This window comes from Paraburkholderia sp. BR10882 (genome assembly GCF_040948855.1).
Taxonomy (GTDB): domain Bacteria; phylum Pseudomonadota; class Gammaproteobacteria; order Burkholderiales; family Burkholderiaceae; genus Paraburkholderia; species Paraburkholderia nodosa_A.
On sequence record NZ_JBFPKP010000008.1, the window covers coordinates 279,125 to 335,983 of the forward strand.

General features: G+C 64.8%; 47 protein-coding genes, 1 tRNA gene and 1 pseudogene (2 of these 49 only partly in view). 24 read left to right on the plus strand and 25 right to left on the minus strand.

Features of this window, described 5'->3' with window-relative positions:
- The 7 genes from pth to AB3X99_RS22060 form a co-directional block, all read right to left on the minus strand.
- Positions 1–190 carry the beginning of an aminoacyl-tRNA hydrolase gene (pth, locus tag AB3X99_RS22030; RefSeq protein ID WP_321923210.1) on the minus strand. The gene continues 413 nt to the left of window position 1, outside the view, so 190 of the gene's 603 nt are visible here — the first part of the coding sequence; it begins with the start codon at positions 188–190; its stop codon lies beyond the left edge, outside the window.
- Positions 191–339: 149 nt separating this feature from the next.
- A complete protein-coding gene (locus tag AB3X99_RS22035) occupies positions 340–948 on the minus strand; it encodes a 50S ribosomal protein L25/general stress protein Ctc (RefSeq protein ID WP_069264876.1) in 609 nt (202 codons plus the stop codon).
- A 169-nt stretch (positions 949–1,117) separates the two neighbouring features.
- On the minus strand, positions 1,118–2,074 hold the full coding sequence (locus tag AB3X99_RS22040) for a ribose-phosphate pyrophosphokinase (protein ID WP_069265235.1): 957 nt from the start codon (positions 2,072–2,074) through the stop codon (positions 1,118–1,120).
- A gap of 89 nt (positions 2,075–2,163) precedes the next feature.
- Positions 2,164–2,240: transfer RNA gene (locus AB3X99_RS22045), tRNA-Gln, on the minus strand.
- A gap of 50 nt (positions 2,241–2,290) precedes the next feature.
- Positions 2,291–3,193: a 4-(cytidine 5'-diphospho)-2-C-methyl-D-erythritol kinase gene (ispE, locus tag AB3X99_RS22050; RefSeq protein ID WP_069264874.1), complete on the minus strand. Its 903-nt coding sequence runs from the start codon at positions 3,191–3,193 to the stop codon at positions 2,291–2,293.
- Positions 3,194–3,273: 80 nt separating this feature from the next.
- Entirely contained in the window at positions 3,274–3,936 is a 663-nt protein-coding gene (lolB, locus tag AB3X99_RS22055) for a lipoprotein insertase outer membrane protein LolB (RefSeq protein ID WP_368618124.1), read from the minus strand.
- The gene (locus AB3X99_RS22060; protein WP_368605855.1) at positions 3,936–5,771 is read right to left on the minus strand and encodes a tetratricopeptide repeat protein; all 1,836 of its coding nucleotides are present in this window, start codon (positions 5,769–5,771) and stop codon (positions 3,936–3,938) included. The genes lolB and AB3X99_RS22060 overlap by 1 nt, the downstream gene beginning before the upstream one ends.
- Before the next feature lie 122 nt (positions 5,772–5,893).
- Here AB3X99_RS22060 and mutM point away from each other — a divergent pair, with 122 nt between their 5' ends.
- Positions 5,894–6,724 (plus strand): bifunctional DNA-formamidopyrimidine glycosylase/DNA-(apurinic or apyrimidinic site) lyase, encoded by an 831-nt coding sequence (mutM, locus tag AB3X99_RS22065; RefSeq protein ID WP_069264868.1) that lies wholly within the window; start codon positions 5,894–5,896, stop codon positions 6,722–6,724.
- Between the two features lie 15 nt (positions 6,725–6,739).
- A complete protein-coding gene (gene mutY / locus AB3X99_RS22070) occupies positions 6,740–7,873 on the plus strand; it encodes an A/G-specific adenine glycosylase (RefSeq protein WP_368618125.1) in 1,134 nt (377 codons plus the stop codon).
- A gap of 29 nt (positions 7,874–7,902) precedes the next feature.
- Here mutY and AB3X99_RS22075 read toward each other — a convergent pair whose 3' ends face one another.
- The 11 genes from AB3X99_RS22075 to kdsD form a co-directional block, all read right to left on the minus strand.
- On the minus strand, positions 7,903–8,541 hold the full coding sequence (locus tag AB3X99_RS22075; RefSeq protein WP_069264867.1) for an LON peptidase substrate-binding domain-containing protein: 639 nt from the start codon (positions 8,539–8,541) through the stop codon (positions 7,903–7,905).
- Positions 8,542–8,583: 42 nt separating this feature from the next.
- Complete coding sequence (rapZ, locus tag AB3X99_RS22080; RefSeq protein WP_069264864.1) at positions 8,584–9,477, minus strand: RNase adapter RapZ; 894 nt, start codon at positions 9,475–9,477, stop codon at positions 8,584–8,586.
- A gap of 138 nt (positions 9,478–9,615) precedes the next feature.
- Positions 9,616–10,584 carry an HPr(Ser) kinase/phosphatase gene (hprK, locus tag AB3X99_RS22085; protein ID WP_028201859.1) on the minus strand — a complete coding sequence of 323 codons (969 nt, stop codon included), beginning with the start codon at positions 10,582–10,584 and terminating at the stop codon, positions 9,616–9,618.
- Positions 10,585–10,785: 201 nt separating this feature from the next.
- Positions 10,786–11,241 carry a PTS IIA-like nitrogen regulatory protein PtsN gene (gene ptsN, locus AB3X99_RS22090; protein ID WP_368618126.1) on the minus strand — a complete coding sequence of 152 codons (456 nt, stop codon included), beginning with the start codon at positions 11,239–11,241 and terminating at the stop codon, positions 10,786–10,788.
- 353 nt (positions 11,242–11,594) lie between these two features.
- The gene (raiA, locus tag AB3X99_RS22095) at positions 11,595–11,951 is read right to left on the minus strand and encodes a ribosome-associated translation inhibitor RaiA (protein ID WP_028201861.1); all 357 of its coding nucleotides are present in this window, start codon (positions 11,949–11,951) and stop codon (positions 11,595–11,597) included.
- A 173-nt stretch (positions 11,952–12,124) separates the two neighbouring features.
- Positions 12,125–13,642 carry an RNA polymerase factor sigma-54 gene (locus AB3X99_RS22100; protein ID WP_368618127.1) on the minus strand — a complete coding sequence of 506 codons (1,518 nt, stop codon included), beginning with the start codon at positions 13,640–13,642 and terminating at the stop codon, positions 12,125–12,127.
- Positions 13,643–13,916: 274 nt separating this feature from the next.
- Entirely contained in the window at positions 13,917–14,708 is a 792-nt protein-coding gene (lptB, locus tag AB3X99_RS22105; protein WP_069264858.1) for an LPS export ABC transporter ATP-binding protein, read from the minus strand.
- The gene (gene lptA / locus AB3X99_RS22110; RefSeq protein ID WP_069264856.1) at positions 14,705–15,397 is read right to left on the minus strand and encodes a lipopolysaccharide transport periplasmic protein LptA; all 693 of its coding nucleotides are present in this window, start codon (positions 15,395–15,397) and stop codon (positions 14,705–14,707) included. The genes lptB and lptA overlap by 4 nt, the downstream gene beginning before the upstream one ends.
- Before the next feature lie 31 nt (positions 15,398–15,428).
- The gene (lptC, locus tag AB3X99_RS22115) at positions 15,429–16,031 is read right to left on the minus strand and encodes an LPS export ABC transporter periplasmic protein LptC (RefSeq protein ID WP_342949516.1); all 603 of its coding nucleotides are present in this window, start codon (positions 16,029–16,031) and stop codon (positions 15,429–15,431) included.
- Complete coding sequence (locus AB3X99_RS22120; protein ID WP_069264851.1) at positions 16,028–16,582, minus strand: HAD family hydrolase; 555 nt, start codon at positions 16,580–16,582, stop codon at positions 16,028–16,030. Before AB3X99_RS22120 ends, lptC begins: the two co-directional genes overlap by 4 nt.
- Positions 16,582–17,568: an arabinose 5-phosphate isomerase KdsD gene (gene kdsD / locus AB3X99_RS22125; RefSeq protein WP_069264850.1), complete on the minus strand. Its 987-nt coding sequence runs from the start codon at positions 17,566–17,568 to the stop codon at positions 16,582–16,584. The genes AB3X99_RS22120 and kdsD overlap by 1 nt, the downstream gene beginning before the upstream one ends.
- Positions 17,569–17,793: 225 nt before the next feature.
- Between kdsD and AB3X99_RS22130 the strand changes: the two genes are divergently transcribed.
- The 13 genes from AB3X99_RS22130 (at position 17,794) to AB3X99_RS22190 (ending at position 35,898) form a co-directional block, all read left to right on the plus strand.
- On the plus strand, positions 17,794–19,809 hold the full coding sequence (locus AB3X99_RS22130) for a cation:proton antiporter (protein WP_069264848.1): 2,016 nt from the start codon (positions 17,794–17,796) through the stop codon (positions 19,807–19,809).
- Between the two features lie 96 nt (positions 19,810–19,905).
- Complete coding sequence (locus tag AB3X99_RS22135) at positions 19,906–20,472, plus strand: adenine phosphoribosyltransferase (protein ID WP_368618128.1); 567 nt, start codon at positions 19,906–19,908, stop codon at positions 20,470–20,472.
- Positions 20,473–20,507: 35 nt separating this feature from the next.
- The gene (locus AB3X99_RS22140) at positions 20,508–21,122 is read left to right on the plus strand and encodes a LysE family translocator (RefSeq protein WP_342919437.1); all 615 of its coding nucleotides are present in this window, start codon (positions 20,508–20,510) and stop codon (positions 21,120–21,122) included.
- Between the two features lie 18 nt (positions 21,123–21,140).
- Positions 21,141–22,025 (plus strand): DUF4743 domain-containing protein, encoded by an 885-nt coding sequence (locus AB3X99_RS22145; protein ID WP_069264841.1) that lies wholly within the window; start codon positions 21,141–21,143, stop codon positions 22,023–22,025.
- 74 nt (positions 22,026–22,099) lie between these two features.
- Complete coding sequence (purU, locus tag AB3X99_RS22150) at positions 22,100–22,969, plus strand: formyltetrahydrofolate deformylase (RefSeq protein WP_069264838.1); 870 nt, start codon at positions 22,100–22,102, stop codon at positions 22,967–22,969.
- Between the two features lie 253 nt (positions 22,970–23,222).
- Positions 23,223–24,548, plus strand: a complete 1,326-nt coding sequence (locus tag AB3X99_RS22155) for a nitrate/nitrite transporter (protein ID WP_368618129.1) — start codon at positions 23,223–23,225, stop codon at positions 24,546–24,548.
- Between the two features lie 45 nt (positions 24,549–24,593).
- Positions 24,594–25,988, plus strand: a complete 1,395-nt coding sequence (locus tag AB3X99_RS22160; RefSeq protein WP_069264832.1) for a NarK family nitrate/nitrite MFS transporter — start codon at positions 24,594–24,596, stop codon at positions 25,986–25,988.
- A 169-nt stretch (positions 25,989–26,157) separates the two neighbouring features.
- Positions 26,158–29,883 (plus strand): nitrate reductase subunit alpha, encoded by a 3,726-nt coding sequence (locus AB3X99_RS22165; protein WP_368618130.1) that lies wholly within the window; start codon positions 26,158–26,160, stop codon positions 29,881–29,883.
- Positions 29,880–31,433 (plus strand): nitrate reductase subunit beta, encoded by a 1,554-nt coding sequence (gene narH, locus AB3X99_RS22170; RefSeq protein ID WP_368618131.1) that lies wholly within the window; start codon positions 29,880–29,882, stop codon positions 31,431–31,433. The genes AB3X99_RS22165 and narH overlap by 4 nt, the downstream gene beginning before the upstream one ends.
- A gap of 16 nt (positions 31,434–31,449) precedes the next feature.
- Positions 31,450–32,151: a nitrate reductase molybdenum cofactor assembly chaperone gene (gene narJ, locus AB3X99_RS22175; protein WP_368618132.1), complete on the plus strand. Its 702-nt coding sequence runs from the start codon at positions 31,450–31,452 to the stop codon at positions 32,149–32,151.
- Entirely contained in the window at positions 32,148–32,831 is a 684-nt protein-coding gene (gene narI, locus AB3X99_RS22180) for a respiratory nitrate reductase subunit gamma (protein WP_368618133.1), read from the plus strand. Before narJ ends, narI begins: the two co-directional genes overlap by 4 nt.
- 271 nt (positions 32,832–33,102) lie before the next feature.
- A complete protein-coding gene (locus tag AB3X99_RS22185; RefSeq protein WP_368618134.1) occupies positions 33,103–35,130 on the plus strand; it encodes a type IV pili methyl-accepting chemotaxis transducer N-terminal domain-containing protein in 2,028 nt (675 codons plus the stop codon).
- Positions 35,131–35,202: 72 nt separating this feature from the next.
- Positions 35,203–35,898, plus strand: a complete 696-nt coding sequence (locus AB3X99_RS22190) for a response regulator (protein WP_368618135.1) — start codon at positions 35,203–35,205, stop codon at positions 35,896–35,898.
- 30 nt (positions 35,899–35,928) lie between these two features.
- Here the strand turns inward: AB3X99_RS22190 and AB3X99_RS22195 are convergent, their stop codons facing one another.
- Together AB3X99_RS22195 and uvrA are read right to left on the minus strand one after the other, a co-directional pair.
- Positions 35,929–37,014 carry an AI-2E family transporter gene (locus AB3X99_RS22195; protein ID WP_069264815.1) on the minus strand — a complete coding sequence of 362 codons (1,086 nt, stop codon included), beginning with the start codon at positions 37,012–37,014 and terminating at the stop codon, positions 35,929–35,931.
- A 112-nt stretch (positions 37,015–37,126) separates the two neighbouring features.
- Positions 37,127–40,018 (minus strand): excinuclease ABC subunit UvrA, encoded by a 2,892-nt coding sequence (uvrA, locus tag AB3X99_RS22200; RefSeq protein ID WP_069264813.1) that lies wholly within the window; start codon positions 40,016–40,018, stop codon positions 37,127–37,129.
- A gap of 220 nt (positions 40,019–40,238) precedes the next feature.
- On the opposite strand from uvrA, the gene AB3X99_RS22205 reads away from it, so the two are divergent.
- From AB3X99_RS22205 to AB3X99_RS22230, 6 genes are all read left to right on the plus strand, one after another.
- Positions 40,239–41,414, plus strand: coding sequence for an MFS transporter (locus tag AB3X99_RS22205; protein ID WP_368618188.1), 1,176 nt, complete (start codon positions 40,239–40,241; stop codon positions 41,412–41,414).
- Between the two features lie 149 nt (positions 41,415–41,563).
- Positions 41,564–42,106 carry a single-stranded DNA-binding protein gene (locus AB3X99_RS22210; RefSeq protein ID WP_069265232.1) on the plus strand — a complete coding sequence of 181 codons (543 nt, stop codon included), beginning with the start codon at positions 41,564–41,566 and terminating at the stop codon, positions 42,104–42,106.
- A 289-nt stretch (positions 42,107–42,395) separates the two neighbouring features.
- Entirely contained in the window at positions 42,396–44,063 is a 1,668-nt protein-coding gene (gene hcp, locus AB3X99_RS22215) for a hydroxylamine reductase (RefSeq protein ID WP_368618136.1), read from the plus strand.
- 17 nt (positions 44,064–44,080) lie between these two features.
- Positions 44,081–45,103 carry a 2Fe-2S iron-sulfur cluster binding domain-containing protein gene (locus AB3X99_RS22220; protein ID WP_368618137.1) on the plus strand — a complete coding sequence of 341 codons (1,023 nt, stop codon included), beginning with the start codon at positions 44,081–44,083 and terminating at the stop codon, positions 45,101–45,103.
- Positions 45,104–45,257: 154 nt separating this feature from the next.
- Positions 45,258–45,926 carry a PAS domain-containing protein gene (locus tag AB3X99_RS22225; RefSeq protein ID WP_324162487.1) on the plus strand — a complete coding sequence of 223 codons (669 nt, stop codon included), beginning with the start codon at positions 45,258–45,260 and terminating at the stop codon, positions 45,924–45,926.
- Complete coding sequence (locus AB3X99_RS22230; protein WP_368618138.1) at positions 45,923–46,894, plus strand: threo-3-hydroxy-L-aspartate ammonia-lyase; 972 nt, start codon at positions 45,923–45,925, stop codon at positions 46,892–46,894. Before AB3X99_RS22225 ends, AB3X99_RS22230 begins: the two co-directional genes overlap by 4 nt.
- 11 nt (positions 46,895–46,905) lie before the next feature.
- Here the strand turns inward: AB3X99_RS22230 and AB3X99_RS22235 are convergent, their stop codons facing one another.
- Positions 46,906–47,781, minus strand: a complete 876-nt coding sequence (locus AB3X99_RS22235; RefSeq protein ID WP_368618139.1) for a LysR family transcriptional regulator — start codon at positions 47,779–47,781, stop codon at positions 46,906–46,908.
- Positions 47,782–47,918: 137 nt separating this feature from the next.
- Here AB3X99_RS22235 and AB3X99_RS22240 point away from each other — a divergent pair, with 137 nt between their 5' ends.
- From AB3X99_RS22240 to AB3X99_RS22250, 3 genes and pseudogenes are all read left to right on the plus strand, one after another.
- The gene (locus AB3X99_RS22240; RefSeq protein WP_368618140.1) at positions 47,919–49,241 is read left to right on the plus strand and encodes an MFS transporter; all 1,323 of its coding nucleotides are present in this window, start codon (positions 47,919–47,921) and stop codon (positions 49,239–49,241) included.
- Positions 49,242–49,458: 217 nt separating this feature from the next.
- Positions 49,459–49,701, plus strand: a pseudogene (locus AB3X99_RS22245) (response regulator); the annotation flags it as partial.
- Positions 49,702–49,841: 140 nt separating this feature from the next.
- On the plus strand, positions 49,842–50,915 hold the full coding sequence (locus AB3X99_RS22250; RefSeq protein ID WP_368618141.1) for an ATP-binding protein: 1,074 nt from the start codon (positions 49,842–49,844) through the stop codon (positions 50,913–50,915).
- A gap of 578 nt (positions 50,916–51,493) precedes the next feature.
- On the opposite strand, the gene AB3X99_RS22255 is transcribed toward AB3X99_RS22250, so the two are convergent.
- The 4 genes from AB3X99_RS22255 to AB3X99_RS22270 all read right to left on the minus strand — a co-directional run.
- On the minus strand, positions 51,494–51,928 hold the full coding sequence (locus AB3X99_RS22255; RefSeq protein ID WP_368618142.1) for a hypothetical protein: 435 nt from the start codon (positions 51,926–51,928) through the stop codon (positions 51,494–51,496).
- A gap of 804 nt (positions 51,929–52,732) precedes the next feature.
- A complete protein-coding gene (locus AB3X99_RS22260) occupies positions 52,733–54,121 on the minus strand; it encodes a class II fumarate hydratase (protein WP_368618143.1) in 1,389 nt (462 codons plus the stop codon).
- A 147-nt stretch (positions 54,122–54,268) separates the two neighbouring features.
- Positions 54,269–55,657 carry a cation:dicarboxylase symporter family transporter gene (locus AB3X99_RS22265; protein ID WP_368618144.1) on the minus strand — a complete coding sequence of 463 codons (1,389 nt, stop codon included), beginning with the start codon at positions 55,655–55,657 and terminating at the stop codon, positions 54,269–54,271.
- A gap of 24 nt (positions 55,658–55,681) precedes the next feature.
- Positions 55,682–56,859 carry the 3' portion of an adenylosuccinate lyase family protein gene (locus AB3X99_RS22270; protein ID WP_368618145.1) on the minus strand. 193 nt of this gene lie beyond the right edge of the window, so only the last 1,178 of its 1,371 coding nucleotides appear in the window; its start codon lies off the right edge, out of view — the gene reads right to left on this strand; the stop codon is at positions 55,682–55,684.

Here is a 56,859-nt window from a genome sequence, read left to right on the forward strand (position 1 = left end):
GCGGTTCGAGCAGATGCACTTCCTCGCCGTAGAGTCGCGCCTTCGCGTAGTGGCCGTGGAAGCGCCGCTCGTCGCGCAGCGTCGTGCCGGCTTCGCGCGCGAGCTGGTCCACGAGCCAGAAGCCCGCGTTGTGGCGCGTCGCCGTGTATTCGGCGCCCGGATTGCCGAGCCCGACGATCAACCTGATCATTGTGGTGTTCCGCTTGCGTAAATCGATGAACTGACCCGCAAGTGTACGAAAAAGTGCGAAAAAAAACCCGCCGGGGCGAACCGCGGCGGGTCACGTCGACCGTTTCAGGGAAACGGATCGAGAGGATCGGCTCATTGAGGCCGCTGCGCTTACTCCGCAGCCGGCGCTTCTTCGCCTTCAGCAGCCGCCTGGGCGCCAGCCGGCACGGGTGCCGACACGATGACCGGGTTTTCCACTTCGACGTGCTGAACCAGCGTCACGCCTGCGGGCAGGGTGATGTCCTTGGCATGCAGCGATTGACCGGCTTCGATCTTGGCGAGGTCGACTTCGAGGAATTCCGGCAGTTGGCCCGGCAGGCACTGGATTTCGATTTCAGCCAGAACGTGCGAGATGATCGCGCCACCCGTCTTCACAGCCGGGTTGGTTTCCTGGTTCATGAAGTGCAGGGGCACCTTCGTGTGGATCTTCTTGCTCGGATCCACACGCTGGAAGTCCACGTGCAGCACGAGCTGACGGAACGGGTGGTATTGCACGTCGCGCAGCAGCACTTGCTGCGACTTGCCGGCCACTTCGAGGTCGAGGATCGACGAGTGGAAGGCTTCCTTCTTGAGGGCGTGCCACAGCGCGTTGTGATCGATTTCGATCAGTTGCGGCTCGGCGCCGACACCGTAAACGATGCCAGGGGTCTTGCCAGCAATGCGCAGGCGGCGGCTCGCACCCGTACCTTGCAGGTTACGCTCGAAAGCGATGACTTTCATTTGATTCTCCATTGCACTGCCCGCGACCAGGCAGTAAAACGGGGCCTTTTCAGCAGAATGCCTGCCTTCCGGCCCCCAGCGATGCAGCGCGAACCATCGTCCGTTCGCGCCGATTACGTGCAAAAGCGCGGCGTCCTTGCGAACACCGCGCCTTGCGCGTCAATTCTTTTTAGCTTTCCGCGAACAGCGACATCACCGAGTCGCCGCGACGGATACGCGAGAACGTTTCGGCGAGAAGTCCTGCGCTCGTGAGCGAGCGGATCTTCGCGCACGAACGCGCTTCGGCGCCCAGCGGAATCGTGTCGGTCACGACGAGTTCGTCCAGAGCCGAAGCGGCGATGCGCTCGCCTGCGCCACCCGAGAGAACCGGGTGCGTGGCGTAAGCGAACACCTTCTTCGCGCCGCGTTCCTTCAGCACTTGCGCTGCCTTGCAGAGCGTGCCGGCGGTGTCGACCATGTCGTCCATGATCACGCAGGTGCGGCCTTCGACTTCACCGATGATGTTCATCACTTCGGCGACGTTCGCCTTCGGACGACGCTTGTCGATGATGGCGAGATCGCAATTCAGTTGCTTGGCGAGCGCACGGGCGCGCACCACGCCGCCGACGTCCGGCGAAACGACCAGCAGGTTCTCGTGATTCTGCTTGCGCAGATCGCCGAGCAACACGGGCGTCGCGTAGATGTTGTCGACGGGAATATCGAAGAAGCCCTGAATCTGGTCAGCGTGCAGATCCATCGTGATGATCCGCTCGACGCCGGCGATTTCCAGCATGTTCGCCACGACCTTCGCCGAGATGGCGACGCGCGCCGAACGGGGGCGGCGGTCTTGACGGGCATAGCCGAAGTAGGGAATAGCTGCGGTGATCCGGCCTGCGGATGCGCGCTTGAGCGCATCGACCATGATCATCAGTTCCATCAGGTTGTCGTTGGTCGGCGCGCAAGTCGACTGAAGGACGAAGACGTCCTTGCCGCGCACGTTTTCCTGGATTTCGACCTGGATTTCACCGTCGGAAAATCGGCTAACCATAGCCTTACCGAGGGGAATACCGAGGATCTTGACGACTTCCTGGGCAAGCGCGGGATTTGCGTTGCCAGTAAAAACCATCAGGCCGTCATGGCTGCTCATCATGCACCTGCTGCGGACTTTGGGGGGCGAGAGGAACTACTTGGGCGAACTGCTCTGGGTAACCCACAGAGCGAACTGCCTGGAATTTTTGGCAGGGGAGGAAGGACTCGAACCCTCGCATGCCGGAATCAAAATCCGGTGCCTTAACCAACTTGGCGACTCCCCTACACTCAACTTTGAGCCTGACTGACCGGTAGGACGATCAACCATGCAAAACTATGCCGCGAAAGCGAAGAGTGGATGCTTGTTCAGACTCGAGGCTACCGCGCTTCGCCAGTCCGGTTGTTCCGCAAGCAGTCTGGCCTGTGCCGATTCTGCTTCGGACCGACTGGCGAATGCTGCAAAAACGCTGGCACCCGATCCGGTCATCCGCGCTGGTGCGATGCTGTTCGAGACACTCTCAAACCATCGAAGCACCTGCGCTACTTCCGCGTATTTTCCTGCGACAACCGCTTGCATATCGTTATGACCGAAGCTGTCTGGCCATCCGTTCTGCGTTGCTTGCTGTGCAAGAAAGACTGCAATTGTGCAGGTCTTTGTGTCCCTTGTCAACGATTTTTCTGAAAAAATCTCGGCAGTAGGAACATGAACCCGCGGCGTCACGACCAAAAAATGACGCGGGGGCAATTGTACAGCCTCGAGGGCTTCGCCAACACCCTCCGCGAACGCATTTTTCCCGAACACGAAGAAGGGCACGTCCGCGCCCAGCTCGAGTGCGAGCGCCTGCAATTCCTCGCGTTGCAGGTTGAGCTTCCACAGGCGGTTGAGCGCGAGCAGCGTCGTGGCCGCGTCGGAGCTGCCGCCGCCGAGACCCGCGCCCATCGGCAGACGCTTTTCGATATCGATCTCGACACCCTCGCTCGTGCCCGTGTGTTCCTTGAGCAGCGTCGCGGCGCGCACGGTGAGGTCGTGCTCGGCAGGTACGCCTTCCACTTCCACGGTGCGCGTAATGCGGCCGTCGTGGCGGCGCGTGAAATGCAGCGTGTCGCCCCAGTCGAGCAACTGGAACACGGTCTGCAGATCGTGATAGCCATTGGGGCGCCGGCCCGTGATGTGCAGGAAGAGATTGAGTTTCGCGGGCGCTAGGCAGTCGCGCAGCGAGTCCTGGGTTTCGATCATGATGCTCTTGGGATGATGCCTGGATTCTGGCCGGCGCGTGCCGGCCAGATATTGCTGATGAGAGACCGCAACCGGCCCGCTTACTGGTCGAGCACGAGCTTGATCTGGAGCGGCGGTGCTTCGCGCGTGAGATTGACGCGTTTCACGCCATTGGCCGGCGCGTCGGCATAGGCGACATAATCGATGGTCCAGCCGTCCTGCTCGATCTGCGAAAGCCGCTGCGGATTCTGCGAGTCGGGCGTAGTGCGTGCATGCGAGGTGGGCGCGACCGATGGCTGCAGCCAGTAGCGCAGCCCTTCCACGGGCAGGGCAAAGCCGAGCGCCTGCTGCATGAGCGTGCTCACGTTGTCGGCCGTGAGCGGCTGGCGGTTGGGCAGTTCCAGCGTGGCTTGCGACGGCGCGGAAGTGACGAGCGCGAGTGTCTGGCCGAGCGGATTGAGCAGTTGCAGCGTCACCGTCGAATCGGTCTCGTGCCAGTCGAAGTTGCCGTACGCGTTGCGCTGCTGGCCGTTCTGATCGACATATTGAACGGCGAAGCGGCCATGATAGGCGCGGTTCGTCTGCGTACTGAGCGAGGTCGTGGCGTTCGAGGTGGAAGGTTGGCGCGGCGGCTGCTGCGTCGCGCAACCCGTCAGCGCGAGGAGCGCGGCCGCCGCTGCGCCGAGCGACGCGCGCCGTACGAAACTGGCTGCGCGCGCAACGGTGAGGGCCTTGGGCGAAATCGAAGTGAAAAAATCTGCCATCAGAGATCGTTGACCTGGAAGCGTTTGAGCGTCTTCAGGAGCGTGTCGTTGTCGGGTTCGAGCTTGCGGGCCTCGCGCCACGCGGCGCGTGCGCCATCCTGGTCGCCGTTTTTCCAGAGCACTTCACCGAGGTGCGCGCCTATTTCCGCGTTCGGCTGGAGGCTGTAGGCCTTGCGCAAGAGCTTGATCGCGTCGGCATTGTCACCCAGGCGGTATTTGACCCAGCCCACACTGTCCATGATGAACGCGTCGTCCGGTGCGAGCGACGAGGCTTTTTCCACCAGTTTGTCGGCTTCCTGCAGGCGCTGATTGCGGTCCGCAAGCGAGTAACCGAGCGCGTTGTAGGCCTGCGGATTGTCGGGCTGCGTCTTGATCAGCTTGCGCAGCTGCGCTTCCATGACGTCGTAGTGGCCGGTTTTTTCCGCAGCCATCGCGTAGTCATAGGTGAGGTCCGGGTCGTCCGGGAAGTCGGCGGTCGCCTTCGCGAGCCGTGCTTCGGCTTCCGGGTAGCGCTTCGCGTCGAACAGGATCGCGGCGTCGGTGCGCGCGATCAGCGCCTGGTCGCGCGGATCGTCGGCCTGAATGCTCGCGAGCTGACGGCGCGCGTCGTCGGTCTTGCCTTCCTTGTCCAGGATCTGTGCGCGCGTGATCTGGGCCGGCACATATTGCTGGCTGTTGGGCTGGATCTTGTCGAGCCACTTCTGTGCGCCGGCGTCGTCCTTCTGCTCGACCGACAGTTGCGCGAGGTAAATATAGGCCTGACCTGGGTCGGCGGCCGGATTCTTCTCGGCAACCTGCGCGTATTGCGTCAGATACTTCTGCGCGGCGTCGAACTTCTTCTGCTGCACGCTGATGAGCGCGAGCGCCATGAGCGGCATCAGGTCGGTCGCGTTGTCCTTGTGCAGAATCTCGAACTGCTTCTGCGCGTCGTCGAGGCGGTCGGCAGCGAGATAGGTCTGCGCGAGTGCGAGACGCCCTTCACGCGACTTCGGGTTCTGCTGGACGTATTTTTCGATCGACGCAATGCCTTCGGCGCGCTCCTCCGGCCCCATCTGCGCGAGCATCAGCGCGGCGGGAAGGTAGTCGGGCTTGAGCGCGAGCGCCTGCTCGAACGACTTGCGTGCGCCGGGTGCGTCGTCGGCGAGCAGTTGCTGGCGGCCGATCGCGAGCTGCGCCTCGGGACGGTTCATGTCGTCCTTGAGCAGCGTTTTGAGCACATTCAGGCCGCCCACGCGATTGGGACCGCGCGAAAGCAGAAGCTGCAGTGAGAGGATCGCCTGGCCACGGCTGTCGGCCGGTACCTTCGCGAGTTCGCGCGCAAGCAGCGGCTGGGCGTCGTCGGGCCTGCCCGCGAGCACGAGGAGTGACGCGTCGAGCTGCGCCGCGCGCTCGGAATCGGGCGCGTACTGCTGCCAGAGCTGCACCGCATTCAGGGCGTCGGACGGGCTTTGCGCCGAGAGCGCGATTTCCGTCGCGCGCTGCGCCATGCGCGGGTCGTGCGTGTCGCGCGCGAGCGCGAGATACGTTTGAAAGGCGGGGGCAGGCTGGTCGCGCTGCAGCGCGATTTCCGCGGCGAGCACCTGGAAGACGATCTGGCTCGACAGCGGAACGGCCGGCAGATCCTTCTTCTCGTCGGGCGAGGGGGGGCCGAAAGCGTCCGGCATGGTGACGGAAGTGTCGTCCGTGTCAGGGGACGGATCCTGCGCATATGCGCTCGACGTGGTCAACGCCCAGGCGGCGAGAACTGCGGCGCCAACGAGGCGACGCGCGAAGGCGGCAGGGGCGCGGGGCGTCGCGGGACGCTTCGCGAACAGCTTAACGAAAGACAGTTCCATGGAATTCCGTCGAATGTTTCGGTCGATTGTAACGCGCTGGCTACAATACGCGCACAACGCGCACACACGTTTACGCAAGTTGCAGACCAACCCGGACCAGCATCCGAATCAGGCCGCGAGATATGCCAGAGTTGCCAGAAGTTGAGGTTACCCGAAGGGGGATCGAACCGTGGGTCGCGGGCCGCCGCGTCGAGCGTGTGGAGGTGCGCAACCCCGCATTGCGCTGGCCCGTGCCGGCTACGCTCGCCCGTACGCTGCGCGGCCGCACGATACGTTCGGTTGGGCGGCGCGGCAAGTATTTGCTGTTCGAGGTCGACGAAGGCTGGTTCATCGTGCATCTCGGCATGACCGGCACGCTGCGCGTGCTGCGCAATCTGCCGAAGCCGCCGGCCGCGGAGAAGCACGATCACGTCGACTGGTTCTTCGACGACTTCACGCTGCGCTTTCGCGACCCGCGCCGGTTCGGCGCCGTGCTCTGGCACCCGCGCGAGGCTGGCGACGTGCTCGGCCATCCGCTGCTGGCGGCGCTCGGCATCGAGCCGTTCACACCGGCCTTCGACGGCGCACTGCTCTTTCGCGAGACCCGCGGCCGCAAGGTCGCCGTCAAGCAGGCTCTCCTCGCGGGCGATATCGTGGTGGGCGTTGGCAATATCTACGCATCGGAAAGTCTGTTCCGCGCCGGTATCCGGCCGACGACCCCGGCGGGCCGCGTTTCGCTTGCGCGCTACGAACTCCTCGCGGATGCCGTGCGCGCCGTGCTCGCCTCGGCCATCGAGAAGGGCGGCAGCACGCTGCGCGACTTCGTCGGCAGCAACGGCGAAAGCGGCTATTTTCAGCTCGAATACTTCGTTTATGACCGCGCGGGCCAACCCTGCCGCGTGTGCGGCACGCCGATCAAGCAGATCGTGCAGGGCCAGCGTTCCACTTATTTCTGTCCGCGCTGCCAGCGCTGAGCGCCAGGCATTTCCATGTACCGAACTTCTTCCACTTCCGTGCCGCTACCGGCTGGCGCGTATCCCGCTGAGCTGCTTACCGGTTTCGCGCCGCGCCTGATCGCCTGGCAGCGCGAGCATGGCCGTCACGACCTGCCGTGGCAGAACACGCGCGACCCGTATCGCATCTGGCTCTCGGAAATCATGCTGCAGCAGACTCAGGTCTCGACCGTGATTCCGTACTACGCGCGTTTTCTCGAGCGCTTTCCCACGGTCGAAGCGCTCGCCGCCGCGCCCGACGACGACGTGATGGCGCTCTGGGCCGGCCTCGGCTATTACTCGCGCGCGCGCAATCTGCACCGCTGCGCGCAGGTCGTGGCCGATACCCACGGTGGCAAGTTTCCGCAGACGGTCGAGGCGCTCGCGGAGCTGCCCGGCATCGGCCGTTCGACGGCGGCGGCGATCGCGTCGTTCGCGTTCGGCGCGCGCGAAACGATCCTGGACGGCAACGTGAAGCGCGTGCTCGCGCGCGTGTTCGGCGTGGAAGGCTTTCCTGGTGAAAAGCGCGTGGAGAACGCGATGTGGACGCTCGCCGAAACGCTCGTGCCAGGTCCCGAAGCGAGCGACGCCGACGTGAGCGCGTACACGCAAGGCTTGATGGATCTTGGCGCGACGCTGTGCGGGCGGGGCAAGCCCGACTGCGCGCGCTGCCCGTTCGCGCAGGACTGCGTGGCGAACACGACGGGACGTCAACGTGAACTACCCGCCGCGCGCCCGAAGAAGGCCGTGCCCACGCGGCGCACGTGGATGCTCGTGCTGCTCGACGGCGATGCGGTGATGCTGGAGAAGCGCCCGCCATCGGGTATCTGGGGTGGGTTGTGGAGCTTGCCCGAAGCCGCGGACGAACCCGCGCTCGCCGAGCGCGCGCGAGACTTCGGAGTGACGCCGGAGCGCGCGGCGTCGAGTTCGGCGCTCATGCCGCTCACGCATACGTTCACGCACTTCAAGCTCGACATCGAGCCGCGCGTGATCGAACTCAAGCGCAATGCTGCGCCGCTCGAAGCCAATGATGGACAGAGCGCATGGGTGTCGCTAGGCAACATCGACGCGTATGGCGTGCCCGCGCCAGTGCGCAAACTGCTCGATGGTTTGCGTGGACCGCTGATCTGAGTCAGCGAGCATGCGGCATCAACGCTGCATCAAAGCAGCTGATGCTGCTGCATGTAGTGATGCACGATCTCGATACGCGCGCCGGCGTCGTTCAACTCCATGAGCTTCTGACGCGCGCGCAGCGCGATCGGCAGCACCTCGGCCAGACGGTTCGATACCCACGAGGGATCGTCGAAGCGGAACGGCTCCGCAAACGGCAGGCTCGCGGAATCGCGCTCGCGGATCGTCGCGATGATGCGCTCGAGCACTTCCGCACACGCGCCGAATTGCGCGAGCTGTTTGCCGCCTTCCAGTGGAATATCTTCGGGGATCAACTCGGCCGTGCCCACGAGCAGGCCGTCGGCTTCCACGCGATGCGAGAGCAGATGAAAGCGTTGCGTGCCGTGAGCCTGGATATGCAGCATGCCGACGGTCTCGACATCGCATTGCTCGATGAGCGCGAGGCATCCCACGGATTCGGGCACGGCAGTCGTCTCGTCGGGCTGCGCGACTTCCGCGCCACTTTTGAGCAGGCACACGCCGAACGGCGTGTGCTCGCGCAGGCACTCGCTCGCCATGTCCAGGTATCGCGCTTCGAAGATCTTGAGCGGCAGCAGGCCGCCGGGGAACAGCACCGTATGCAGCGGGAACAACGGCAAACGGCCAAGCACGGCAGGAGACGAGGACATGGCGCAACGCTTTCGGTTAAGGGCCGCGCGATGCGCAGCCGGTTAGGCGATCAGCCGTGACGACTCTCCGACATCGAGAGGCGCGTCGCGGTGACGCACGATAACGTTCGACTCGCCGGCAAAGCGCGTGGCGAGCGTCTGGGCGATGTACACCGATCGATGTTGTCCGCCCGTGCAGCCGATCGCAACGGTGAGATAGCTGCGGTTGTCGGCGCGAAAATGCGGCAGCCACTTCGCGACGAACGCATAGACATCGTCGATCATTTCGTGGACGGCCGGCTGCGCATTGAGAAAGTCGATCACGGGCTGATCGAGCCCGGTGAGCGGCCGCAAGCGGGCGTCGTAATGCGGGTTCGGCAGCGTGCGCACGTCGAACACGAGGTCGGCGTCGAGCGGTACGCCGCGCTTGAAGCCGAACGATTCGAACGTGAGCATGAGCGAGCCGCGCTCGCCGCCGACGAACACCTTCACCCACTGGCGCAGTGCGTTGGAACTCAGGTTGCTCGTGTCGACCTGATGGCCGAACTCGGCGAGGTTCGAAACGAGTTCACGCTCGTGCTCGATCGCTTCTTCGAGTGACTTGAGCATGCCCACGTTGGCGTCGTGCGCGGCGGAGCCCGAAAGCGGATGGCGGCGGCGCGTTTCCGAGAAGCGCTGGATGAGCGACTGCGTGCTCGCGTTGAGGAAGAGCACGCGCACATCGTGGCGAAGCGCCAGGTCGCGGATCATCTCCGGCATGTCGTCGAACGACGAACTCGAGCGCGCATCGATAGCGACGGCGAGGCGTTCGTAGCCGTCGTCGCTGAGATATTGGGCGAGTTGCGGTAGAAAGCGCGGCGGCAGATTGTCGACGCAATAATAGCCGACGTCTTCGAGCGCATTGAGCGCCACTGACTTGCCGGAACCCGAAATGCCGGTGATCAGGATGATACGCATGGGAGAGTCGATGAACCCGATTGGGTCATCATAGCATCCGATCCGCGCGCCTGTATTGGCTCTCCGGGCCGCAGGCGCTCGTTTCGAGGGCGCGCACGGCGTACATTGCGCGCCTCGCCGGCCTCACCGCTTCGGGCGTCAGATCAGCTTGCCGGGAAACTGGCTGTCGGGGTCCTGCATGGCGAGACGCTGGCGGTCCATGAAGTCGCGCAGGGTGTCGATACCGCGCAATTGCAGGATCGTGTTGCGCACGGCGGCCTCGACCAGCACGGCGAGGTTGCGGCCCGCGGCCACCTGGATCGTGACCTTGCTGATGGGCAGGCCGAGCACGTCGACGGTCTGGCTCTCCAGCGGCAGACGCTGGAACTCGCCGTCCGGGCGGCGCACGAGTTGCACGATGAGCTTGAGCTTCATCTTCCGGCGCACGGCCGTTTCACCGAAGATCGTCTTGATGTCGAGCAGGCCGAGGCCGCGCACTTCGAGCAGGTTCTGCAACAGCGGCGGGCAGCGCCCCTCGACGAAATCGGGGCCGAGGCGCACGAAGTCCACGGCGTCGTCGGCTACGAGGCCATGGCCGCGGCTGATCAGCTCCAGACCCAGCTCGCTCTTGCCGAGACCCGAGTCGCCCGTGAGCAGCACGCCCATGCCGAGAATGTCGAGAAATACGCCGTGCAGCGTCGCGCGCGGCGCGAGAATGCGCGACATGTAGAGGCGCAGGCTGTCGATGACGGTGGCCGCCGACATCGGCGTGGTGAAGAGCGGCGTGGAAGAACGCGTGCAACGCAGCACCAGTTCGGGCGGCGCGGTCATGCCGTCGGCGACCACGAGAAACGGCGGTTCGAGCGCGATCAGCTCGGCCATGTGGCGCGAGCGGTCTTCGTCGGTCTGGCGCTGGTAGTAGTGAATTTCGGCGTCGCCGAGCACCTGGATGCGGTTCGGGTGGATCAGGTTCAGGTGACCGACGAGGTCGGCGCTCGCCGTGGCCGTGGCCACCGTTTCGGTCGAAAAGCCGCGTTCCCAGCCTTCGTGCCCCGTCAACCAGCTGAGTTTCAGCGTGGTGGCGTTGTCGTCGAAGATGCTTTGGGCGTTGATGCTGGAAGTGTCCATGAGTCGGTGACTCCGCGAGATGACTCGCTTAACGGCTGACTGAATTGCTGGCTAAATAATCCGCGCGACCTGGCCTGGGTGCGCTACCTGGGTGGTTCACGGCTGCCGGCGCCTTACGCTTCACCCCTGCAACGAGCGTCGAGCGCGCGCTGTTCGGCCGCGCGTACCGCGACCGCGCCTCGCAAGACGCCGCACATTACATCAAGGTTGCCACTGGGTGAGCAGGCGATGCAACGTTTCGCGGTTTTCTTCCGTATGGAGCCGCTCACGCGTTTCGCGATCCGACAGTAGTTGTGCGATCTCGGACAGGATTTCAAGGTGCTGCTGCGTGGCCTGTTCGGGCACGAGCAGGAAGATCAGGAGCGACACGGGCAGGCCGTCTGGCGCTTCGAAGGCGATCGGCTCGGCGAGGCGCACGAAGGCGGCCTGCGGCTGCTTCAGGCCCTTGATGCGGCCGTGCGGGATCGCGACGCCTTCGCCGAGGCCCGTGGAGCCGAGACGCTCGCGTGCGAAAAGATTGTCGGTAACCGTGCTGCGGGCGATGCCGTTCTGGTTTTCGAAGATCAGGCCAGCCTGCTCGAAGACGCGTTTCTTGCTGGTGACGGACAGGCCGACGACGACGTTCTCGATGGGAAGTATTTTGGCTAAACGATTCATGTTGGCAGGCGAAAACGTGGCCTGAATGCTCCACACCCCGACAGCTGACCGCTTTGGCGGAAGCTTTGGATCTGGCGACGAAGCCCGGTGCCGGGACCGTGGGGACCTGTTGGCGCGTTAGACCCCGTAATACGACTGGACCATTATAGAACAAGCGTCCACGCCGATGGTGCGATGCGCCACGCATGAGCGCAACCCTCGTTGCCCGGTTGCACCCAGCGGTAAAACCCAGCATTGCGCGTACTCACGAAAAAGCCGCCCGGTTTGGGCGGCTTCGCTTCGAGGGGCGGAGGATGAACTATCGACTCCAGCCCCGGTTCATGGCGTGAATCGCCACACAGGACACTGTGGGATCACTGCGGCGGGATTTCGATGATGGGCGCAGGCTGGTGCTTGATCGCCTCATGTTGATGTCCCTGCACGCGGTCCTTGTGACGTACGACCTGGCGGTCCAGCTTGTCGACCACGAGATCGATGGCGGCGTACATGTCGCCGTTCGCGCTCTCCACAAATATGTCCTTGCCTTTCAGATGAAGGTTCACTTCGACCTTCTGTCTCTTATCCTTTTCCTTATGGTTGTCGACCGAGAGGACCACATTGCCATCGATTACCTGATCGAAATGTCTTAGCACCCTGTCCAGTTTGGTGATCACGTATTCTCGCAACGCTGGCGTTACTTCGAGATGGTGTCCACTGATCTTCAGATTCATAGTGCTTCTCCAGGCTGATGGCCGCGTGACGCGTGAAGTGCGGCAATGCCGGTCGACTGTCTGCCAGAACGCGGCTCCCCGAAAGGCCTGCGACGGCGGGCGAACTCGGCCGGCCATGTCCGCCAACGGGCGTAGCGGCCGGAAAACGCCTGCTCCGAAAAAGCCGGAACAGGCTAAAGAGACTTGCGCAGATTGACGGCTGGAATCTTCAGCGCCTCGCGATACTTCGCAACGGTGCGTCGCGCGACCACGAAGCCCTGTTCTGCCAGCAGTTCGGCTATGCGGCTGTCTGAAAGAGGAGATTTGGTGTTCTCGGCTCCTATGAGTTGCTTGATGAGGGCGCGGATGGCGGTGGACGATGCAGCGCCTCCGGTGTCCGTCGATACATGCGATCCGAAGAAGTACTTAAATTCAAGTGTCCCGAATGGAGTCAGCATGTATTTACCGGTTGTCACACGCGAGACAGTTGATTCGTGTAGGCCCAGCGTATCAGCAATCTCCCTCAAAACCAAGGGGCGCATGGCGATTTCGCCGTGCACGAAAAAGTTCTTCTGACGCTCGACGATAGCCTGCGCGACACGCAGGATCGTCTCGAAGCGCTGCTGGATATTCTTGATGAGCCAGCGCGCTTCCTGCAGCTGCTGGCGCAGCGAACCGCTAGCCGGATCGCCACGGTTGTTGCGCAGGATATTCGCGTACAGGTGGTTGATGCGCAGCTTCGGCACCACCTCGGGGTTGAGTTCCGCATGCCAGTTCTGGCCGGTCCTCTTCACGATGATGTCGGGCACCACGTAATCGGCTTCGGCCTTGCCATACGACGAACCCGGGAACGGTTCGAGCGAACGGATCAGCGCATGCGCGTCACGCAGCTCGTCGTCGCCCGTCTTCAGTTGCTTGCGCAACCGCGTGAAGTCGCGCGCGGCGAGCAGTTCGAGATAGTTCGACACGATTTCGAGCGCGAGCGTGCGCGTGGGCGACGAAGTGACGCGCAACAACTGCAGCTTGAGGCACTCGGAGGCCGAGCGCGCGCCCACGCCCGCGGGGTCGAAGCTATGCAGCAGCGCTAGCGCCGCATTGAATTCGTCGGCGTCGACTTCGAGTTCTTCGGGAATGTCGGCAAGAATTTCCTCGCAGGTCGCGCTGAGGTAGCCGTCTTCGTCGAGCGATTCGATGAGGAACGTGATGAGCGCGCGGTCGCGCTGGCTCGCGTTCGTTTCGCGCAACTGCGCCATGAGATGGTCGCGCAGCGTGGTGGTCGATTCGTGGATCTGCAGCGGCGGCAGGTCGTCGTCGTCGGAGGCGTTGCCCGAGCGGCCGTAATCGTCCAGGTTCCACTGGCTCGCGTCGCCGTTCGCGTCGCCGCCAAGGCCGTCGTATTCGTCCACGCCTCGCGGCTCGCTCTCGCTGTTTTCGCCGCTGCCGTTGGACGTCGAGGTGGAACTGTTCGCGCCCTGCATCGGCTCAGCGCCGGAGGGCGCGGGCGGCTGCGCGATGACCGAGCCGTCCGCGGCCACGCGCAGCGGGCTCGCGATCCAGTCGTCCTCGTTCTCGAGCAGCGGGTTCTGCGAGATCGCCGTCGCGACCTCCTGCTGCAGTTCGAGCGTCGACAGCTGCAGCAGCCGGATGGACTGTTGCAGTTGTGGCGTGAGCGCAAGATGCTGCGAGAGGCGGAGTTGGAGGCTGGCTTTCATGGCGGTGTGCGAACCATTGTAAAGAGTTTGCCACGCGGACGAAACCACGGGGCACTCGCAAAAACGAGCGTGCGCCACGCCGGTGCCTGCCCGGAATTTGGTGCGCAAACAGGGGCGCTCCCGGGCCTGCCATGCACCGTTTTGGGGGCAAGGTCGAGCAGTTACACGGGGAAACGCGAAAGATGAGGCCGGAAAAACGCGAAAGCGGATCGCGCGCGCCCGGGTGGGCGCTGCGGGACTGCGGTGAACGGGCGCGCGAGGCGCGCCCGGGGGCTTACATGCGGAAGTGCTCGCCGAGATAAACGCGGCGCACGTTCTCGTTCTCGATGATCTCGCCGGGTGCGCCGGCCGCGAGCACGCTGCCGTCGCTGATGATGTACGCGTGATCGCAGATGCCGAGCGTCTCGCGCACGTTGTGGTCGGTGATCAGCACGCCGATGTTGCGCTGCTTCAGGAACTTCACGATCTTCTGGATTTCCAGCACGGCGATCGGGTCGACGCCCGCGAACGGCTCGTCGAGCAGGATGAAGCTCGGATCGGTTGCGAGCGCGCGTGCGATTTCGACGCGCCGGCGTTCGCCGCCCGAGAGCGACAGCGCCGGATTCTCGCGCAGATGCGCGATTTGCAGCTCCTCGAGCAGCGCTTCGGCGCGCTCGGTGATGACGTCTTTCGACAGACGTTTGCCGTTGCCATCCACCTGCAGTTCGAGCACCGCGCGGATGTTCTCCTCGACCGTGAGCTTGCGGAACACCGAGGCTTCCTGCGGCAGATACGAAAGACCGAGCGCCGCGCGCTTGTGGATCGGCAGAAGGCTGATGGAGCGGCCGTCGAGGTCGATCTCGCCGGCGTCGAGCGGCACGAGACCCACGATCATGTAGAACGACGTGGTCTTACCGGCGCCGTTGGGGCCGAGCAGTCCGACCACTTCACCGCTCTTCACGTCGAGCGACACGTCCTTGACGACGGTGCGCGAGCCATAGCGCTTCTTCAGGTTGCGCACGACGAGCGTGCTCGTCTTGCCGGCCAGCTGGCGGCCGTAGCTTTGGGTGGCGGTGACGGTATTCACTGTGGCGGCGCTTCCTGCAGCTTGGTGGACGGCGTGAGGGCGGCCGGGGCGCCGGCGGGCGGTTGTGCGCCGGTGGCGGTGTTGCGCGGCGAGAGCATCGCGCGAACGCGGCCGCCGGGGTTGCCGGGACCCGCGACGTCCTTGCCGGAGCGCGCCGTGTAGAAGTCGTTCTGGCCGTCGTACGTGACGACGCTGCCGTGGACCTGATCCATCACCGTCGAGAGACCCTGCAGGCGGCGCACCGTCGCGCGCGTCGTGAGCGTGGTGAGGTCCTGCTTGCCGTCGTAGTCGATGCGCTCGGCCGTGCCGTCGACGTATTCGTCGAGGCCTTCGCGCTTCTGGCGGAAGTAGGCGAGCTTGTCGGCGGGCGTGCCCGGCGCGACGGTGCCGGTCGCGAACTGGTAGCCCTGCGGGTCCTGGGTGACGACGAGCTTGTCGGCCTTGATGAGGATCGTGCCCTTGGTGGCAACCACGTGGCCCGTGAAGACGGTCTGCTGCTTCAGATCGTCATAGGTCATGTTGTCCGCTTCGATATTGAGCGGCTTGTCCTTGTCGGCGCGCTCGGCGTGGGCCGCGGGCGCGAGGCCGGCGAACAGCAGCGCGCTGGCGAGCGCCATCAGCGCCGCGAAGCGTGCGCGGCGGGCGTCAGGCGAACGGCCGTTCAGTGGACGGGGAAGCGAATCGTTCATGCAATCGTGCCTTGCGTGGACGGCCCGGCGTTCAGGACGAGCCGCCGGAGTCTGCCGGGGCGATGGCTCCACGGACGTTGCCGAAGAGCTGGATGACCCGGGAGACATTGTTGTAGTTCATGCCGCTGGTGGCCGTCATGACCGACTGGCCGCGTCGAAGTTTAACCGGCTTTTCGGTCAGGATCACATCGTCGTTCACGAGCACTTTGAAATGCTCGGAATCAGCCTGCATTTCGGGGTCGCCGGCGCCCGCCGCGCGCAGAATGCGCGCGTTGTCGTACAGATTGACGATCGAGGCGTCGGCGTTGACGGTGCCGCGCAGCCCGGTGGCCGTGACGATCGGCTTGCCGGGCTGGAATGCGCGCACGGCCGGGTTCGTGAGGTCGCTGTTCTCGTCGTCCTCGTAGTGAACCATGTGCGTGGCCGTGAGCCGGTACTGCGTGGCGCCCGACTGGTCGAGCTCGGACACCGAGAAGTTATCGGCGAAATAGTCGGGCGTATGCGTGGGCGCACGCGGCGCCGCCTCCTTCTCGCGCGGCTGGACGGCCTGCAGCAGCCACCACGTGAAACCGGCGAGCGCGGCGACGCACACGAGCGGCACGAGCGAAGTGAGGCGGAACTTCTGGTGGTTCATCGCGGCATCCCGGCGAGCGGCGCGCAGGCCGCGGCGAGCAGGGCGTCGTAGCGGTTCTGCGCGCGCAGGATCAGGTCGGTGACTTCGCGCACGGCGCCGTGGCCGCCCACCTTGTCGGACACCCAGTGGGCGCGCGAGAGCACGTCGGGGTGGGCGTTCGCGGGCGCAGCCGCGAAGCCGCACTGGAGCATCACGCCGAGGTCGGGCCAGTCATCGCCCATGTAGCCGCACGCTTCGGGCGCAATGCCGGTTTGCGAGAGCAGCTCGGCGAACGCGACGCGCTTGTCTTCCACGCCTTGCCACAGATGCGTGATCTTCAGTTCCTTCGCGCGCACGGCGACGATCTCCGAACGGCGCCCGGTGATGATGGCCGTGTCGATGCCGGCTTCGCGCAGGAGCTTCGCGCCGTGGCCGTCGAGCGAGTTGAACGCCTTCATCGTGTCGCCCGCGCCGGTGAAGAGCAGGCCACCGTCGGTGAGCACACCGTCGATGTCGAAAATCATCAAGCGCACACGCGCGGCGCGCGCGGTTGCGTCGAGTGGGCTAGCCATCAGATCACCTTCTTGGAGAACAGGTCGTGCATGTTGAGGGCGCCGATCAGCGTGCCCTCGGCATCGACGACCAGCATCTGATTGATGCGATGGCGCTCCATCAGTTCCACAGCTTCGACGGCAAGTTGGTCCGGGCCGATCGTGCGTGGGCCTTTCGTCATGACCTGAGCGATCGGCAGGTCGCGGAAATCGCCCACGCGCTCGAGCACACGGCGCAGGTCGCCATCCGTGAAGATGCCCTGCACGTGGTTGTCGGCGTTGACGACCGCCGTCATGCCCATGCGCTTGGCCGTGAGCTGGAAGAGGGCGTCGCGCACGGTCACGTCGTCGCGCACCTTCGGGATTTCGTCGCCCGTGCGCATCACGTCGCGCACGTAGGTGAGCAGGCGCCGGCCGAGCGCGCCGCCCGGATGCGAGCGCGCGAAGTCGTCGGCACCGAAGCCGCGTGCGTCGAGCACCGCGACCGCGAGCGCGTCGGAGAGCGCGAGTGCCGCCGTCGTGCTGGCGGTGGGCGCGAGGTTCAGCGGGCAGGCTTCCTTCTCCACGCCGGCGTCCAGATGCACGTCGGAAAGCTGGCCGAGCGTCGATTGCGGGCGATTGCCCGTCATGCCGATGAGCTTCGCGCCAATGCGCTTGACGAGCGGCAGGATCGCCACGAGTTCTTCGGATTCGCCGGAGTTCGACAGGCCGATGAAGACGTCGTCGGCGGTGACCATGCCGAGGTCGCCGTGGCTCGCTTCCGCCGGGTGCACGAAAAACGCGGGGGTGCCCGTGGAGGCCAGCGTGGCCGCGAGCTTGCGGGCAATATGGCCCGATTTGCCGATGCCGGAAACGACCACGCGTCCACGGCAGCTGAGGATGAGGTCGACCGCGCCGACGAAGTTGTCGTCGAGCCGGTCGCGAAGCCCGCGCACGGCGTCCGCTTCGATGTCGAGCACGTTGCGAGCGAGCTTCAGCGCCCGGTCGCCATTGATTTTCGCTATCATCCGCGGAGTATAGCAAAGGCGTCTGCGCGCCGCGCCGGCGCCCCCAGCGCCAAAACCCCGTGCGCGAGCCGCCGGGCTTGCGCAGCCGTTTCTCCGTAGCCCTTCCCATTTAGCCCGTTATTCATGTAAACAGGCCTTAGCCGCCCTGGCGTCGATCATTGACCCGGCGCGGGGCAGAATTTGCATCGCCGGTAACGACGCAGACGAACGAGGACGCTTCACACGATGATCTCCCCGCTGGAAATGACGCTGTTCCTGCTGCTCGCCTCGGTGGTTGGCGTCGTGCTGTTTCGTTATCTGAATCTGCCGCCGATGCTCGGCTACCTCACGGTGGGCATTCTCGTGGGCCCGCGCTCGCTCGGCATCGTGCCGGACACGCACGGCGCGCAGAACCTGGCCGAGTTCGGCGTCGTGTTCCTGATGTTCTCCATCGGCCTCGAGTTCTCGCTCTCGAAGCTGCGCGCCATGCGCCACGCCGTGTTCGGACTCGGGCTTTCGCAGGTGATGGGCACGATCGTCGTGGCACTCCTGCTCGGGCTCGTGCTGGAACCGTGGGTGCATATCACGTGGCAGGCCTGCGTGGCGCTGGGCGGCGCGCTCGCCATGTCGTCGACGGCCATCGTCAGCAAGATGCTTTCCGAGCGGCTCGAGATCGAATCGGAGCATGGCCGCAACATTCTGGGCGTGCTGCTGTTCCAGGATCTGGCCGTGGTGCCGCTTCTCATCGTGATCGCGGCGTTCGGCGGTTCGTCGGCGTCGCTCGTCGAGTCGCTCGGCACGGCGGCCGTGAAGATCGTGCTCGCGCTCGGCATTCTGCTCATCGTCGGCCAGAAGTTCATGACGCGCTGGTTCAACGTGGTCGCCCGCCGCCGCTCGCAGGAGCTGTTCGTGCTCAACGTGCTGCTCGTCACGCTGGGCGCCGCGTTCATCACCGACAAGTTCGGCCTCTCGCTCGCGCTCGGCGCCTTCATCGCGGGCATGCTGATCGCCGAGACGCCGTACAGGCACCAGGTGGAAGAGGACATCAAGCCGTTTCGCGACGTGCTGCTCGGGCTTTTCTTCGTGACCACGGGCATGCTGCTCAACCCGCACGTGATCTGGCAGCACCCCATCATGGTGGCGGCGTTCTTCCTCGGGCCGGTCGTGATGAAGGCCGTGCTCATCACGGCGCTTACGCGTATTTTCGGCGCCTCGCCGGGCGTGGCCATGCGCACGGGTCTCGGTCTCGCGCAGGCCGGCGAGTTCGGCTTCGTGCTGCTGAACCTCATTCTCGACAAGCATCTGGTCGACGCCACGCTGCTCCAGGCGATCCTCGCGGCCATGCTGCTGTCGATGCTCGCCGCGCCGTTCCTGATCCAGAACGCCGACCGCATCGTGCTGCGCCTCTCCTCGACGGAATGGATGCAGCAGTCGCTGATGATGACGCGCATCGCCACGCAAAGCATCAAGCAAAGCGGCCATGTGATCGTGTGCGGCTACGGCCGTGCGGGGCAGAATCTCGCGCGCATGCTCGAATACGAAGGCCTTTCGTACGTCGCGCTCGACCTCGACCCGGACCGCGTCGCGGCGGCTGCGGCGGCGGGCGAGTCGGTGGTGTTCGGCGACGCCGCGCGGCGCGAATCGCTCGTCGCGGCGGGCATCCACCGCGCGGCCGCGGTGGCGATCACGTACGCCAATACGCAATCGGCGTTTCGCGTGCTCCATCACATTCACGAACTGGAGCCCACCTTGCCCGTGATCGTGCGCACGGTGGACGACGCCGATCTCGAACGCCTGCTCGCCGCGGGCGCGACCGAGGTGATTCCGGAGATCGTGGAAGGCAGCCTGATGCTCGCCTCGCACATGCTGGTGCTGATGGGCGTGCCGATGCGGCGCGTGGTGCGCCGCGTGGAGGAACTGCGCGACGAACGTTACAGCCTCCTGCGCGGCTACTTCCACGGTACCGACGATGTGGGCGAGGACGGTCACGAGCAGGTGCGGCTACAATCCGTACCGGTCGACGAGCGCGCCGACGCCGTGGGCCGCACGCTCGCGGAACTGGGTCTGTACGAGCTTGGCGTCGAGGTGACGGCGATCCGCCGCCACGGCATTCGCGGTGTGGAACCGGACCCATCGACCAAACTGCGCGAGGCCGACATCGTCGTGCTGCGCGGTCTGCCCGAGCAGCTCGCGCAGGCCGAGGAGCGGCTTTCGCGGCATCGCAAGCCGGGCGCGGCCGGTGCGGGCGCGGCGGCGGTCTGATACGCCGTCGTTCGCGCGATCGCGAGACCGCGCCAAGCGGTCCAGCCCCGTTTAAATAACTCTACCGTTCTTGTCTGGTCATTACCCGGAGAAATCATGTCCAACGCACCTGCGAACCCGAGCGCTGAAGCCGCCCAGTTCGTGAACAGCCTGATCCGCACGGTGCCCGACTGGCCTGCGCCGGGAGTGCAGTTCCGCGATATCACGCCGCTCATCGGCAATCCGAAGGGCCTGCGCGTGCTGATCGACCTGTTCGTCGAGCGCTATGTCGATGCGAAGCTCGACTACGTGGCCGGGCTCGACGCGCGCGGTTTCATCATCGGGCCGATCGTCGCGTATGAGCTGAACGTGGGCTTCATTCCGATCCGCAAGATCGGCAAGCTGCCGTACAAGACGGTTTCCGAGACCTACAAGCTCGAATACGGCGAAGCGACCGTCGAGATTCACGAGGATGCCTGCAGCAAGGGCGACCGCGTCGTGATCGTCGACGACCTGATCGCCACCGGCGGCACCATGATGGCCGGCAAGCTGCTGCTCGAACGCCTCGGCGCGAGCGTGGTGGAGGGCGCCGCGATCATCGACCTGCCGGATCTGGGCGGCTCGAGGCTGCTCACCGATGCCGGCCTGCCGCTCTTCACCGTGACCGCCTTCGGCGGCCACTGAAACAACCCGAACGCCCACCGTCACGAGTCGATCTCATGCCGAATTTCGCGCTCTTTCTCGCCACCTCCATCGCCATCACGTTCGCGCCCGGTCCCGACAATCTCCAGGTGCTCGCGCGCGGCATTTCGCAGGGCCGCGCCGCCGGCCTCGTGGCCGCGCTGGGTTTCGCCGCGGGCGTGACGTTCCACACCACGCTCGCGGCACTCGGCGTGGCCGCCGTGCTGCGTTCTTCGCCGCTCGCATTCCAGATCCTCAAGCTCGCGGGCGCCGCGTATCTCGTGTGGATCGGCGTGAAGGCGCTGCGCAGCCAGGGCCTCGCCGCCGCCGGCGACAAGCCGCGCCAGCCGCTCTCCGCGATCTTTCGCCAGAGCGTGCTCGGCAACATCATGAACCCGAAGGTGACGCTGTTTTTCGTCGTGTTCCTGCCGCAGTTCGTCGACCCGCATGGCGCGCAGCCCGTCACGCTGCAGATGCTCGAGCTCGGCCTCGTGTTCATGGCGCAGACGGTCGTCGTGTTCTCCCTCTTCGGGCTGTGCGCGGGCACGATCGGCGGCTGGCTGAAGCGCCGCCCGCGCGCGGGCGTGTGGCTCGACCGCCTCGCCGGCGTTACCTTCATCGCCATCGGCATACGCGTCGCCCTGCGCGACTGATCTATGGAGTCCTGATCGATGAGCTTGCCTTGCATTATCGACGCGCGACGCTTCGATGCCGGCGCGCATCTGCCGTTTCACATCGGTGACGAGCGCGTGGGCTGGATACGCGAGAACGACGTGGCGCGGCTCGCACGCTGGCCCGACGTGTTCGAAATCGACGGCGATGCGGATAGCGCCCGCGTGACGCTCGCCCCGCACTTCGATAGCGTCGATGCACGCAGCGCCGCGCTCGGTTCGGTGATCGGCGCACTCGCGGCGCAAGGGCACATTCCCGGCTGGCGCAACGAAACCTACGCGATCCGCAACACCTTCGATGCGCCGCCGCTCGCCTTTATCGAACGTGCGGCCTCGCGCTTTTTCGGCACGATGACGTACGCGGTTCATCTGAACGGCGTCGTAGAATACGCAGATTCCGGTGCGGCCGGCGTAGGCGCGCCCGGCGCGCCGCAATTGTGGATCGCGCGGCGCAGTGATACCAAGGCCACCGACCCCGGCATGCTGGACAACGTCGTGGCGGGCGGCATCGGCTGGGGCTTCGGGATCGAGGCCACGCTCGTGAAGGAATGCTGGGAAGAGGCGGGCATTGCCGAGGAGCTGGCGCGCGAGGCGCGCGCGGGCCGCACCGTGCACGTGCTGCAGTCGCTGCCAGAGGGCACGCAGGCTGAGCAGATCTTCATCTACGATCTCGTGCTCCCGGCCGATTTCGTGCCGCACAACCAGGACGGCGAAGTGGGCGAGCATCGCCTCGCACGCATCGACGAAGCCGCGCGCTGGATCGAGGAGGGCGCGATGACGGTAGACGCGAGCCTCGCGACGCTCGACTGCCTGCTGCGCCGCCGATGGATAGACGAAGACGCGTGCGAGGGCATTGCCGCGATCTTCGAACCGCCGACGCTGTGAAAGGGCGCCGGTTCTTTTAGCAAAGCCCAAAGCCCTTTTAGCAACACCAAGTCTTGACGGGAGTTACCAAGGTCATGTCGACCGATCACAGCTTCATCCTCAAACTGTCGTGCGCCGACCGGCCTGGCATCGTGCACGCCGTGTCGGGCTTTCTGTTCGAGCGCGGCAGCAATATCCTCGACTCGGCCCAGTTCGGCGACAGCCACACGGGCGAGTTCTTCATGCGCGTGCACTTCCAGCAAGTGGGCGGCGACCCGGGCCTCGACGGTCTGCGCAGCGCATTCGAGCCGCTCGCGCAGGAGTTCGGCATGCGCTGGGAGATGCATGACGCGAACGTGAAGCCGCGCGTCGTCATCATGGTCTCGAAGATCGGCCATTGCCTGAACGACCTGCTGTTCCGCTATCGCACCGGCCAGCTGCCTATCGAGATTCCAGCGATCATCTCGAATCACAAGGACTTCTATCAGCTCGCCGCGAGCTACAACATTCCGTTCCATCACTTCCCGCTGCTCGGCGGCACCGAGGCCGACAAGGCCGCGCAGGAAGCGCGCGTGCTCGAAGTGGTGAACCGCGAAGGCGTCGATCTGGTGGTGCTCGCGCGCTACATGCAGATCCTCTCGCCGCAGCTTTGCAAGGCGCTCGAAGGCCGCGCGATCAACATCCACCATTCGTTCCTGCCGAGCTTCAAGGGCGCGAAGCCGTACTACCAGGCGTTCGATCGCGGCGTGAAGCTGATCGGCGCCACGGCGCACTATGTGACGTCCGATCTCGACGAAGGCCCGATCATCGAGCAGGAAGTCGAGCGCGTGGATCACAACATGACGCCGGACCAGCTCACCGCCATCGGCCGCGACGTGGAGTGCGTGACGCTCGCGCGCGCGGTGAAGTGGCACGTGGAGCATCGCATCGTGCTCAACGGTCACAAGACGGTCGTGTTCCGCTGATCTTTGGTTGATCGCGTGCGACACCATGCCGTAGCGTGTTTCATGACACGCTACGGCTTTTCGAATTAATCTTATTGCTCTCTGGCGCGTTCGCATGCATGCGATTTCTCTTCCGCGCCAACTCGTTCCCGCGGTACTACTCCTTAAGTTCTAGTGGCGCATCGTCGCGCACTCCCTGCGGAGAATAGCAATAGCCCGCACCTTTCGTCTTTCCTACTCTTGTCAAGTCAACTAAACGACAAGAGGGAAATTCATGAAAGCCGCCCCATCTCCGCAGGCGGAACCTGTCGCCGATAGCCGTGCCTGGCGCGTGCTGGGTTCAAGTACCTTCGCGTTCACGATCTGCTTTGCCGTCTGGATGATGTTCGCGATCCTCGGCATTCCGCTCAAAAAGCAGCTTCACCTCACCGATACCGAATTCGGCCTGATTGCCGCGATGCCCGTGCTCACGGGCTCGCTCGCCCGCGTTCCGCTCGGCATCTGGACCGACCGCTTCGGCGGGCGCATCGTCTTCTTCATCACCATGCTCGCGACCGTCGTGCCGATCTGGCTCGTCTCGTACGCGACGCAACTTTGGCAATTCCTCACGCTCGGCCTGTTCGTGGGGTTCGCCGGCGCATCGTTCTCGGTCGGCACGCCCTATGTCGCACGCTGGTTCCCGAAGTCGCGCCAGGGTCTCGCCATGGGCATCTTCGGCGCAGGCAATTCGGGCGCCGCGCTCAACAAGTTCGTGGCGCCCGTGCTGATCGTCGCGGCCGGCACGTGGACCATCGTGCCCAAGGTCTACGCCGTTGCGATGCTCGTGACCGCGCTGCTGTTCTGGATATTCTCCGCGAGCAACCCGGCGCACCGCGTGCCTGGCACGCAGAGCGTGGCGGCCCAGTTGCGCGTGCTCGCCGACCCGCGTGTGCTGCGCTACGCGCAGTACTACTCGGTGGTGTTCGGCGGCTATGTCGGCCTGTCGCTGTGGATGCCGCAGTACTACGTGAACCAGTACGGCTTCGGCATCGAGCAGGCTGCGTTTCTCGCGGCGTGTTTCTCGTTGCCCGGCGGCGTGCTGCGTGCGGCAGGCGGTTGGCTCTCCGACCGCTACGGCGCCTATCGCACGACGTGGGCCGTGATGTGGGTCGCGCTCGCGTGCTTCTTCCTGCTGAGCTACCCGCCGACCGACTTCACGATCCACAGCGCGCATGGCCCGCTCGGTCTGCATATCAGCACCGGACCGGTGTTCTACACGGTGCTGATGTTCGTCGTCGGCATTGCGATGGCGGTAGGCAAGGCCTCGGTCTTCAAGTTCATCGGCGACGAGTACACCGACAACATCGGCGCCGTCTCCGGCGTCGTGGGGCTGGCGGGCGGTCTCGCGGGCTTCGTGCTGCCGATCCTGTTCGGCCTGCTCGTCGACCTCACGGGCGTGCGTACCACCTGCTTCATGTTGATGTTCGGCGCCACCCTGGTGAGCCTGCTGTTCATGCACTTTTCGTTCCGCCCCGAAGCGCTCGCCCACGGCAGCGCGAAGCTCGCGCACAAGGTTCGAGCCGCGCCGCCGGCGCCGAAGGAAACCACGTACTCCGAATGATCCAACTTGCGCCGCGCGTGCGGCGCCTACTGAACGAGCACAATCATGTCCAAGTATCTCCTGACCCAATGGGAGCCTGAGAACGCCCGGTTCTGGCAGGCTTCCGGCGAGCAGATCGCCACCCGTAACCTGTGGATTTCGATTCCCGCGCTGATGCTGGCGTTCGTGGTGTGGTCGCTGTGGAGCGTCACGGTCGTCAATCTCGACAAGGGCGGCTTTCACTTCACCAAGAACGAACTCTTCTGGCTCACGGCGTTGCCCGCGCTTTCGGGCGCCACGCTGCGCATCTTCTATTCGTTTCTCGTGCCGATTTTCGGCGGCCGCCGCTTCACGGCGATCTCCACGGCGAGTCTGCTGATCCCGGCCTTCGGCATGGGCTTCGCGCTGCGCGATCCGTCCACCTCGTATTCGACGCTGCTCGTGCTCGCCCTGCTGTGCGGTCTGGGCGGCGCGAACTTCAGCTCGTCGATGGCGAACATCAGCTTCTTCTTCCCGAAGGCGCGCAAGGGTTTCGCCACCGGCCTCAATGCGGGCATCGGCAACCTCGGCGTCTCGCTCGTGCAGTTCGTCACACCGATCGTCATCTCGACAGCCGTGTTCGCCGGCCTGCTCGGCGACGGGCACACCTACGTGAAGGACGGCGTCGAGCACAGCATCTGGCTGCAGAACGCCGGCTTCGTGTGGATTCCGCTCATCGTCGTCTCGTCGTTCGCCGCGTGGTTCGGCATGAACGACATCGCCGACGCGAAGGCCTCGTTCAGCGAGCAGGCCGTGATCTTCCGCCGCGCGCACAACTGGATCATGTGCTTTCTCTATGTCGGCACGTTCGGCTCGTTCATCGGTTTCTCGGCCGGCCTCGCGCTTCTCACCAAGGCGGAGTTTCCCGCCATCAACCCGACTGCATGGGCCTTCCTCGGGCCACTCGCCGGCGCGCTCACGCGCCCCGTCGGCGGCTGGATCTCCGACAAGCTCGGCGGCGCGCGAGTCACGCTGTGGACTTTCCTCGCGATGATCGTCGCGGTGATGGGCGTGATCGCGTTCCTGCCGGGCGGCGCGCTGGGCGGCGCACAAGGCAGCTTCGCCGGCTTCCTCGCGATGTTCGTCGTGCTGTTCGCGCTCACCGGCATCGGCAACGGTTCGACCTTCCGCATGATTCCCGTGATCTTCCTGACGCAGCATCAACGCGCCGCGAAGAGCAAGGGTGATGACGCACAGCGCGGCGCGCTCGCCGAAGCGGGCAAGGAATCGGCGGCGGTGCTCGGCTTCGCGGGCGCGATGGGCGCGTACGGCGGCTTCTTCATTCCGAAGAGCTTTGGCTCGTCGCTCGACATGACCGGCTCACCGGTCGGCGCGCTCGTGTGCTTCATCGGCTTCTATGTGGTGTGCGCGGTGGTGACGTGGTTCTTCTATGCGCGCCGCAACGCGTCCACGCCTTGCTGACCCGGATTAGTCCTTTGGGAGTAGTGCGAACTCTCCCGTTGATGAATGGGCAGGCAGGTGCCTGCTCGCCATACTCGGAAGGATACGAGCGCGAGGCGCCAGGCTTGCAACGCGAGCGGGCGGCGACAGGCGCGATCGATCGATTCCAGCAGCAGTCCCGGAGAACCTGATGAGTTATTTTCTGGACCGGTTGAAGTTCATGTCGCGCGTGAAGTCGACGTTTTCGAAAGGCCACGGCGCGGTGGTGAACGAGGACCGCAAATGGGAAGACGGCTATCGCAGCCGCTGGCAGCACGACAAGATCGTGCGCTCGACCCACGGCGTGAACTGCACGGGCTCGTGCTCGTGGAAGGTTTACGTGAAGAACGGCCTGATCACGTGGGAAACGCAACAGACCGACTATCCGCGCACGCGCGCTGACCTGCCCAATCACGAACCGCGCGGCTGCCCGCGTGGCGCCTCGTATAGCTGGTACGTGTATTCGGCGCAGCGCGTGAAGTACCCGATGATCCGCGGGCGCCTGATCGAGATGTGGCGCGAGGCGCGCAAGACGCTCGACCCCGTCAAGGCATGGGCTTCGATCGTCGAGGACCCGAGGAAGGCGGCGCACTACAAGCGCGCGCGCGGCCAGGGCGGCTTCGTGCGCGCCGGGTGGGACACGGCCACCGAGATGATCGCGGCGGCCAACGCCTACACCATCGGCAAGTACGGTCCCGATCGCGTGGTGGGCTTCTCGCCCATTCCCGCAATGTCGATGGTCTCGTACGCCGCGGGCGCGCGTTATCTGAGCCTGATCGGCGGGGCGTGCCTGTCGTTCTACGACTGGTACTGCGACCTGCCGCCTTCCTCGCCGCAGGTGTGGGGCGAGCAGACCGACGTGCCCGAATCGGCCGACTGGTACAACTCCACCTATCTCATGGTGTGGGGCTCGAACGTGCCGCAAACGCGCACGCCCGACGCCCACTTCTACACGGAGGTCCGCTACAAGGGCACGAAGACGGTGGCCGTGTCGTCCGACTTCGGCGAGATGGTGAAGTTCGGCGATATCTGGCTCGCGCCGAAGCAGGGCACCGACGCGGCGCTCGCGCTCGCGATGGGCCACGTGGTGCTCAAGGAGTTTCACGCTACGGCGAAGTCCGCGTACTTCCGCGATTACGTGAAGCAGTACACCGACATGCCGATGCTCGTCGCGCTCGCGAAGCGCGACGGCTCGCTGGTGCCGGACCAGTTCCTGCGCGCGTCGCAACTCGCCGCGAATCTCGACGAAGCGAACAACCCGCAGTGGAAGACGCTCGCCATCGATTCGACCACGGGCGACATCGTCGCGCCGAACGGCTCGATCGGCTTCCGTTGGGGCGAAGGCGAGCACGACGGCGGCAAGAAGGTGGGCCGCTGGAACCTCGAAATGAAGGACGGTGGCAGCGGCCGCGAAATCGATCCGCGCCTTTCGCTCGTCGATCGGCATGACGAAGTGGTCGAGGTGGGCTTCCCGTACTTCGGCGGCGAACATGGCGCGCTGCTCGCGCGCCGCGTGCCCGTGAAGCGCGTGGCGCTGGCGGACGGCACGAGTGTGCTGGTCGCCACCGTCTACGACCTGCAGATGGCCAACTACGGCGTCGACCAGGGGCTTGGCGGCCCGAACGTCGCGTCCTCGTATGACGACGACGTGCCCTGCACGCCAGCATGGCAGGAGAAGCACACCACGGTGCCGCGCAAGCTCGTGATCCAGGTGGCGCGCGAGTTTGCCGACAACGCCGACCGCACGCGCGGCAAGAGCATGGTGATCGTGGGCGCGGCGCTCAATCACTGGTACCACAACGACATGATCTACCGCGGCATCATCAATCTGCTGATGATGTGCGGCTGTATCGGCCAGAGCGGCGGCGGCTGGGCGCACTACGTCGGCCAGGAAAAGCTGCGTCCGCAATTCGGCTGGGCGCCGCTCGCGTTCGCGCTCGACTGGTCGCGCCCGCCGCGCCAGATGAACGGCACGTCGTTCTTCTACAACCACACGAGCCAGTGGCGCCACGAGAAGGTGAGTCTCGACGAGATCCTCGGCCCCGGCGCGGACCGCGAACGCTACAAGAATCTGTCGATGCTCGACCTCAACGCGAAGTCCGAGCGCATGGGCTGGCTGCCTTCGGCGCCGCAACTGGGCGCCAATCCGCTCGACGTGGTGGATGCCGCGCAGCGCGCGGGCGTGCCGCCGGTGCAATACACCGTCGATCAGCTGAAGTCGGGCGCATTGAACTTCGCCTGCGACGACCCCGACAACCCTGCGAACTTCCCGCGCAACATGTTCGTGTGGCGCTCGAACATCCTCGGCAGTTCGGGCAAGGGGCACGAGTATTTCCTCAAGTACCTGCTCGGCACGCAGAACGCGCTGTTCGGCGACGAAGCCGACTCGATCAAGCCTTCCGAAGTGAAGGTGCGCGAAGCGGCCGAAGGCAAGCTCGACCTGCTCACCGTCCTGGACTTCCGCATGAGCACCACGTGCCTGTACGGCGACATCGTGCTGCCCTCGGCCACGTGGTACGAGAAGGACGACCTCAACACGTCGGACATGCACCCGTTCATCCATCCGCTTTCGGAGGCGGTGCAGCCGTTGTGGGAGAGCAAGACCGACTGGGAGATCTACAAGGCCATCGCGAAGACGTTTTCGGAGATCGGCGGCGCGCATCTGGGCAAGCGCACGGACCTCGTGTGCACGCCGCTCATGCACGACACACCGGGCGAACTCGGCCAGGCGTTCGAGCCGAAGGACTGGCGTCTTGGCGAATGCGATCTGATCCCTGGCAAGACCGCACCTTCGATGACGCTCGTGGAGCGCGACTATCGCGAGATCTACAACAAGTTCACGTCGGTCGGGCCGCTGCTCGAGAAGCTGGGCAACGGCGGCAAGGGCATCAACTGGAACACCGTGCACGAGGTGGGCGAGTTTGCCCGGCTCACGGGCATCCAGCAGAACCGCGGCGCGGCCGAGGGACGCCCGCGTCTGGAAACGGCCATCGACGCCGCCGAGATGATCCTCACTTTCGCGCCGGAAACCAACGGCCACGTAGCGGTGAAGGCGTGGGACGCGCTCTCCAAGATCACGGGCCGGAATCACACGCATCTGGCCGAAGGCCGCGAGCACGACAAGATCCGCTTTCGCGACGTGCAGGCACAGCCGCGCAAGATCATCTCCGCGCCCACGTGGTCGGGGCTCGAATCGGAAGAGGTGAGCTACAACGCCGGCTACACGAACGTGCACGAGCTGATTCCCTGGCGCACGCTCACGGGCCGTCAGCAGTTCTATCAGGATCACCGCTGGATGCTCGATTTCGGCGAGGGCCTGTGCAACTACAAGCCCGCCATCGACACGAAGACGACCTCGCCGATGCTCGGCGCGAAACCCAACGGCGAGCACGAACTCGTGCTGAACTGGATCACGCCGCACCAGAAGTGGGGCATCCACTCCACGTACACGGACAACCTGCGCATGCTCACGCTCTCGCGTGGCGGCCCGCACGTCTGGGTCTCGGAAGCCGAGGCGAAAGAAGCCGGGCTCGTCGATAACGACTGGGTCGAAGTGTTCAACGTGAACGGCACGCTCACCGCGCGCGTCGTGGTGAGCCAGCGCGTGCCGCGCGGCATGTGCCTCATGTATCACGCGCAGGAAAAGATCATCAACGTTCCCGGCGCGGAAACGAGCGGCATGCGCGGCGGCATTCACAACTCGGTCACGCGCACGGTGCTCAAGCCCACGCACATGATCGGCGGCTACGCGCAACTCGCGTATGGCTTCAACTACTACGGCACCGTCGGCAGCAATCGCGACGAGTACGTGATCGTGCGCAAGATGAAGAAGGTCGAGTGGCTGGAAGGCCCGATGAAGGAAGGAGCAGCATCATGAGAATCCGCGCCCAGGTGGCGATGGTCCTGAACCTCGACAAGTGCATCGGCTGCCATACGTGCTCCGTCACGTGCAAGAACGTGTGGACGTCGCGCGATGGCGTCGAGTACGCGTGGTTCAACAACGTCGAGACGAAGCCAGGCATCGGCTATCCGAAGGAATGGGAGAACCAGGAGAAGTGGAACGGCGGCTGGGTCCGCAACCCGAACGGCAAGCTCGAGCCGCGCCAGGGCCCGAAGCTCAAGGTGCTGGCCAATCTGTTCGCCAACCCGAACCTGCCCGGCATCGACGACTACTACGAGCCGTTCACGTACGACTACGAGCATTTGCAGAAGGCGCGCCTCTCGCAGACGCCGCCCACCGCGCGCCCCGTGTCGGTCATCACCGGCAAGAAGATGGACAAGATCCATTGGGGTCCCAACTGGGAAGACGACCTGGGCGGCGAGTTCGCCTCGCGCAGCCGCGACAAGCTGTTCGAGAACGTGCAGAAGGAGATGTACTCGACCTTCGAGAACACCTTCATGATGTATCTGCCGCGCCTGTGCGAGCACTGCCTGAATCCCGCGTGCGTGGCGTCGTGCCCCTCGGGCTCGGTGTACAAGCGCGAAGACGACGGCATCGTGCTCGTCGACCAGGACAAGTGCCGCGGCTGGCGCATGTGCATCTCGGGTTGCCCGTACAAGAAGATGTACTTCAACTGGAAGAGCGGCAAGGCCGAGAAGTGCATCTTCTGCTATCCGCGTATCGAGGCGGGGCAGCCGACCGTCTGCTCGGAAACGTGCGTGGGCCGCATCCGCTATCTGGGTGTGATGCTTTACGACGCGGACCGCATCAGCGAGGCGGCATCGGTTGAATCGACGCAGGATCTGTATCAGTCGCAGCTCGACGTGTTCCTCGATCCGCACGAACCCGCCATCCAGGCCGAGGCGCGCCGCCAGGGCGTGCCGCAGAGCTGGCTCGACGCCGCCGTGCGCTCGCCCGTGTATCGCATGGCGGTCGAGTGGAAGATCGCGTTCCCACTGCACCCCGAGTACCGCACGCTGCCGATGGTCTGGTACGTGCCGCCGCTGTCGCCGATCCAGTCGGCCGCGGACGCGGGCCATATCGGCATGGACGGCGTGATTCCCGACGTGGCGAGCCTGCGCATTCCCATGCGCTATCTCGCCAACCTGCTGACCGCCGGCGACGAAAAGCCCGTGATTTCGGCGCTCAACCGCATGCTGGCGATGCGCGCCTACAAGCGCACCCAGGCCGTGGACGGCGTGAACGACAACGCGGTTCTCGCGCGCGCAGGCCTCACACCCGAGCAGGTCGAGGACATGTACCGCACCATGGCGATCGCGAACTACGAGGACCGCTTCGTCGTGCCGTCGTCGCACAAGGAAATGGTCGAGGACTCGTTCAACGAGAAGGGCAGTTGCGGCTTCTCGTTCGGCAACGGTTGTTCGGGCGGCGTTTCCGAGGGTTCGCTGTTCGGCTCGAAGGTCGAAGGCAGCGTGGCGTATGTCGATATGCCGAAGTCGCGTCGCAAGACGCCGTCCGAAGCTTGAGCGGGAGGGCATCATCATGTCGATTTATCCGGTTCTCTCCGCGCTGCTCGATTATCCCGAGCAGCCCTTGCTCGACGCGCTCGACGAGATCGAAGCCGCGCTCGAGGCCCTGCCGAACGGTGCATTCGCAGCGCGCGAACTGGCGCCGCTCATCGCGGCGCTGCGCGAGCGCTCGCTCGTCGAGTCGCAGGAGGTGTACGTGGCCACCTTCGACCGCAATCCGCGCCACTCGCTGCATCTGTTCGAGCACGTGCACGGCGAGAGCCGCGCGCGCGGCCAGGCGATGGTCGATCTGCTCGATGAATACCGCAGCCATGGCCTCGACGTCGCGACGAGCGAGTTGCCCGACTACGTGCCGCTCTTTCTCGAAGTGCTCGGCCTGATTGGCGAGGACGAGGCGCGCGCGCTGCTGGGCGAGGCGATTCACGTGCTCGCGGCGCTCGGCAATCAGCTCGAGAAGAGTGAAAGCCCGTACGCGGGCATCTTCACGGTGCTGTGCGAGCTGACCGATGTCGAGCCGCTGCCGCTCGTGGACGCCCCCGTGCGCGACATGGACGAGGCGCTCGAACGCTTCGGCACCGGCGCGGACGGCGTGGAGCCGCTCGTGCACGCGTTCGGCGCGAGCAACTCGCCGCAGGTCGTTCAATTCCACCCGCGAGCGCAGTTTGCCGCGACCACTGCGACCACCGCGGCTGCCTGCGCAAAGGAATCGCCATGAACACGTTCAATCAGTTTTTGTTCGGCATCTATCCATATATTGCCGCCGCCATCTTCCTGTTCGGCAGCCTCGCGCGCTTCGAGCGGGAGCAGTACACGTGGAAGGCGGACAGCTCGCAGCTGCTCTATCGCGGACATTTGCGGCTCGGCAATATCCTCTTTCACGTCGGCGTGCTCGGGCTCTTCTTCGGGCATCTGTTCGGTCTGCTCACGCCCGTCGCCGTGTGGGACTGGCTCGGCGTGCCGCACGCGGTCAAGCAGCTCGTGGCGATGGTCGCGGGCGGCGTGATGGGCTCGATGTGTCTGGTGGGCCTCGCGATCCTGCTGCACCGGCGGCTTTCGAATGCCCGCGTTTCGGCCGTGACGCGCGTGGGCGACAAGGTGCTGCTGTTGTGGCTGCTCGTCACGCTGCTGCTCGGGCTGAGCACCATCGGCGAATCGGCGAGCCACATGGACGGCGCGATGATGGTGCGGCTCATGACCTGGGCGCAGCACATCGTCACGTTCCGCGGCGACGCCGCGAGCTTCGTGACAGACGCGCCGCTCATCTTCCGCATGCACCTCGTCATGGGCATGACGCTGTTCGTGATCTTCCCGTTCACGCGGCTCGTGCACGTGTGGAGCGGGTTCGCCTCGATCACCTATCTGTCGCGCGCCTGGCAGCTCGTGCGCAGCCGCTAGCGGCCAACGTTTGCCTCTGGACGGCCGTGGGGATGGCCGTTCATTGCGGGGAGCGAGACCCACTCGCATTCCCCGCTTTTTTTCGCGATGCGCCCAGGTCAGGGGCGGCGCGACGTGGTTCGCCAGGACTCGCCCGGGAGGCAGCGGACCTGACGCATAGTGTCGCAGTTGGCCGTGCAGACCGCGACATAGCGCGCGATCGGCCGCGCTCCGTCCGATAATGTCGATACAGGCGCCGCCGCTTCGGCGCAGCCGATTCCCGGTCCCGGCCATGACTCCGTCTTCCGATTCCGCAACCGCATCTGCCGCTTCTGCCGCTTCTGCCGCTTCTGCCGCATCCTCGGGCGCGCACGAAGCGCCGTTCCCGAAGCGGCTCTCCACGCGCATCGTTGTGCTCTCCACGGTTGCGCTGGCGCTCGTGCTTGCGATGATCAGCGGCACGCTCTGGCTCTCCTGGCAGCTCGAAGGCGGCGGCGCGGCGATCAACGACGCGGGCAGCCTGCGCATGCGCGCGAACGCGGTGGCGATCGCGCTATGGGAAGCCCGCACCGGCCAGCCCTCGCAAGTCGACGCGCAGATGCACCAACTCGACGAGACGCTGCGCGAATTGCGCGACGGCGATCCGGCGCGCCCGCTCTTTCTTCCCGCAGACGCCGGCATCCATGCGCAGTTCGAACGCGTCGCGTCTGCCTGGAGTCACACGCTCAGGCCCGCTGCGCTAAGCGACCTCGCCGCCAGCGGGGGCGAGCCCTCGATGTATATCGGCCTGCTGCCCGGTTTCGTCGACGACGCGAACCGGCTCGTCAGCCTGATCGAGCGCGAGAATGCGCGCAAGACCGCGTGGCTGCGCATTTCGCAGGTCGCGCTCGCGGCGCTGTCGTGCGTGGGCACGATGGCGATCGTCTATTTGCTTTACCAGTGGTTCGTGGCGCCTGTGCAGCGCTTGCAGGACGGGCTCGCGCGCATCGAGGCGCGGGAGTTCGACACGCGGTTGCCGGTCGAAACGTACGACGAGTTCGGCCATCTCACGCAAGGCTTCAACCGCATGGTCGCGGAGCTGCAGGCGCTGTACCGGGACCTTGCCGGGCGCGTGGACGCCAAGACCGCGCAACTGGCGGCGCAAAACCGCGAACTCGCCACGCTTTACGAGATGGCGGCGTTTCTCAACACGCCGGGCCCGGCGGAAAGCCTGTGCCACGATTTCCTCACGCGCGTGATGCGCGAATTCGACGCCGACGGCGGCACGGTGCGAGTCGTTTCGCCTGACGACGGCAATCTGCATCTGCTCGTCTCGGAAGGCATGCCCGAATCGATCACGCGCGCGGAGCAGTGCATGCCGGCGGCGGACTGTGCGTGCGGCGGTGCCACGGCCGAGGCGCCGGTCGTATTCGGCCTGGTGGCACAGCCGGGCACGCGCGCGGCCGGCGGCGAAAGCGGCGAAAGCGGCTTGAGTGGGGCTTTCACGCAGCGCTGCCTGAAGGCGGGCTTCTTGAGCGTCGCGGTGTCGGCCATCGTCGCTCAGAACGAGACGCTCGGCACGTTCTCGCTGCACTTCCGGCGCGAGCGGGAGATTCCGCCTTCGGGCGTCCAGCTGCTCCAGACGCTCGGCCGCCACCTGGGCGTCGCGCTCATGAACCGGCGGCTCGTGGCGCTCGGACGCCAGCTCGCCGTGTCCGAGGAGCGCAATCTCGTCGCTCAGGGGCTGCACGACAGCATCGCGCAAGGCCTGAGCTTCCTGAAGATGCAGGTGCACCTGCTCGATGGGGCGGCGCAGCAGGGCGATCTCGACGAGATTCGCGAGATCGTGCCGCTGCTCGCGGGCGGCGTAGAGGAGAGCTACGACGACGTGCGCGAACTGCTGCTGAATTTCCGCACGAAGCTCAGCCCAGGCAAGCTGCGCCTCGCCGTGGAGGACACCGTGGCGCGCTTTCGCCGCCAGTCGGACGCCGAGCTGACGCTCGACTATCGCGACGAAGACGGGCCGCCGCTGCCGCCCGACCAGCAGCTGCAGGTACTTTTCGTGTTGCAGGAGGCGCTCTCGAATGCACGCAAGCATGCGCAGGCACTGCACGTACAGGTGAGTGTCGTGAACGCGCGCGACTTCCGCCTCACGATCGAGGACGACGGCGTGGGCTACGATCCCGCCGATATCGCCTCGCGTGGCGAATCGCACGTGGGCTTCCACATCATGCAGGAGCGCGCGCGACGTCTTGCCGCCGTGCTCACGCTGCAGAGCGCGCCAGGGCGCGGCGCGCGCGTCGAACTGGTATTGCCCGCCGCGAGCCGCATGGCCGCGTAAATATGGCCAATGAACCTCGTCGATGGCGTTACGATCAAAATCAGAAGACATCGCGACAAAACAACGATCCCCATGACCATACGCATCCTGCTCATCGACGACCACACGCTCTTTCGCTCGGGCGTGAGTGCGCTCCTGCAGCGCCAGCCTGACCTGCAAGTGGTCGGCGAGGCGTCGGACGGCGTGGAAGGCGTCAAGCGCGCGAAGCAGCACCTGCCCGACGTCATCCTGCTGGACCTCAACATGCCGGGTCTCTCCGGGCTCGAAACGCTGCAACTGCTGGTGGAGGATCTGCCGGACACGGCGGTCGTGATGCTCACCGTCTCCGAGGAAGCCGACGAACTCACCGCCGCGATGCGCGAGGGCGCGCGTGGCTTCCTGCTCAAGAGCATCGACGCCGACGCGCTCGTCGCGGCGATCCGCAAGGCCGCGAGCGGCCAGCCGGTGATTACCGAGCACATGACGGCGAAGCTCGTGGAGCAGATGCGCAAGCCTGCGCAGTCGACCGGCGCAACCGGCACGACTGGCGCCGCGCGCGCGAGCGCGGAGGCGCTCACGGCGCGCGAGCGCGACATCGTGCGCGAACTGGCGCGCGGCGCGAGCAACAAGGAGATTGCGCGTGCGCTCGACCTGGCGGAGAGCACGGTGAAGATTCACGTGCGCAACATTCTGCGCAAGCTCAATCTCACGAGCCGCGTGCAGGTGGCGATCTACGCGATGGGGCACGACGGCATGACCGACGTGCCCGGCGAGCCGCGCGGGCGCTGAAGGCCGCGCGCGGGTCTGGGAAAAACGGGCTCAGACGAGCCGCAGATAGATCAGTTCGCGCTTGATATACGCGTAGAAAATCGGCGCGGCGACCACGCCTTGAATGCCGAACGCCGCTTCCATCACGAGCATCGCGACGAGCAGCTCCCACGTGCGCGCCTCGATCTGGCCGCCCACGATGCGCGCGTTCAGGAAGTATTCGAGCTTGTGGATCAGGATGAGGAACACGAGCGCCGTGACCGCCGCGGGCAGGCTCACGGTGAGCGCGATGGCGACGATCAGCGTGTTCGAGATCAGGTTGCCGATCACGGGCAACAGGCCCACCACGAAGGTCACCACGACCAGCATCTTCGCGAGCGGCAGCGGCGCGTGAAACAACGGCAGCGCGAGCAGGAGGAAGAGGCCGGTGAACACCGTGTTGATGGCCGAAATCTTCACCTGCGCGAACACGATGCGGCGGAACGCGTCGGCGAAACGCGACACGCGCGCGACGAACGCGGTCGAAAGCGGCAGCCGGGTGGCGTTCTTTTGCGCGCCAATGGCGATGATCGCGCCGATGATCATGCCGATCACGATATGTCCGAAGATGCGCGCGGCGTTCTTGCCGCCCTGGCCGAGCTGGGTGGCGTGCTCGTGCATGAGCGCGAGCGCCTTGAGCTTCATCTGGGCGACGTCTACGGGCAGATAGGCGGCAATGGACTCGGGAATGCGCCCGCGCGCCTGGTCGACGAATGTCATCATCTGCGCCATGACCTTCTGCACGCTCGGCACGTCGTTTTCGAACTGCTCGATGACGCCCACGGTGAGCCCCGTGAGCACGCCCACGATCACGATGGAAACCAGCACCACGGAAAGCCAGCGGGCGCGGCTGCTCGACATGCGCCGCTCGATGAGCGGCGAAATGGTATGAACGAGCTGGAAGACGAGCATGCCCGCGAGCAGCGCGCCGAGCAGGTTCAGGTGCAGCACCGCCAGCATGCCGGCGAGCGCGGCCACGTAGCTGCCGATTTCCACTGCCGAAAGCTTCGGCAGGCTCATGTCGCTCGTGAGCCTGACCGGCCGTGGCCGCAGGTCGCGCACCTGTTTATCTTCCGTCGCTTCGTTGCGCTTGACCATGTTGGGTGTATTCCGTCTCCAAACTTCGGGGGCGCACGCGCCCCTGCCCCGTTGTTGCTGCAGCTATTTCTACTGCTAAATTTCCGGCCCGGTCGTCAGCCCGCCTGGCGGGTCATTTGCCCGACGCCGTGTCCAGCGCGGCGATCTGGCGCTTGAGCAGCGGCGCGAGATAGCGGCCCGTGAAGCTTGCCTTCGACTTCGCCACCTGTTCGGGCGTCCCCTGGGCCACGATCTGCCCACCGCCCGCGCCGCCTTCCGGTCCCATGTCCACGACCCAGTCGGCGGTTTTGATTACATCGAGATTATGCTCGATGATGACCACCGTGTTGCCCTGATCTCGAAGCCGGTGAATCACTTCGAGCAAAAGCGCGATGTCGTGGAAGTGCAGGCCCGTGGTCGGCTCGTCGAGTATATACAGCGTGCGGCCCGTGTCCCGCTTGGAAAGCTCGAGCGAAAGCTTCACGCGCTGCGCCTCGCCGCCAGAGAGCGTGGTGGCGGACTGGCCGAGGCGGATGTAGCCGAGGCCCACATCGAGCAGCGTCTTGAGCTTGCGCGCCACCACCGGCACCGCCTTGAAGAACTCGTAGGCGGCTTCCACCGTCATGTCGAGCACTTCGCTGATGTTCCGGCCCTTGTATTGAATCTCCAGCGTCTCGCGGTTGTAGCGCTTGCCGTGACAGACATCGCAGGGCACGTACACGTCGGGCAGGAAGTGCATTTCCACCTTGAGCACGCCGTCGCCCTGGCAGCTTTCGCAGCGGCCGCCCTTCACGTTGAACGAGAAGCGGCCCGACTCGTAGCCGCGTTCCTTGGCGGCCGGCACACCGGCGAACAGTTCGCGGATGGGCGTGAAGAGGCCCGTGTAGGTGGCCGGGTTCGAGCGCGGGGTGCGCCCGATCGGCGACTGGTCGACGTTGATGACCTTGTCGAAGTGCTCGAGACCCTCGATCGCCTCGAACGGCGCCGGTTCGGCCGACGATCCATACAGATGCTGCGACACCGCGTGATAAAGCGTGTCGTTGATGAGCGTGGACTTGCCCGAGCCCGAGACGCCCGTCACGCAGGTCAAAAGACCGACGGGCAGGTCGAGCGTCACGTGCTTGAGGTTGTTGCCGTGGGCCTCGACGATGCGCAGGCGGCGCTCGCCGGGCTCGATGCGCTCGTCGGGATAGTCGATGCGGCGCGCGCCCGAGAGATACTGGCCCGTCATCGAGGCCGGATCGTGTTCGACTTCCCCTGGCGTGCCTTGCGAAATCACCATGCCGCCGTGCTCGCCCGCGCCCGGACCCATGTCGACCACGTAGTCGGCCATGCGGATCATGTCCTCGTCGTGCTCGACGACGATCACCGAATTGCCGAGATCGCGCAGATGCTTGAGCGTGGAGATCAGGCGGTCGTTGTCGCGCTGGTGCAGGCCGATGGACGGCTCGTCGAGCACGTACATCACGCCCGTCAAGCCCGAGCCGATCTGCGAGGCGAGGCGGATACGCTGCGCCTCGCCGCCGGAAAGCGTCTCGGCGCTGCGTTCGAGCGAGAGATAGTCGAGCCCGACGTTGTTGAGGAACATGAGGCGTGCGACGATTTCCTTGACCACCTTGTCGGCGATCTCGCGCTTTGCACCTTCGAGGTGCAGCGTCTGGAAGTAGCCGAGCGTGTCGCGCAGCGGCCAGCCGCTCACTTCATAAATGGCGCGCGCCTCTTCGCCCGCGCCGATGCGCACGAAACGCGCTTCGCGGCGCAAGCGCGTGCCTTCGCAGTGCGGGCAGGCCTGGTTGTTCTGGTACTTCGACAGCTCCTCGCGCACGGCGGCGGAGTCGGTCTCGCGGTAGCGGCGCTCGAGGTTCGGAATGATCCCTTCGAATACGTGCTCGCGCACCGAAGTGCGGCCGCGCTCGTTGATGTACGAGAACGGAATCTCCTGCTTGCCGGAGCCGTAGAGCAGGGTCTTGCGCACTTTCTCCGGCAGGTCCTCGAACGCGGTGTCGATGTCGAAGTCGTAGAACGCCGCGAGGCTCTGCAGCATCTGGAAGTAGAACTGGTTGCGCCGGTCCCAGCCCTTCACGGCGCCCGCCGCGAGCGACAGCGACGGGTGCGCGACCACGCGCTTCGGATCGAAGAACGTGATCTGGCCCAGACCGTCGCACTCGGGGCACGCGCCCATCGGGTTGTTGAACGAGAAGAGGCGCGGTTCCAGCTCCGGCAGCGAATACGAGCAGATCGGGCAGGCGAACTTCGAGCTGAAGAGATGCTCGCGGTTGGTGTCCATTTCGAGCGCGATGGCGCGGCCGTCGGCCAGACGCAGCGCGGTTTCGAACGACTCCGCGAGGCGCTGCTTCATGTCGGGGCGCACCTTCAGGCGGTCCACCACCACGTCGATGGTATGGCGCTCGCTCTTCTTGAGCTTGGGCAGCGACTCCACCTCGTAGATCTTCGCTTCCCCTTCGTTGGCCGTGCCGCCGCCCGAGCGCACCCGAAAGCGCACGAAACCCTGCGCCTGCATGTCGTCGAACAGCTCGGCGTGCTCGCCCTTGCGGTCCACGATCACGGGAGCCAGGATCATCAGCTTCGTTTCTTCGGGCAGGGCGAGCGCGGCGTCCACCATCTGCGAGACGCTTTGCGACTCGAGCGGAATCTCGTGGTCCGGGCAGTAGGGCGTGCCGATGCGTGCGTAAAGCAGCCGCAGGTAGTCGTGGATCTCGGTGACGGTGCCGACGGTCGAGCGCGGGTTGTGCGACGTGGCCTTCTGCTCGATGGAAATAGCCGGCGACAGACCCTCGATCAGGTCGACGTCGGGCTTCTCCATGAGCTGCAGGAACTGGCGCGCGTAGGCCGACAGGCTTTCCACGTAACGGCGCTGGCCTTCCGCGTAAAGCGTGTCGAACGCCAGCGAGGACTTGCCCGAGCCGGAAAGCCCGGTGATCACCACGAGCTTGTGGCGCGGCAGGTCCAGATTGACGTTCTTCAGGTTGTGGGTTCGGGCCCCACGGATACGGATCTGTTCCATGAACCTGCGGGAGAAAGGGAAACCAAACCTGCTACTATAACGACTTTTCCAGACCGCCGTTACGGCTTGCTGACGGTCTTTGAAAGGGCCCGGAGCGGCAAGTGCAAGGGCCTCGAAAGAGGCGCGTCAGGGGGCGTCCCGGTCAACAAACGTGCGGGCACTTGCGGTCCGAACACATAACGCTCCGATGTCCTCCAATTCACCCGCTACCTCTTCACGCATGAGCGCGCCCGAGTTGCGCGCGACCGTCTCGCTGGCGGCGATCTTCGCGCTGCGCATGCTCGGTCTGTTCATGATCATGCCGGTGTTTTCCGTCTACGCGAAAACCATTCCCGGCGGCGACAACCTGCTGCTGGTCGGCATCGCGCTCGGTGCATACGGCGTCACGCAGTCGCTTCTCTATATTTTCTACGGCTGGGTTTCGGACATGGTGGGCAGAAAGCCCGTCATTGCCACCGGCCTCGTCATCTTCGCGATCGGCAGCTTCGTCGCGGCGGGCGCGCACGACATGGTGTGGATCATCGTCGGGCGGGTGATCCAGGGCATGGGCGCGGTGTCGTCGGCCGTGCTGGCGTTCATCGCCGACCTGACGGCCGAGGAGCACCGCACCAAGGCCATGGCGATGGTGGGCGGCTCGATCGGCATGTCGTTCGCCGTGGCCATCGTCGGCGCGCCGATCGTGTTCCATTGGGTCGGCATGAGCGGCCTGTTTGCGCTGGTCGGGGTGTTCTCGATCCTCGCGGTGGGCGTGGTGATCTGGGTCGTGCCCGACGCGCCCAGCAAGCCCGTGCACGTGCGCGCCCCGTTCGCCGAGGTGCTGCATAACGTGGAGCTGCTGCGCCTGAACTTCGGCGTGCTCGTGCTGCACGCCACGCAAACGGCGCTCTTTCTCGTCGTGCCGCGCCTGCTCGTGGACGCGGGCCTGCCGGTCGCGTCGCACTGGATGATCTACCTACCGGTCATGGGCCTCGCGTTCGTCATGATGGTGCCCGCCATCATCGTCGCGGAGAAGCGGGGCAAGATGAAGACCGTGCTCGTTTCTGCGATCGGTCTTATCCTGATCGGCCAGCTTTTGCTCGGCTCGCTCGCGCATACACTTGTCATCGTGTCGGCCGTGCTGTTCGTGTACTTCCTGGGCTTCAACATCCTGGAGGCTTCGCAGCCTTCGCTCGTGTCGAAGCTCGCGCCGGGCAACCGCAAGGGCGCGGCCACGGGCGTGTACAACACCACCCAGTCGATCGGGCTCGCGCTCGGCGGCGTGGTGGGCGGATGGATCCTCAAGCACGAGGGCGCGAGCGCCGTCTTTTACACGTGCTCGGGGCTCGTCTTGTGCTGGCTTATAATCGCGGCCAATATGAAGGCGCCGCCCAAGCGGGCAGAAGCCACGCGGGCTTGACCCGGGCGGGCCTGAGTTAGAACCAGCGGTTCACAGCAACGCTATTCGCGGAGGCGGTCCGCGACCGGCGAAGGCGCATGACACATCAGGCGCTCGCCGGCGCGCACCGCGCGGCCGCTCCTCGCAACGGAATCAAACAGGAGAAATTCATGGCATCCGTGAACAAGGTGATCCTCGTCGGCAACCTCGGCGCCGATCCGGAAGTGCGCTATCTGCCGAGCGGCGACGCCGTGGCGAACATTCGCCTCGCCACGACCGACCGCTACAAGGACAAGGCGTCCGGCGAGTTCAAGGAAATGACCGAATGGCACCGCGTGTCGTTCTTCGGGCGCCTGGCCGAGATCGTCTCGGAGTACCTGAAGAAGGGTTCGTCGGTGTATATCGAAGGCCGCATCCGCACGCGCAAGTGGCAAGCGCAGGACGGCACCGACCGTTACTCGACGGAAATCGTCGCCGACCAGATGCAGATGCTGGGCGGCCGCAGCGGCGGCGCCTCGATGGGCAGCGACATGGGCGACGACGGCGGCTACAGCCGTGAGCAGTCCGCACCGCGCGGCGGCGGCCGTGCTTCGGGCGGTGGCGGTGCGCCGCGTTCGAGCGGTGGCGGTGCTGGCGGCGGCGCAGGCGGCGGCCGTTCGAACGCGCCGGCTGGCGGCGGCTTCGATGAAATGGACGACGATATTCCGTTCTAAAGCCTCCGAACGCATCGGCAGGACCTGAAGCCCCGGCTCGACCTCACGGTCGGGCCGGGGCTTTTCATTTGCGCGCGCGGACCGAGCGAACTCAGCAAGCTGAGCGAGTCGAGCGCCGACCCGCTGCGACGTTTTCGCGCACACAGTCAATTCTCCGCTTCAAGCGACACGTTTTCTGATTTTTGTCACGGCAAAACTCCCGCCGGCGCGCGACCATTTAAAAGATGCATTGATTTTGCATCTTACAAGACGGCTCGCGCCGTCACCCCACAAGGAAAAGGAGAAAGCCGTGTTTTGCTATCAATGTGAACAGACCGACCGCGCCCAGGCCATACCGGGCTGCGCCTCGGCCAAGGGCAACTGCGGCAAGGACGCCACGACTGCGGATCTGCAGGACCTGCTGATCTACGCGGCCAAGGGCATTGCACAGTATGGCGCGCTCGCGCGCGGCCTCGGCAGCCCCGATCGCGAAGCCGACCGCTTCATGCTCTACGCGCTGTTCACAACGCTCACCAACGTCAATTTCAACGCCAGCCGATTCGTGGCGATGCTGCGCGAGGCGGCGCAACACCGCGATCGCGTGAAGTCGACCTGCGAGGCGCTCGCGCTCGCGCAAGGCGTCGCCGTTGCGCCACCGGGCGGCGCCGCGCTCTGGCAACCGGGCAACGATCTCGCCGAACTGCAGGCGCAGGCCGCGCTCGTCGGCATCAAGGCCGGGCTGCCGAAGGTAGGCGAGGACGTTGTGGGCTTGCGCGCCCTCGTGCTCTACGGCCTCAAAGGCGTGTGTGCCTACGCTCATCACGCGCGCGTGCTCGGATACGAGAGCGAAGAGGTCTACACGGGCGTGGAGGCGGCGCTCGTGTTTCTCGCGAGCGAACCCACGCAGGCCGGCGATCTTCTTGAACATGCGCTCGCGCTCGGCAACCTGAACCTCAAGGTCATGGAACTGCTCGATGCGGCAAACACGGGCCGCTTCGGCATGCCCGAACCCACTGCCGTGCGCGTGACGCCCGCGGCGGGCAAAGCCATCCTGGTTTCGGGCCACGACCTCGGCGATCTGGAGGCGCTGCTCGAAGCCACCCAGGGCACCGGCGTGCAGATTTACACGCACGGAGAAATGCTGCCCGCGCATGCTTACCCGAAGCTCAAGGCTTATCCGCATCTGGCAGGCAACTACGGCGGCGCATGGCAGCACCAGCAATCGGACTTCGCTCATTTCCCCGGCCCGATCCTGATGACCTCCAACTGCCTGATCGAGCCGCTGCCGCAGTACCGCCAGCGCATCTTTACGACGGGCCCGGTAGGCTGGGCCGGCGTGCGCCATCTCGAGCATCACGCGTTCGCGCCGGTCGTGCAGGCCGCGCTCGCGCTGCCGGGCTTCCGCGAAACGACGCCGAAGGAAACCATCACCATCGGCTTTGCGCGCAACACGGTGCTCGGCGTGGCCGACAAGGTGATCGACGCGGTGAAGGCCGGACAGATCCGCCACTTCTTCCTGATCGGCGGCTGCGACGGCGCCGCGCCGGGCCGCAACTACTACACCGAGTTCGCGCAGGGTGCGCCCGGCGACACCGTCGTCATGACGCTCGGTTGCAACAAGTACCGCTTCAACCGTCACCAGTTCGGCGACATCGGCGGCATTCCGCGCCTGCTCGATCTGGGCCAGTGCAACGACAGCTATTCGGCGATCCAGATCGCGATCGCGCTCTCGAAGGCCTTCGACTGCGGGGTGAACGATCTGCCGCTCACACTCGTGGTGTCGTGGTTCGAGCAGAAGGCCGCCGCGGTGCTGCTCACGCTGCTCGCGCTCGGCCTGCGCAACATCCATCTCGGACCGACGTTGCCCGCCTTCCTCACGCCGAATGTCCTCGACATCCTCGTCGAGCAGTTCGGCATTTCGCCGATCGGCGAGGCGCAAGCGGACCTCGCCGCGGCGCTCGCACGCAAGGCCGCTTGAGCGCGGGTGAGAACGTCATGAGTTATCAAATCGAGCTCACCACGCGCGACGGCCAGGCGTTCGGTTTCGCGTGCGAGCCGGGGCAGGACGTGCTGAGCGCGGCGGCGGCGGCGGATATCACGCTGCCCTCGCAGTGCCGGCGCGGCAGCTGCGGCGCGTGCCACGCCACCGTGACTGAAGGCGCGTACACGCTTGGCGACCACAGTGCGGACGCGTTGCCGTCCGGCGACCCGCACGCGGTTCTGCTGTGCCGCACGAGACCTTCGGCCGACTTGCGCGTCGCCGCGCCGTACGACGGCACGAAGGTGCTGCTGCAGCCGGTTGCCGCGCGCACGGCGCGCATCGCCGCGCTGGACACGATCGCCGACGACACGCGCCGTCTCGAACTGCTGCTCGACGCCGACGACACGAGCGGCAGCGCCGCCGAGTTCGAAGCGGGCCAGTTCGCGGAGCTGGAGCTGCCGAAGGGCGGCGTGAAGCGCCCGTTCTCGCTTGCCAACACGAGCAACTGGGAGGGGCGTCTCGAGTTCCTGATCCGGCTGCGGCCGCAAGGCGAGTTTTCGGCGTATCTGCGCGAGCGGGCGCAGCCGGGCGACGTGCTCACCGTTCACGGCCCGCAGGGCGGCTTCGGTTTGATCGCCGACAGTCTGCGCCCGCGCTGGTTCGTGGCGGGCGGCACGGGTCTCGCGCCCGTGCTCTCGATGCTGCGCCGCATGGCCGAATTCGGGGAAATGAACGACGCGCGGCTCTTCTACGGCGTGAATCGCGAGAGCGAACTTTTCCTGCTCGACGAACTGGACGCACTTCGGGAGGCGTTGCCGCAACTGCATGTCGAGCTTTGCGTGCGCGAAGCGGGCGATGGCTGGCAGGGCTCGCACAGCACCCCTGTCGACGCGCTCGCCGCCGCGTTGGCAGACGCTGGCGCGGCGCCCGAACTCTACGTTTGCGGTCCGCCCGCGATGGTGAGCGCCGCGCAGGCGGTGGCGGCGCGCGCACGCGTGCCGTCCACGCAGTTCGTGAGCGAACGCTTCACGGTCTGAGCAGCAATGCAGTGAGTCGTGTTTCTTCGTGTCTGATTGACCTCGCCTTCGGGCGGGGTTTTTTTTCGCGTCTCGGGCGGCCATGCACGGCACTTCCGAGCGATCTGTTCAAGCGATTGACATTCAGTCATTAACTGTCAAAATGTCCAATATCATGATGCCAACCCGAAAAACCCGTTCCGGCCTTTCCACTGACGAAAATGCGCTGCTCCTGCGCGAAGGCGAGAAGATCGTCGCGGCGCTCGGGCAGACGCTCGCGCCGCTCGTCGAGGTCGTGCTGCACGACCTCACGCGGCCCGAGCACTCGGTCGTGGCGATCGCGAACAATTTGTCAGGACGGCAAGTCGGCGACGCCGCCACCGAAATGGGCCTCGCGCGCATCACCGACTCCGGCTTTCCCGAAGTCGTGGCCAACTATCCGAACCGCTTTCCCGACGGGCGTCCGGCCAAGAGCACATCCATCGGCCTGAAGAACAGCGCGGGCGAGTACGTCGCGGCCCTCTGCCTGAACATGGATGTGTCGCTGATCGGCGCGGTGACGGCGGGCCTCGGCCAGCTGATCCAGACGAGCGCGGCTGCGCCCGTCGCCGAAACGCTCGCACCGCGCGGCGTGGGCTGTGTGCGCGAGGCGCTCGAACGCTTCGCTGCCACGCGCAACACCACACCGATCGGCATGACGCTCGCGCAGCGCCGTGAGGCCGTGCGCGAGCTCGCGACAAACGGAATGCTGAACCTGCGTCATGCGCTCGCCGACGTGGCCACCACGCTCGGCGTGGCGCGCTCGACCGTCTACACCTACCTGCCAGCCGAAGAACGACCATGAGCACTCTGCCTATTACCTTCGAAGACGTCGCCGCCGCCCACGAACGCCTGCGTGGCGTCGCGCACCGCACGCCGGTTCTGACTTCCAGCACCGCGAACGAACGCACGGGCGCGCAGCTTTTCTTCAAATGCGAGAACCTGCAGCGCATGGGCGCGTTCAAGTTCCGCGGCGCCTATAACGCGATCGCGCAGTTCACGCCGCAGCAGAAGGCGGGCGGCGTGATCACGTTTTCGTCGGGCAACCATGCGCAGGCGATCGCGCTGTCGGCGCGTCTGCTCGGCGTGAAGGCCGTGATCGTCATGCCGCACGACGCGCCCGCCGTGAAGGTCGAGGCCACGCGCGGCTATGGCGGCGAGGTCGTCTTTTACGATCGCTATACCGAGGACCGCGAGGCACTCGGCAAACGGCTTGCGGCCGAGCGCGGCCTCACGCTCATTCCGCCGTACGACCACGCTCTCGTGATGGCCGGGCAGGGCACGGCCGCCAAGGAGTTGTTCGAGGAAACGGGCGAGCTCGACATGCTGCTCACGCCGCTTGGCGGGGGCGGGCTGCTGTCGGGCTGTGCGACCGCCGCGCATGCGCTCTCGCCCGCGTGCACGGTGATCGGCGTCGAGCCCGAGGCCGGCAACGACGGTCAGCGCAGCCTGCAGTTGGGCGAGATTGTCCACATCGACACGCCGAAGACCCTTGCCGACGGCGCGCAAACCCAGCATCTCGGCAACCTGACCTTCGCGGTGATTCGCGAGCGCGTGAGCGAGATCGTCACGGTGAGCGACGCGGAACTCGTCGATACGATGAAGTTCTTCGCGAGCCGCATGAAGCTCGTGGTCGAACCCACCGGCTGCCTCGCGGCGGCGGCGGTGCTGCACGGCAAGGTGGACGTGCGCGGCAAGCGCGTGGGCGTGCTCATCTCCGGGGGCAACGTCGACCTGCTGCGCTTTGCCGAACTGGTTCAGGCCGCAGGCTAAAGCGCCTGAACTCAAGCGAGCAGTTGCGCGAGCGCCGCGCGCGCGTTCGTCACGTGCGCGGACTCGCCCGGCCGGCCCGGCAGCAAATGAAATTCGGCCGCGGGCAGTGCAGGCAAGCCGAATGAAGCCGGGCAGGGCATCAGTCCTTCGCCGATCGACGACTCGTTCAGACACGAGATTCCCAGCCCCGCCTTGAGCGCGAGCTGCAGCCCGGCCACGCCCGAAGCCGAATGCGAAATCAGATAGGGCATGCGCGCTTCGTCGAGCAACCTCACGACACGGCGCTGCAACTGGCAGGTCGCCGGCAGCAGCACGAGCGGCCAGGGCGGCGTGAGCGCGGGCCGCTCGCGCAGCGTTTGCGTCGCGCCCACCCACACCAGTTTTTCGCGCCGTATCGACGTGCTCTTGTGCGTGCTGCGGCCTTCCTCCACCAGCCGCAGCGACAAGCCGATGTCGTAGGCGTTATCTTCGGCGCTGCCGTCGATCACGGCGCTCGGCAGCACGGTCACATGCAGACGCAGGCGCGGATGCTGGACCGCGAAGCGCCGGATGATCTCGGCGACGTCGTGTGGCCGGTAATAGTCCGTGATCGCAATGCGTACTTCGCCGTCGAGCGTGCGGCCGAGCATGTCGTCGAAGGCGGCGTCGCAAAGCGCGACGATGCGGCGCGCGTGGTCGAGCAGCTTCGCGCCCGCGGGTGTGGCGGACATGCCCTGCTTGCTGCGCACGAAAAGCGGCTGGCCGACGCGCTCTTCGAGCTTCTTGAGCTGTTCGCTCACCGACGACTGCGAGAGGAACACCCGCTCGGCACCCGCGGAGACACTGCCCGCTTCTGTCACGGCGATAAACGTGCGCAACTGCGCGAGATCGAAACCGCGTGCGTTCATTGATTCGGCTTGATCAGATGCGTTTCATGCAATTCCATGATTCGGAAATTCCGAATATACGGATTGGAATTTCCCGCTTTTCCGATAGATGGTGCGCCTCTACGATGCCCTCAGTCAACCGTTTTCTGGAGATCATCATGGGACGCAGTACGACGCGGGGCGCGGCACACCGCTGGAAAGTGCTCGCGGTGGGCGTGGCGGCCAACGCGAGTTTTGCGGCAGCGCTCGGCGGCATTCCCGCAACGGGCGTCTTGATCCGGTCGGATTACCGTATCGGTACCGGGGAACTGGGTGTCGTGCTCGGCATGCTGGGACTGGGCATCGTGCTGAGCGAGCTTCCCTGGGGACTCCTGACGGATCGCTGGGGCGACCGGCGCGTGTTGCTCACGGGGCTCTCCACGACAGCGCTCGCCCTCGTCGCGATGGCGCTCTGGGGCGCACCGGCGGGCACGCACACGCCCAGCGGCACGGTGCTCGCGGTAGGCCTGCTCGCGCTCGGCCTGCTTGGCGGAAGCGTGAACGGCTCGAGCGGGCGTGCGGTGATGGCGTGGTTCGCCACCCACGAGCGCGGCCTCGCGATGAGCATCCGCCAAACGGCCGTGCCAACCGGCGGCGGGCTGGGAGCGCTCGTGCTGCCCGCGCTCGCCGAGCATGCGGGATTCGCAGCCGTGTACGGCGCGCTCGCGGCGATGTGTGTGGTCTCCACCGTGCTGACGATCGTCTGGTTGCATGAACCCGCGCACGAACAGGATGCCGCGCAGGCGCCACTCGTCGCTCACGAAGCGCTCGGACAGGCACAACGCGCCGTCTCACCGCTGCGCAGCGTCACCGTGTGGCGCATGGTGACCGGCATTGGCGTGCTGTGCATTCCCCAGGTGGCGGTGCTCTCGTTCGCGAGCATTTTCCTGCATGACGTCGGCCATGCGGGTACCGCCGCAGTCAGCGCGACGCTTGCGGCCGTGCAGGGCGGCGCGGCCTTCATGCGTGTGTACGGCGGCCGTTGGACAGACCGGCACGGCGACCGGCGCATCTGGCTGCGCGGTTGCGCGGCGCTCACCGTCGCGCTGTTCGTCGTGCTTGCCGCGTTGACGGCTTTTGCGTCGCCAGCGCATCGCGCAAGCGCAGCGTTCGTCACCCTGCTTGCCGTGGTGATCGTGCTAGGCGGTATCGCCGCTTCCGCCTGGCATGGCGTTGCCTTCACCGAACTCGCGACGCTCGCGGGCAACGGTCGCGTGGGAACCGCACTCGCCATGGGCAATACCGGCGCATTCCTTGCGTTCTTCGTCGCGCCTTCGGCGATCCCGCTGCTGTTGTCGTGGTTCGGGTGGCCGGCGGTCTGGGCGGCGGCCGCGCTCTGCGCCGCGCTGGCATGGCCCGCATTCGCGGCGCCGCGCGAGCGCAGCGACGCGATGCGCACTGGCGAGCCTCGACAACGCACTCGCGCGCGCGCCGCGATTTGACCGTACGGAACACAAGCCATATTTAACGTTTCGGAAATCTCCGATTTCGACGGCGGCCTTTCAATGGTCAGATGAACACCTTGTCGATGTTGCTGGTTGCCGATGCGCTCATGCGGCGCATCGCTTCCACGCAGATCCGCCTCGAAGGAGATTCAGTGTGAAGCTACGTATCGTCCTTGCCGACGATCATCCATTCGTTCTGCTCGGCGTTCGCTCGGTGCTCCTTGCAGCAGACGATATCGAGGTCGTGGGGCAAGCGTGCGGTGCGCGAGAGTTGTTGCAGACGCTCGAAGCCGTCCCATGCGACGTGGTGATCACTGACCTCACTATGCCGCCTGTCTCCGGCGAAGCGGAGGACGGCCTGCGCCTCGCGCAGCGTTTGCGCCGCGCCTGGCCGCATATCGCCGTGGTCGTGCTGACCGGGGTTGCGAACGCCGTCCTCCTGCGCGCAGTGGCGCACGCGGGCGTGGTCGCCATGTTGCGCAAAACCGGGCCGATGGACGATCTCGCAGCCATCGTGCGCGGCGCCGCCCAGGGTCTCGCCCATCTCAGCCCGGCCATCGAGCGCGAACTCGCGGCCGCCGGCGGACCTTCCGACCTGTGCTTGCCGCGTTTGACGCCGCGCGAATCGTGCGCGTGGATGTGGAGCCGGACGTCGCGGTGCAGTTGCGCGGCGATAGTGTGCGGCTACGGCAGATCCTCTTCAATCTCCTCAGCAATGCGATCAAGTTCACGCCAGCAGGCGAAGTGAGCGTGCACTTTCGCGCATGCGATATCGGCGTCCGCGGAGGCGCGCCTGCCAGCCAGCGGCTGTCGATCGCGGTGGCCGACACTGGCATCGGCATTGCGCCCGAAGCGCAGGCGCAGCTCTTCGAGCCGTTCGTGCAGGCCGAGACTTCCACCACGCGACGCTTCGGCGGCACAGGGCTCGGCCTCACGATCTGCCGCAAGCTCGCGGCGCTGATGGGCGGCACGCTCGAACTGAAGAGCGAAGTCGATCGCGGCACCTGTCTGACGCTGCATATCGAATTGCCCGTGGAAGTGCGTAGCGGCACGGCCGCCGGGCTGCGCGGCAAGCGCACGCTCGTGGCGTGCGAGGACGCGAGCATCGCCGCCGCATTGATGCATTTTGGCTCGGCGCTCGGTATGGAAATGCGTCGCGCCGCGCCAGCGGAGCTCGCCCGCGCCGTAAGCGCGGACAAGGCCGATCTGGTGTTCGTGTCGGAAGCGCTGGCCGAGCAGTTGGGCAAACTCGGTGTGCCTGTGCCTGTGCTTTGTCTGACGGACAACCCGAAGCCAAGCGGTTATCGCGTCGTCGAGAGCGGCGTGCGCGTGAGCGTCAACCCGTTATCCTGGCGGGGCTTGAGCGCCGTTTGCGCGCTGGCGCTGGCGGGGCTGCCGGTCAAGGCTGCCAGCCCGTCACGTCCTGCCGCCGATGTCGAAACCACACTCCCGGCGCCCGATCGCGAGCAGGAACGCGCTGCTAGCCGCCTCATCCTCGTGGCAGAGGACCATCCGGTGAATCAGGAGCTGATCCGCCATCAACTGGCGTTGATCGGGTTCGCTTGCGACGTCGTCGACGACGGTGCGAAGGCGCTCGAAGCGCTGGCCGAATGCGAATACGGCTGCCTGATCACCGACTGTCTATGTGCAAGTTTGCAAGTTATTCCGTAGATGTGTAAGTCTAGATAAAATGGACGCCACATAAACAAGGAAGCAGCACATCCACTTGCGTAGCCACTAGAAGAAATGACAAACGCAGCAAATAAAATAACATTGCCAGAGCTATCCCTTACTGAACTAGCCGGCGGTCCCGGAGAAAACGCAACTCAGGTCGACATTCCCGCGGAAAACGGTGGGACCTTCACTTATTACACGAGGCCGGTGGGCGATGTTGACAGGATCACGCGCAGGCGCCACGACAACAAACCTAGCTGGTCGCCATATACTTTCCCTCTTTTCCCTGTCGTTCGGAACGCTGACGGCTCGCCTTGGTTAGAGGCAAATCTATGGATAATCGACAGACTCGTGGGCAAACACGCGCCCGAAATGCTGAGCTACGCGACCGTCGCACAGGACTTGGCCGCGTTTCGCCGGTATGTAGAAGAGAAAAAAATCAACTGGCTCAACTTTCCATCTTTCAAGCCTTATCGCCCGACGTATCGATACAACGGGTAGGCGCGACACTGCGCTCGTGGCGCGAATCGAGAAAGACGTTGACGTGGAGGGTAGGCCTGACAGAGCATGTTGGGTTAGCCGATCCGTGATTTGAACCACGCGGCACTTCCCGAGGTCAGCAAAAGTAACCCGGCAACAGTTTCTACGGCAATGCTTATCAAACCCACAACGTTGTTCAGCTGGGAAGATAGTCCGTCCGCAAACAGATGATAGATGGTTGTTGCGACGAGGAATGTCGTAACGAAAAGTGCAAGGTTCCTTGCCCAAATCTTTCCAGCCGAAATCCGCATAATGGTGAATGCGTAAAATATAAAAAATGTGGAAAGCAGCCCAAGCAACGTGATTTCCGCTTCTCTTTCGCTGATAGTATTGAAAGGCGGAATGCCCACTCCAGTAACGATTCGCAGGAGCGAAACTGAAAATGCAAGCCAATAGACAGCGACTGCGGCTCGAACTGATTGCGGAGCGTTGTCTTCGGGTAAAAAGATAAACTTGCTTTTCGCTTTCAAAGGATCTCCGAAAAATTGATGTCGAGGCTGGCTCGTCTGCTGATCTTAGTAGTGTTTCAAAGCATTTTCTAGAAAAAATAGGGAATCGCGCGGCGCAACTGATTTTCGATGAATGGCCGCTTTGTAGAGCAATGACCGGCGGCTCTGGGTCGGGATATGCATTCCGCATCGAGCGTACGCCGGAGATCATCCTTGTGCTCGGTCGTCGGGCTCCGGCCAGTTCCTGACATTCGCCCGAGCGATCAAATGGTCACCCAAGCGGCTGATCCACCTCCGAAAGCCGCCACTAACCGTAAATAACGGATTGGCGCGTCATTGGTCGGGGTTGCGCCTTGACACCCTGTCTTGGGCGTTTGCTTGCCGCGTGCGATGGCTCATTCGGGAAGCTTCACAAAGAAACCTCCGGAATCGCCATCATTTCAGGTGGTGCGTCGGCATATTCTGTCAGTGCAAGTCCGGCAGCACCTGCGTCTGCTCCATCTTCACAGCATCGAGTTCGCTTGGCTTGAGCCCCAGCAACCTGAGGATTGTCGGCGCGATCTGCGTCGTCTGGACGCGGTCGTCGACGATCTCGTTTGAGATACCTTTGCCCCAGACGACGAGCGGTACATGAGATCCTCCTCGGCATCGCCGCCCTGCTCGGCAATCTTGGAGAGCTTGCTGCCTGCTCAAACGGTTCCATGCTGGGCGATGCCAACGAGATCCGGGTAGCGATCGTCGCCCTGTCGACCGGAGTGGGTCGGATTTGAGGCGTTCGAGGACGGCCGCGTACAAACGCGACCTTCGTGCGAGCCCCCTGTAGTGCTATTCAGCCTTCGCCAGCCGCGCGGGATCGACGATCCTGTCGTACTGGTCCGCGTCGATGATGTCGAGCGACAGCGCCGCAGCACGCGGCGTAATGCCTTCGCGCAGCGCGAGGGCAGTGATCCGCGCGACGGCATCATAGCCGAGCACCGGATTGAGCGCTGTCACCGACAACAGTGCGTTTTCCACGTTCCTAGCAAGTTGCGTCCTGTCGACCTGAAGTCCCCTTACGACGCGTTCGTCGAAGTTTCGACATGCATCGGTCAGGACGCGTATCGACTGCAGGACGTTGTAGATCAGCACCGGCTTCGCGACGTTCAACTCGAACAGGCCGGAACCGCCGGCAAGCGTCACCGTCTGGTGATTGCCCATCGCCTGGAAGCACGCCTGCACCAGCACTTCGGCGATCGTCGGATTGCGCTTTCCTGGCATGATCGACGAAGTGAGGCCGTCATCGGGGACGATCAGTTCGCCGAGCCCGCAGCGCGGTCCCGAACCAAGTAGCCGAATGTCATTGGCAAGCTTTAAAAGCGATGTCGCAATCGTATTGAGTACGCCCGAGACATCGACCAGCGCATCGTGCGACGCCATGCCCTCCAGCTCGTGTGGATGCGTTCGAAAGGGCAGGCCCGTGCTGGCAGCGAGTTCTGCGCAGAAGCGCTCCGGGAACTGCGCCGGTGCATTCAGTCCTGTGCCTGCGGCCGTGCCACCCTGCGCAAGCATCATGAGCTGGGGCAATGCTGCGTCGATGCGCGAAATCGCCGCTGCCATCTGATGGGCGTACGCGGCGAAAGTGCGGCCCATCGTCGTCGGTACGGCATCCATGAGATGGGTGCGCGCGATCTTCACCACATCGGCGAATGCGCGTGCGTGTTCGTCGAGCGACGCCTGCAACGATACGAGCGCAGGTCGGAGACGCCCGGTCAGTTCAAGCGCGGCACTCACATGCATGACGGTCGGAAAGCTGTCGTTCGATGACTGTGACGCATTGACGTGGTCGTTCGGATGGACCGGCGACTTCGTCCCCAACGGCTGGCCGAGCAGTTCATTGGCGCGGTTGGCGATGACCTCGTTCGCGTTCATGTTGGTTTGCGTCCCTGAGCCGGTCTGCCAGATGCTCAGCGGAAAGTGATCGTCCCATTTCCCGTCACTCACTTCCGTGGCGGCTGCCTCGATTGCATCGGCGAGATGCGGATCAATGACGCCGCACCCGCGGTTGGCGCGCGCGGCCGCACGTTTCTGCAAACCGAACGAGTGAATCAGCGCGGCGGGAAAGCGCTCTTCCGCCGCGCCGAACACGTCCAGCGCACGCTGAGTTTGCGCGCCCCAATAGCGATGCGCGGGAATATCCACGGGTCCGAACGCATCCGATTCAGTGCGCGTATTCATGGTGAGCGTTTCCAGGTCGAATATGAAAGGGCGGAGCACATCAGGCGTCAACGAACGACTCCGCATTCGAAAGCGGAAAGCGGCTGGATCGAACTGATGCCAGCCGCTTTCGACATGCGTCGATGCCGCGTGTTCGATTAACTCGAGTTATCGAAGCGTAGCCGGACGAGGATTCACCTGTTTGAGGTTTTCGGGCGAAAGTTCGCCGTCGGTCACGCGCTCATCCGCTTCCGCGACTTCAGGAAAAAGCTCGGGATAGAGATGACGCTTCGCGACTTCCGCGTCGAATGTGCCCGACCAGCGCGCGACCACCACGGTAGCAAGGCTGTTGCCGATCGTGTTGCACGTGGCGATTGCCATCGACATGAAGCGGTACACGCCGAAAATGACAGCCAGTCCTTCCACGGGGAGAATGCCCGTCGACGTGACCGTCGCCGCGAACACGACGAACGATCCGCCTGAAACAGTCGCGGCGCCTTTCGACGTCAGCAGCATGAGCAGCAGGATGCCGATCTGATGTTCGATCGTAATGGGCACGTTGTACGCGTGAGCAATGAACATGACGCCCATCGACATGAAGATCGACGTGCCGTCCAGGTTGAATGCATAACCCGTTGGCAGGACGAGGCCCACCGTCTGTTTCGTGCAGCCGAGGCGTTCGAGCTTGATGAGCAGGCGTGGCAGCGCGCTTTCCGACGATGCCGTGCCGAGCACGATCAGGATTTCATCCTTGATGTAGCGCATGAAGCGCCACATGCTGAAGCCCGCGAGCTTCGCGATGACGCCCATCACGACGACGATGAACAGAACAACGACCGCATAAAAACTCAGCACGAGTTGCGCGAGCGCAAACAGCACGGCCGTGCCGTTGCTGCCAACCGCGAACGCTACTGCGCCGAGGGTGCCGAGCGGCGCGAGCTTCATCACCAGATTGATGAACGAGAACAGCACCTGCGAAATGAGATCGAGCCCTTCGTTGATGCGCACGCGGCGGCTTTCGGGAATCGCGAGGATACCAATCCCGACCATCACGGCCAGCACCACGACCTGAAGCAATTCGCCCTTCGCGAATGCGCCGATGAAGTTGTCGGGCACCAGATGCATCACGAACTCGGTGAAGCCTTGCGGCGCCGCCTTTGCCGCGATAACAGGCACCGCGCCAGGTGTGACAGCCGTCATGCCTTTGCCTGTCTGCAGCAGATTGCCCGCCAGCAGGCCGACGGCCAGGGCGATGGTCGACACGACCTCGAAGTACACGATCGAGCGCCAGCCGACGCGCCCCGCACTCTTCACGTCGCCGGCCGATGCGATGCCATGCACGATAGTCAGAAACACGAGCGGTGCGACGCCGGCCTTGATCAGCGCAAGAAAAATATCGCCGAGGATTTTCAGCTGCGCGCCAAACTTCGGAAAGAACAGTCCGACTGCGATACCGAGCGCAAGCGCAATCAGCACCTGCATACCCAGCTTGCGGTACCACGGCCGTTTTGGCGGTGGCGCGACTGACCCGTTACGTGATGTGTTGTCGTCGGTCATGGTGCGGCTCCTCGACAGCGTTCGTCAGATCTCGCTCGACAGCGCGATGGCGCGATCGACCATTTGCGGCGCGAGGCCCAGATAGTTGGCGGGATCGGTCATCGCGTCGATCTCGTTGCGATCGAAATGCCGGGTGACTTCTGGCAGTGCCGCCAGCGCTTCGGCCAGTGTGCCGCCGCTTTCGTTCACGGTGCGGCACGCGTCGTAGACGATGTCGTGCGCCTGCTGGCGTCCCGTGTAGGGCGCCATCTGCATCATCACCGCTTCGGCGACGATCAGCCCCTTGCTGATGCCCAGGTTGTGCTTCATGCGATCCGTGTCGACGATGAGTCCGCCCAGCGCGAACTTCGCCTGATGGAGCGCACCCGAAGCGAGGATGAAGCTTTCGGGAATCGCAATCCATTCCGCGTGCCACGGTCCCGTTGCGCGCTCGAAGTCCTGGATCATCGCATCGACCATCAGGCCGGCCTGCTGTCGCACGGCTTTTGCGGCGGCGAGCATCAGCTCGCTCGAAATGGGGTTGCGCTTTTGCGGCATCGTGCTGCTCGCGCCACGACCCTTGACGAACGGCTCGTACACTTCGCCGAATTCGTTGGACGCCATGATCATGATGTCAGTTGCAATCTTGCCGAGCGAACCAGTGACGAGCGCGAGCAGATTGACGGCCTCGGCGAAGCCATCGCGTGCGACGTGCCAGGTCGTCGCGGGCACGCCTAGTTGCAGTTCGGCGGCAAGCGCACTCTGCACGTCGAAGCCCTTGTCGCCCAGCGATGCGAGCGTGCCGGCCGCCCCCGCGAATTCGACCACGGCCACGCGCGGTCGCAGTTGCGCAATGCGCTGTTGATGGCGGTCGAACATCGCCAGCCAGATCGCGGTCTTGTAACCGAAGGTGACGGGCAACGCCTGCTGCAGATGCGTGCGGCCCGCCATCGGCGTGTCGCGGTGCTTCTTCGACAGGTCCACGAGGATGCCGCGAAGTTCGCGGATATCGGCATCGATCGAATCGAGCGCGTCGCGAACCTGGAGCGCGACGGCGGTATCCATGATGTCCTGCGTTGTGGCGCCCCAGTGCACATAGCGGCCGGCTTCGCCGCACATGCCGACCAGCTGGTGCACGAGCGGAAGGATCGGATAGCCGACGATATCCGTCTCTTCGCGCATGTGATCGAAGTCGATGTGCTCGATCATCGACTCGCGCGCGA

What these genes read in the sequence shown, in the direction of transcription:
- AB3X99_RS22035 (WP_069264876.1), bottom strand. Translation starts at nt 948, where the DNA reads ATGAAAGTCATCGCTTTCGAGCGTAACCTGCAAGGTACGGGTGCGAGC.
- AB3X99_RS22265 (WP_368618144.1), bottom strand. Translation starts at nt 55,657, where the DNA reads ATGACCGACGACAACACATCACGTAACGGGTCAGTCGCGCCACCGCCA.
- mutM (WP_069264868.1), top strand. Translation starts at nt 5,894, where the DNA reads ATGCCAGAGTTGCCAGAAGTTGAGGTTACCCGAAGGGGGATCGAACCG.
- AB3X99_RS22100 (WP_368618127.1), bottom strand. Translation starts at nt 13,642, where the DNA reads ATGAAAGCCAGCCTCCAACTCCGCCTCTCGCAGCATCTTGCGCTCACG.
- AB3X99_RS22205 (WP_368618188.1), top strand. Translation starts at nt 40,239, where the DNA reads ATGAGCGCGCCCGAGTTGCGCGCGACCGTCTCGCTGGCGGCGATCTTC.
- AB3X99_RS22225 (WP_324162487.1), top strand. Translation starts at nt 45,258, where the DNA reads ATGATGCCAACCCGAAAAACCCGTTCCGGCCTTTCCACTGACGAAAAT.
- AB3X99_RS22235 (WP_368618139.1), bottom strand. Translation starts at nt 47,781, where the DNA reads ATGAACGCACGCGGTTTCGATCTCGCGCAGTTGCGCACGTTTATCGCC.
- rapZ (WP_069264864.1), bottom strand. Translation starts at nt 9,477, where the DNA reads ATGCGTATCATCCTGATCACCGGCATTTCGGGTTCCGGCAAGTCAGTG.
- AB3X99_RS22130 (WP_069264848.1), top strand. Translation starts at nt 17,794, where the DNA reads ATGATCTCCCCGCTGGAAATGACGCTGTTCCTGCTGCTCGCCTCGGTG.
- AB3X99_RS22075 (WP_069264867.1), bottom strand. Translation starts at nt 8,541, where the DNA reads ATGTCCTCGTCTCCTGCCGTGCTTGGCCGTTTGCCGTTGTTCCCGCTG.
- hprK (WP_028201859.1), bottom strand. Translation starts at nt 10,584, where the DNA reads ATGGACACTTCCAGCATCAACGCCCAAAGCATCTTCGACGACAACGCC.
- purU (WP_069264838.1), top strand. Translation starts at nt 22,100, where the DNA reads ATGTCGACCGATCACAGCTTCATCCTCAAACTGTCGTGCGCCGACCGG.
- AB3X99_RS22160 (WP_069264832.1), top strand. Translation starts at nt 24,594, where the DNA reads ATGTCCAAGTATCTCCTGACCCAATGGGAGCCTGAGAACGCCCGGTTC.
- lptC (WP_342949516.1), bottom strand. Translation starts at nt 16,031, where the DNA reads ATGAACCACCAGAAGTTCCGCCTCACTTCGCTCGTGCCGCTCGTGTGC.
- AB3X99_RS22165 (WP_368618130.1), top strand. Translation starts at nt 26,158, where the DNA reads ATGAGTTATTTTCTGGACCGGTTGAAGTTCATGTCGCGCGTGAAGTCG.
- AB3X99_RS22260 (WP_368618143.1), bottom strand. Translation starts at nt 54,121, where the DNA reads ATGAATACGCGCACTGAATCGGATGCGTTCGGACCCGTGGATATTCCC.
- AB3X99_RS22040 (WP_069265235.1), bottom strand. Translation starts at nt 2,074, where the DNA reads ATGAGCAGCCATGACGGCCTGATGGTTTTTACTGGCAACGCAAATCCC.
- ptsN (WP_368618126.1), bottom strand. Translation starts at nt 11,241, where the DNA reads ATGAATCGTTTAGCCAAAATACTTCCCATCGAGAACGTCGTCGTCGGC.
- narJ (WP_368618132.1), top strand. Translation starts at nt 31,450, where the DNA reads ATGTCGATTTATCCGGTTCTCTCCGCGCTGCTCGATTATCCCGAGCAG.
- AB3X99_RS22155 (WP_368618129.1), top strand. Translation starts at nt 23,223, where the DNA reads ATGAAAGCCGCCCCATCTCCGCAGGCGGAACCTGTCGCCGATAGCCGT.
- AB3X99_RS22220 (WP_368618137.1), top strand. Translation starts at nt 44,081, where the DNA reads ATGAGTTATCAAATCGAGCTCACCACGCGCGACGGCCAGGCGTTCGGT.
- raiA (WP_028201861.1), bottom strand. Translation starts at nt 11,951, where the DNA reads ATGAATCTGAAGATCAGTGGACACCATCTCGAAGTAACGCCAGCGTTG.
- lolB (WP_368618124.1), bottom strand. Translation starts at nt 3,936, where the DNA reads ATGGCAGATTTTTTCACTTCGATTTCGCCCAAGGCCCTCACCGTTGCG.
- AB3X99_RS22195 (WP_069264815.1), bottom strand. Translation starts at nt 37,014, where the DNA reads ATGGTCAAGCGCAACGAAGCGACGGAAGATAAACAGGTGCGCGACCTG.
- AB3X99_RS22185 (WP_368618134.1), top strand. Translation starts at nt 33,103, where the DNA reads ATGACTCCGTCTTCCGATTCCGCAACCGCATCTGCCGCTTCTGCCGCT.
- AB3X99_RS22210 (WP_069265232.1), top strand. Translation starts at nt 41,564, where the DNA reads ATGGCATCCGTGAACAAGGTGATCCTCGTCGGCAACCTCGGCGCCGAT.
- AB3X99_RS22190 (WP_368618135.1), top strand. Translation starts at nt 35,203, where the DNA reads ATGACCATACGCATCCTGCTCATCGACGACCACACGCTCTTTCGCTCG.
- AB3X99_RS22230 (WP_368618138.1), top strand. Translation starts at nt 45,923, where the DNA reads ATGAGCACTCTGCCTATTACCTTCGAAGACGTCGCCGCCGCCCACGAA.
- narI (WP_368618133.1), top strand. Translation starts at nt 32,148, where the DNA reads ATGAACACGTTCAATCAGTTTTTGTTCGGCATCTATCCATATATTGCC.
- AB3X99_RS22145 (WP_069264841.1), top strand. Translation starts at nt 21,141, where the DNA reads ATGAGCTTGCCTTGCATTATCGACGCGCGACGCTTCGATGCCGGCGCG.
- AB3X99_RS22140 (WP_342919437.1), top strand. Translation starts at nt 20,508, where the DNA reads ATGCCGAATTTCGCGCTCTTTCTCGCCACCTCCATCGCCATCACGTTC.
- AB3X99_RS22120 (WP_069264851.1), bottom strand. Translation starts at nt 16,582, where the DNA reads ATGGCTAGCCCACTCGACGCAACCGCGCGCGCCGCGCGTGTGCGCTTG.
- uvrA (WP_069264813.1), bottom strand. Translation starts at nt 40,018, where the DNA reads ATGGAACAGATCCGTATCCGTGGGGCCCGAACCCACAACCTGAAGAAC.
- AB3X99_RS22060 (WP_368605855.1), bottom strand. Translation starts at nt 5,771, where the DNA reads ATGGAACTGTCTTTCGTTAAGCTGTTCGCGAAGCGTCCCGCGACGCCC.
- lptA (WP_069264856.1), bottom strand. Translation starts at nt 15,397, where the DNA reads ATGAACGATTCGCTTCCCCGTCCACTGAACGGCCGTTCGCCTGACGCC.
- ispE (WP_069264874.1), bottom strand. Translation starts at nt 3,193, where the DNA reads ATGATCGAAACCCAGGACTCGCTGCGCGACTGCCTAGCGCCCGCGAAA.
- mutY (WP_368618125.1), top strand. Translation starts at nt 6,740, where the DNA reads ATGTACCGAACTTCTTCCACTTCCGTGCCGCTACCGGCTGGCGCGTAT.
- narH (WP_368618131.1), top strand. Translation starts at nt 29,880, where the DNA reads ATGAGAATCCGCGCCCAGGTGGCGATGGTCCTGAACCTCGACAAGTGC.
- AB3X99_RS22240 (WP_368618140.1), top strand. Translation starts at nt 47,919, where the DNA reads ATGGGACGCAGTACGACGCGGGGCGCGGCACACCGCTGGAAAGTGCTC.
- AB3X99_RS22135 (WP_368618128.1), top strand. Translation starts at nt 19,906, where the DNA reads ATGTCCAACGCACCTGCGAACCCGAGCGCTGAAGCCGCCCAGTTCGTG.
- kdsD (WP_069264850.1), bottom strand. Translation starts at nt 17,568, where the DNA reads ATGATAGCGAAAATCAATGGCGACCGGGCGCTGAAGCTCGCTCGCAAC.